At 72.5% G+C, this 57671-nt stretch carries 54 protein-coding genes, 1 tRNA gene and 1 pseudogene (1 of these 56 only partly in view); 37 read left to right on the forward strand and 19 right to left on the reverse strand.

Going from position 1 to position 57671, the window contains the following annotated elements; genetic code table 11:
• The first annotated feature begins 97 nt into the window (after positions 1–97).
• From moaC to BIU90_RS02140, 6 genes are all read left to right on the forward strand, one after another.
• Positions 98–526: a cyclic pyranopterin monophosphate synthase MoaC gene (moaC, locus tag BIU90_RS02115; RefSeq protein ID WP_071298587.1), complete on the forward strand. Its 429-nt coding sequence runs from the start codon at positions 98–100 to the stop codon at positions 524–526.
• A complete protein-coding gene (locus tag BIU90_RS18125; RefSeq protein WP_071298588.1) occupies positions 523–1035 on the forward strand; it encodes a molybdenum cofactor biosynthesis protein B in 513 nt (170 codons plus the stop codon). The genes moaC and BIU90_RS18125 overlap by 4 nt, the downstream gene beginning before the upstream one ends.
• Positions 1032–1481: a molybdenum cofactor biosynthesis protein MoaE gene (locus tag BIU90_RS18130; RefSeq protein WP_254786913.1), complete on the forward strand. Its 450-nt coding sequence runs from the start codon at positions 1032–1034 to the stop codon at positions 1479–1481. The genes BIU90_RS18125 and BIU90_RS18130 overlap by 4 nt, the downstream gene beginning before the upstream one ends.
• Positions 1482–1556: 75 nt before the next feature.
• Positions 1557–1952, forward strand: a complete 396-nt coding sequence (locus tag BIU90_RS02130) for a PLDc N-terminal domain-containing protein (RefSeq protein WP_071298589.1) — start codon at positions 1557–1559, stop codon at positions 1950–1952.
• Positions 1953–1962: 10 nt separating this feature from the next.
• Positions 1963–2679: a hypothetical protein gene (locus tag BIU90_RS02135; protein WP_071298590.1), complete on the forward strand. Its 717-nt coding sequence runs from the start codon at positions 1963–1965 to the stop codon at positions 2677–2679.
• 101 nt (positions 2680–2780) lie between these two features.
• A complete protein-coding gene (locus BIU90_RS02140; RefSeq protein ID WP_071298591.1) occupies positions 2781–4643 on the forward strand; it encodes an ABC-F family ATP-binding cassette domain-containing protein in 1863 nt (620 codons plus the stop codon).
• Between the two features lie 20 nt (positions 4644–4663).
• On the opposite strand, the gene BIU90_RS02145 is transcribed toward BIU90_RS02140, so the two are convergent.
• Positions 4664–5113 (reverse strand): VOC family protein, encoded by a 450-nt coding sequence (locus tag BIU90_RS02145; protein ID WP_071298592.1) that lies wholly within the window; start codon positions 5111–5113, stop codon positions 4664–4666.
• A gap of 33 nt (positions 5114–5146) precedes the next feature.
• On the reverse strand, positions 5147–5641 hold the full coding sequence (locus tag BIU90_RS02150) for a MarR family winged helix-turn-helix transcriptional regulator (RefSeq protein ID WP_071298593.1): 495 nt from the start codon (positions 5639–5641) through the stop codon (positions 5147–5149).
• A gap of 78 nt (positions 5642–5719) precedes the next feature.
• Here BIU90_RS02150 and BIU90_RS02155 point away from each other — a divergent pair.
• Positions 5720–5794, forward strand: a tRNA-Gln gene (locus BIU90_RS02155).
• A 217-nt stretch (positions 5795–6011) separates the two neighbouring features.
• Here the strand turns inward: BIU90_RS02155 and BIU90_RS17790 are convergent.
• Positions 6012–6284: pseudogene (locus BIU90_RS17790) on the reverse strand (LLM class flavin-dependent oxidoreductase); the annotation flags it as partial.
• 199 nt (positions 6285–6483) lie between these two features.
• Between BIU90_RS17790 and BIU90_RS02160 the strand changes: the two are divergent.
• From BIU90_RS02160 to BIU90_RS02210, 11 genes are all read left to right on the forward strand, one after another.
• Positions 6484–7263, forward strand: a complete 780-nt coding sequence (locus BIU90_RS02160; protein ID WP_071298594.1) for a BtpA/SgcQ family protein — start codon at positions 6484–6486, stop codon at positions 7261–7263.
• Between the two features lie 67 nt (positions 7264–7330).
• On the forward strand, positions 7331–8551 hold the full coding sequence (locus BIU90_RS02165; RefSeq protein WP_071298595.1) for an SIS domain-containing protein: 1221 nt from the start codon (positions 7331–7333) through the stop codon (positions 8549–8551).
• On the forward strand, positions 8548–9489 hold the full coding sequence (locus BIU90_RS02170; protein WP_071298596.1) for a carbohydrate kinase family protein: 942 nt from the start codon (positions 8548–8550) through the stop codon (positions 9487–9489). The genes BIU90_RS02165 and BIU90_RS02170 overlap by 4 nt, the downstream gene beginning before the upstream one ends.
• Complete coding sequence (locus BIU90_RS02175) at positions 9486–10208, forward strand: aspartate/glutamate racemase family protein (protein WP_217640889.1); 723 nt, start codon at positions 9486–9488, stop codon at positions 10206–10208. The genes BIU90_RS02170 and BIU90_RS02175 overlap by 4 nt, the downstream gene beginning before the upstream one ends.
• Positions 10205–11725, forward strand: a complete 1521-nt coding sequence (locus BIU90_RS02180; RefSeq protein WP_071298671.1) for an amidohydrolase family protein — start codon at positions 10205–10207, stop codon at positions 11723–11725. Before BIU90_RS02175 ends, BIU90_RS02180 begins: the two co-directional genes overlap by 4 nt.
• Complete coding sequence (locus BIU90_RS02185) at positions 11722–12663, forward strand: polysaccharide deacetylase (protein WP_071298672.1); 942 nt, start codon at positions 11722–11724, stop codon at positions 12661–12663. Before BIU90_RS02180 ends, BIU90_RS02185 begins: the two co-directional genes overlap by 4 nt.
• Positions 12664–12668: 5 nt before the next feature.
• Positions 12669–14423, forward strand: coding sequence for an ABC transporter ATP-binding protein (locus BIU90_RS02190; RefSeq protein WP_217640890.1), 1755 nt, complete (start codon positions 12669–12671; stop codon positions 14421–14423).
• The gene (locus BIU90_RS02195; RefSeq protein ID WP_071298598.1) at positions 14420–15277 is read left to right on the forward strand and encodes an ABC transporter permease; all 858 of its coding nucleotides are present in this window, start codon (positions 14420–14422) and stop codon (positions 15275–15277) included. Before BIU90_RS02190 ends, BIU90_RS02195 begins: the two co-directional genes overlap by 4 nt.
• 5 nt (positions 15278–15282) lie before the next feature.
• Entirely contained in the window at positions 15283–16209 is a 927-nt protein-coding gene (locus BIU90_RS02200; protein WP_071298673.1) for an ABC transporter permease, read from the forward strand.
• Positions 16210–16291: 82 nt separating this feature from the next.
• Positions 16292–17884: an ABC transporter substrate-binding protein gene (locus tag BIU90_RS02205; protein WP_071298599.1), complete on the forward strand. Its 1593-nt coding sequence runs from the start codon at positions 16292–16294 to the stop codon at positions 17882–17884.
• A gap of 72 nt (positions 17885–17956) precedes the next feature.
• Positions 17957–18676: a GntR family transcriptional regulator gene (locus tag BIU90_RS02210; protein ID WP_071298600.1), complete on the forward strand. Its 720-nt coding sequence runs from the start codon at positions 17957–17959 to the stop codon at positions 18674–18676.
• A gap of 2 nt (positions 18677–18678) precedes the next feature.
• On the opposite strand, the gene BIU90_RS02215 is transcribed toward BIU90_RS02210, so the two are convergent.
• The 5 genes from BIU90_RS02215 to BIU90_RS02230 all read right to left on the reverse strand — a co-directional run bounded on the left by BIU90_RS02215 (position 18679) and on the right by BIU90_RS02230 (position 24191).
• Positions 18679–19716 (reverse strand): LLM class flavin-dependent oxidoreductase, encoded by a 1038-nt coding sequence (locus BIU90_RS02215; protein ID WP_071298601.1) that lies wholly within the window; start codon positions 19714–19716, stop codon positions 18679–18681.
• A 118-nt stretch (positions 19717–19834) separates the two neighbouring features.
• Positions 19835–20950, reverse strand: a complete 1116-nt coding sequence (locus tag BIU90_RS02220; RefSeq protein ID WP_071298602.1) for an AI-2E family transporter — start codon at positions 20948–20950, stop codon at positions 19835–19837.
• A 16-nt stretch (positions 20951–20966) separates the two neighbouring features.
• Positions 20967–22025 carry a Brp/Blh family beta-carotene 15,15'-dioxygenase gene (locus BIU90_RS02225; protein ID WP_083403614.1) on the reverse strand — a complete coding sequence of 353 codons (1059 nt, stop codon included), beginning with the start codon at positions 22023–22025 and terminating at the stop codon, positions 20967–20969.
• On the reverse strand, positions 22022–23266 hold the full coding sequence (locus BIU90_RS17795) for a lycopene cyclase family protein (protein WP_175470111.1): 1245 nt from the start codon (positions 23264–23266) through the stop codon (positions 22022–22024). Before BIU90_RS17795 ends, BIU90_RS02225 begins: the two co-directional genes overlap by 4 nt.
• Positions 23267–23270: 4 nt before the next feature.
• Positions 23271–24191: a bacteriorhodopsin gene (locus BIU90_RS02230; protein WP_175470112.1), complete on the reverse strand. Its 921-nt coding sequence runs from the start codon at positions 24189–24191 to the stop codon at positions 23271–23273.
• 105 nt (positions 24192–24296) lie between these two features.
• Between BIU90_RS02230 and BIU90_RS02235 the strand changes: the two genes are divergently transcribed.
• Positions 24297–24938, forward strand: coding sequence for a response regulator transcription factor (locus BIU90_RS02235; RefSeq protein ID WP_071298604.1), 642 nt, complete (start codon positions 24297–24299; stop codon positions 24936–24938).
• 19 nt (positions 24939–24957) lie between these two features.
• Here the strand turns inward: BIU90_RS02235 and BIU90_RS02240 are convergent, their stop codons facing one another.
• From BIU90_RS02240 to BIU90_RS02270, 7 genes are all read right to left on the reverse strand, one after another.
• Entirely contained in the window at positions 24958–25590 is a 633-nt protein-coding gene (locus BIU90_RS02240; protein WP_175470113.1) for a pyridoxal 5'-phosphate synthase, read from the reverse strand.
• A 7-nt stretch (positions 25591–25597) separates the two neighbouring features.
• The gene (locus BIU90_RS02245) at positions 25598–26383 is read right to left on the reverse strand and encodes a creatininase family protein (RefSeq protein WP_071298605.1); all 786 of its coding nucleotides are present in this window, start codon (positions 26381–26383) and stop codon (positions 25598–25600) included.
• Positions 26380–27741, reverse strand: a complete 1362-nt coding sequence (locus BIU90_RS02250) for an FAD-binding oxidoreductase (protein ID WP_071298606.1) — start codon at positions 27739–27741, stop codon at positions 26380–26382. The genes BIU90_RS02245 and BIU90_RS02250 overlap by 4 nt, the downstream gene beginning before the upstream one ends.
• Before the next feature lie 137 nt (positions 27742–27878).
• A complete protein-coding gene (locus BIU90_RS02255; protein WP_071298607.1) occupies positions 27879–29066 on the reverse strand; it encodes a nitrate ABC transporter substrate-binding protein in 1188 nt (395 codons plus the stop codon).
• 81 nt (positions 29067–29147) lie between these two features.
• Positions 29148–30011 carry an ABC transporter permease gene (locus BIU90_RS02260; RefSeq protein WP_071298608.1) on the reverse strand — a complete coding sequence of 288 codons (864 nt, stop codon included), beginning with the start codon at positions 30009–30011 and terminating at the stop codon, positions 29148–29150.
• The gene (locus tag BIU90_RS02265) at positions 30011–30778 is read right to left on the reverse strand and encodes an ABC transporter ATP-binding protein (protein ID WP_071298609.1); all 768 of its coding nucleotides are present in this window, start codon (positions 30776–30778) and stop codon (positions 30011–30013) included. Before BIU90_RS02265 ends, BIU90_RS02260 begins: the two co-directional genes overlap by 1 nt.
• A gap of 63 nt (positions 30779–30841) precedes the next feature.
• Positions 30842–32158, reverse strand: a complete 1317-nt coding sequence (locus tag BIU90_RS02270; protein WP_139195067.1) for an amidohydrolase family protein — start codon at positions 32156–32158, stop codon at positions 30842–30844.
• A gap of 149 nt (positions 32159–32307) precedes the next feature.
• Between BIU90_RS02270 and BIU90_RS02275 the strand changes: the two genes are divergently transcribed.
• Both BIU90_RS02275 and BIU90_RS02280 read left to right on the forward strand, forming a co-directional pair.
• Positions 32308–32937, forward strand: a complete 630-nt coding sequence (locus BIU90_RS02275) for a helix-turn-helix domain-containing protein (protein ID WP_071298611.1) — start codon at positions 32308–32310, stop codon at positions 32935–32937.
• On the forward strand, positions 32934–33902 hold the full coding sequence (locus BIU90_RS02280) for a PDR/VanB family oxidoreductase (RefSeq protein WP_254786914.1): 969 nt from the start codon (positions 32934–32936) through the stop codon (positions 33900–33902). The genes BIU90_RS02275 and BIU90_RS02280 overlap by 4 nt, the downstream gene beginning before the upstream one ends.
• Positions 33903–33966: 64 nt before the next feature.
• Here the strand turns inward: BIU90_RS02280 and BIU90_RS02285 are convergent, their stop codons facing one another.
• Complete coding sequence (locus BIU90_RS02285) at positions 33967–35364, reverse strand: amidohydrolase family protein (protein WP_071298612.1); 1398 nt, start codon at positions 35362–35364, stop codon at positions 33967–33969.
• Positions 35365–35590: 226 nt separating this feature from the next.
• Between BIU90_RS02285 and BIU90_RS02290 the strand changes: the two genes are divergently transcribed.
• From BIU90_RS02290 to BIU90_RS02320, 7 genes are all read left to right on the forward strand, one after another.
• The gene (locus BIU90_RS02290) at positions 35591–36625 is read left to right on the forward strand and encodes a LacI family DNA-binding transcriptional regulator (RefSeq protein WP_254786923.1); all 1035 of its coding nucleotides are present in this window, start codon (positions 35591–35593) and stop codon (positions 36623–36625) included.
• A gap of 111 nt (positions 36626–36736) precedes the next feature.
• The gene (locus BIU90_RS02295; RefSeq protein WP_071298614.1) at positions 36737–38056 is read left to right on the forward strand and encodes an ABC transporter substrate-binding protein; all 1320 of its coding nucleotides are present in this window, start codon (positions 36737–36739) and stop codon (positions 38054–38056) included.
• A gap of 70 nt (positions 38057–38126) precedes the next feature.
• The gene (locus BIU90_RS02300) at positions 38127–39089 is read left to right on the forward strand and encodes a carbohydrate ABC transporter permease (RefSeq protein WP_254786915.1); all 963 of its coding nucleotides are present in this window, start codon (positions 38127–38129) and stop codon (positions 39087–39089) included.
• Positions 39089–39994, forward strand: coding sequence for a carbohydrate ABC transporter permease (locus BIU90_RS02305; protein ID WP_071298616.1), 906 nt, complete (start codon positions 39089–39091; stop codon positions 39992–39994). The genes BIU90_RS02300 and BIU90_RS02305 overlap by 1 nt, the downstream gene beginning before the upstream one ends.
• Positions 39991–41151 (forward strand): glycoside hydrolase family 172 protein, encoded by a 1161-nt coding sequence (locus tag BIU90_RS02310; RefSeq protein ID WP_254786916.1) that lies wholly within the window; start codon positions 39991–39993, stop codon positions 41149–41151. Before BIU90_RS02305 ends, BIU90_RS02310 begins: the two co-directional genes overlap by 4 nt.
• Before the next feature lie 96 nt (positions 41152–41247).
• Positions 41248–42129: a carbohydrate kinase gene (locus BIU90_RS02315; protein WP_071298678.1), complete on the forward strand. Its 882-nt coding sequence runs from the start codon at positions 41248–41250 to the stop codon at positions 42127–42129.
• A gap of 193 nt (positions 42130–42322) precedes the next feature.
• Complete coding sequence (locus tag BIU90_RS02320) at positions 42323–43618, forward strand: amidohydrolase family protein (protein ID WP_071298617.1); 1296 nt, start codon at positions 42323–42325, stop codon at positions 43616–43618.
• A gap of 63 nt (positions 43619–43681) precedes the next feature.
• Here BIU90_RS02320 and BIU90_RS02325 read toward each other — a convergent pair whose 3' ends face one another.
• The 3 genes from BIU90_RS02325 to BIU90_RS02335 are packed head-to-tail and all read right to left on the reverse strand — an operon-like array spanning position 43682 to position 48365.
• Positions 43682–44737 carry an XdhC family protein gene (locus BIU90_RS02325; RefSeq protein WP_071298618.1) on the reverse strand — a complete coding sequence of 352 codons (1056 nt, stop codon included), beginning with the start codon at positions 44735–44737 and terminating at the stop codon, positions 43682–43684.
• The gene (locus BIU90_RS02330; protein ID WP_071298619.1) at positions 44737–47538 is read right to left on the reverse strand and encodes a molybdopterin cofactor-binding domain-containing protein; all 2802 of its coding nucleotides are present in this window, start codon (positions 47536–47538) and stop codon (positions 44737–44739) included. Before BIU90_RS02330 ends, BIU90_RS02325 begins: the two co-directional genes overlap by 1 nt.
• On the reverse strand, positions 47535–48365 hold the full coding sequence (locus BIU90_RS02335) for a xanthine dehydrogenase family protein subunit M (protein ID WP_071298620.1): 831 nt from the start codon (positions 48363–48365) through the stop codon (positions 47535–47537). Before BIU90_RS02335 ends, BIU90_RS02330 begins: the two co-directional genes overlap by 4 nt.
• A 248-nt stretch (positions 48366–48613) precedes the next feature.
• On the opposite strand from BIU90_RS02335, the gene allB reads away from it, so the two are divergent.
• The 9 genes from allB to pucL form a co-directional block, all read left to right on the forward strand.
• On the forward strand, positions 48614–49987 hold the full coding sequence (allB, locus tag BIU90_RS02340; RefSeq protein ID WP_071298621.1) for an allantoinase AllB: 1374 nt from the start codon (positions 48614–48616) through the stop codon (positions 49985–49987).
• A gap of 70 nt (positions 49988–50057) precedes the next feature.
• A complete protein-coding gene (locus BIU90_RS02345) occupies positions 50058–51131 on the forward strand; it encodes an acetamidase/formamidase family protein (protein ID WP_254786924.1) in 1074 nt (357 codons plus the stop codon).
• Positions 51124–52749: an AtzH-like domain-containing protein gene (locus tag BIU90_RS02350; protein WP_083403616.1), complete on the forward strand. Its 1626-nt coding sequence runs from the start codon at positions 51124–51126 to the stop codon at positions 52747–52749. Before BIU90_RS02345 ends, BIU90_RS02350 begins: the two co-directional genes overlap by 8 nt.
• A 97-nt stretch (positions 52750–52846) precedes the next feature.
• Entirely contained in the window at positions 52847–54142 is a 1296-nt protein-coding gene (locus tag BIU90_RS02355) for an alanine--glyoxylate aminotransferase family protein (RefSeq protein WP_071298622.1), read from the forward strand.
• Positions 54139–55449 (forward strand): allantoate amidohydrolase, encoded by a 1311-nt coding sequence (locus BIU90_RS02360; protein WP_083403617.1) that lies wholly within the window; start codon positions 54139–54141, stop codon positions 55447–55449. Before BIU90_RS02355 ends, BIU90_RS02360 begins: the two co-directional genes overlap by 4 nt.
• Positions 55446–56270 (forward strand): MurR/RpiR family transcriptional regulator, encoded by an 825-nt coding sequence (locus BIU90_RS02365; protein WP_071298623.1) that lies wholly within the window; start codon positions 55446–55448, stop codon positions 56268–56270. Before BIU90_RS02360 ends, BIU90_RS02365 begins: the two co-directional genes overlap by 4 nt.
• Before the next feature lie 11 nt (positions 56271–56281).
• Complete coding sequence (gene uraD / locus BIU90_RS02370; RefSeq protein ID WP_071298624.1) at positions 56282–56776, forward strand: 2-oxo-4-hydroxy-4-carboxy-5-ureidoimidazoline decarboxylase; 495 nt, start codon at positions 56282–56284, stop codon at positions 56774–56776.
• Positions 56773–57102, forward strand: a complete 330-nt coding sequence (gene uraH, locus BIU90_RS02375) for a hydroxyisourate hydrolase (RefSeq protein ID WP_071298625.1) — start codon at positions 56773–56775, stop codon at positions 57100–57102. Before uraD ends, uraH begins: the two co-directional genes overlap by 4 nt.
• A gap of 5 nt (positions 57103–57107) precedes the next feature.
• A protein-coding gene (pucL, locus tag BIU90_RS02380; RefSeq protein ID WP_071298626.1) for a factor-independent urate hydroxylase crosses the window boundary here: on the forward strand, positions 57108–57671 show its 5' portion. 381 nt of this gene lie beyond the right edge of the window; the window shows 564 of its 945 coding nt (coding positions 1–564); it begins with the start codon at positions 57108–57110; its stop codon lies off the right edge, out of view.

Genomic DNA, 57671 nt, shown 5'->3' on the forward strand with positions numbered 1-57671 from the left:
CCCCGCCGACCCCGCCGACCGCTCCGACCCTGCCGACCGCTCCGACCCTGCCGCTCGCGGTGCGCTCTCACACGTCCGAGCGGACGGCAGCGCCCACATGGTCGACGTCTCCGACAAGGACGTCACCGCCCGTTCCGCGACCGCGACCGCGACGCTCGTCACCCGGCCCGACGTGGTCGCTCGCATCCTCGACGGGTCCCTGCCCAAGGGCGAGGTGATCGGCACCGCCCGCATCGCCGCGATCATGGCGGTGAAGAAGACCTCGGACCTGGTCCCGCTCTGCCACCCGCTGCCGATCGCCGGCGTGCAGGTCGACATCACCGGGACCGGGGACCGCGTCGTCGTGCGGGTCAGCGTGAAGACCACCTCGCGCACGGGTGTCGAGATGGAAGCGCTCACCGGTGCCAGCGTCGGCGCGCTGACCGTGTACGACATGGTGAAGGCCGTCGACCGCACGGCCACGATCACGGACGTCCGGGTGCTCGAGAAGCACGGTGGGCGATCCGGGGACTGGAGCGCCCGATGACCTCAGAACCGACCCGGGGACGCGGCGTGGTCGTGGTGGTGTCCACCTCGGCCGCGACCGACCCCGCACTCGACACGACCGGGCCGACGATCGCCGGGTGGCTCCGCGGCCACCAGTTCTCGGTCGACGAGCCCGTCATCGTGCCCGATGGTGGCCCCATCGCCGAGACCGTCACTGCCGCGCTGCTCGCCGATGCCCGCGTGGTCATCACCACGGGCGGCACCGGTGTCACCCCGACCGACCGCACACCCGAGGCAGTGGCGCCCCTGCTCGACCTCGAACTGCCGGGCGTCCTCGAGGAAGTCCGACGCCGGGGCCTCGCCGGAGCCGGTCCGACCGCGCTGCTCAGCCGCGGGGTGGCAGGCATCGCGAGCACCGGGGCGCTCGTCGTCACGCTGCCCGGCTCGCGCGGCGGGGTCGCCGACGGATTGGCGGTCCTCGACGGGTTGCTCGACCACGTCCTCGCGCAGGTCCACGGCGCCGGACACGCCCCGCGGAGCGCCTCGTGACCGGGCTGCCGGACGTCGACCCCGCGGACCGGGTCGTCCTGGCCGACGTCGTCGACACCCCCGTGTCCGTCGAACAGGTCGCCGACGTCGTCGCCACCGACCAGGACGGCGCAGTGGTGACGTTCGCCGGGGTGGTGCGCGACCACGACGGCGGCAAGGGGGTCACCGCCCTCGGCTACGAACGGCACCCGAGCGCCGGAGCGGTCATCGCCGAGGTCGCGCGGTCCATCGCCGAGGCACACCCTGGTGTCCGCATCGCGGTGCTGCACCGTGTGGGTGACCTGGTCGTCGGGGACGTGGCGCTCGCCGCGGCAGTGTCGTCCCCGCACCGGGCCGAGGCCTTCGCCGCCTGCGCCGCGCTCGTCGACCTGGTGAAGGAGTCGGTCCCGATCTGGAAGCACCAGGAGTTCACCGACGGGTCGGACGAGTGGGTCGCCTCGCTGTGAGGGGTCGGCGCGGCATGCCGCACCCCGCGAACAGGAGCGTGGCGACGGGCTCGGCGCTTCCCTAGGATCCAGACCATGGTGCTCCTGCCCTTCGTCTCCGTGGTGCTGCTGGTGTTCGCCCTGATCGACATCCTGACCAAGACGGACGACCAGATCCGTGGTCTGCCGAAGATCGCGTGGGTGATCCTCGTCGTGCTCCTGCCCGTCGTCGGCAGCGTCGTGTGGTTCGCGATCGGGCACGACTGGGCTCCCGGCCCACGCAACCACGGCCGGTACATCGAGCCGAACCGCCACGAGGACCAGCACCCCACCCTGGGACACGCCCGCGCCGCCCACGGTGACCGCCGGGTGAGCACGACGGAGCAGGAGCTCGCCGACCTCGACCGCGAGATCGAGTTCTGGGAAGCCAAGGCGCGCCTGCAGCGTGCCAAGGACGCCGCGGGCGAGTCCGACACCGCTCCCGCGGGTTGACCCGCCGACCGTGACCGCCGACGACCCGGACGACGACCTCCGCGCCCTGCTGGACGACGCGCAGCGTCGCGCCGACCTCGATCAGCAATGGGCCGAGGTCGACCGCCGGCTCGACGGCATGCTCGCCGAGGACCGCCCCCGCGTGCGTCCGCGGCAGGACCAGCGCACGGTCCGACGGTGGGCCCTGCTCGCGGCGGGCGTCGTGGTCGTTGCCCTCGCGGCGGGGTGGCTCGTGGGAGTGTCGAGCGCCGGTGACCACCTCGCTCGGACACCTCGAGCGTCCTCGTTCCTGGTCTCGGTCCTGGTGGTCGGCGGCATCGTCGTCGCGCTCGGCGCGTGGACCACGGGGACCGTGCAGAAGGTTCGGCGTCAGGGCATCTGGGTCCCGGTGGACGAGCCGCTGCGCGGTCTCCCTCGTGCCGAGCGAGTCGTCGTCGGCCGGGTGATCCGCGGTCACGGCGCGGTCGACCCCGCACGACTCCGCACGCTGCGACGGCTCGCGACCCTGCGCCTGGACCAGTCCGCGTGGACGATCTGGTTCGGCATCGGCTGGCTGGGGCTGGCCACGAGTCAGGTCGCCTCGCACCAGGGGTCCGGGTGGACGTGGGTGCCCTTCGTCCTCGGCGGGGTCTGGGCTGTGGGGCTGGCGATCGCGACGATCCAGCGGCGGCAGTGGCGGGCGTTCCTGGCGGTGCACCCGCTGCCCGAGCCGACCCACCGGGGCTGAGCCGGGCCTCCCGTCCGCCGCACGGAGCGTCGGCGGACGCGCACCGACGACCGGACCGCATCCCGCACCCCGCACCCCGCCGCGCCGCCTACCCTTGACGGGTGGCACATCTCCTCGGCGCCGAGAACCTGCATCTCGAGTTCCCCACCCGCACCGTCTTCGACGCCGTCACCATCGGCATCGACGAGGGCGACCGCATCGGCGTCGTCGGCCGGAACGGCGACGGCAAGTCGACGCTCCTCAGCCTGCTCGCGAAGCGCCTCGAACCCGACACCGGCCGCGTGACGCACCGCGGCGGCGTGACCGTGGGCGTCCTCGACCAGCGCGACGCCCTGCCGGCGGGTCAGACCGTCGGTGCCGTCGTGGTCGGCGACCGCGAGGAGCACGAGTGGGCCGGCGACCCGAAGATCCGCGACGTCATCGGTGGCCTCGTGTCCGACATCCCGTGGGACGTGCTCGTCGACGACCTGTCGGGCGGGCAGCGTCGCCGTGTCGCCCTGGCGCGCCTGCTGGTCGGGGACTGGGACGTGCTGTTCCTGGACGAGCCCACGAACCACCTCGACGTCGAGGGCATCCAGTGGCTCGCCGAGCACATCAACCGGCGGTGGCCGGCCACGCAGGGCGGACTCGTCGTCGTGACGCACGACCGGTGGTTCCTCGACGCCGTGTCGACCGACACGTGGGAGGTCCACGACGGCATCGTCGAGCCCTTCGAGGGCGGGTACGCGGCGTACATCCTGCAGCGCGTCGAACGTGACCGGCAGGCAGCGGCGTCCGAGCAGCGCCGCCAGAACCTCGCGCGCAAGGAACTCGCCTGGCTCCGCCGTGGTGCCCCGGCCCGCACCAGCAAGCCGAAGTTCCGCATCGACGCGGCCAACGCGCTGATCGACGACGTGCCGCCGCTCCGCGACACCGTCGCCCTGTCCCGCACCGCGACCGCGCGCCTGGGCAAGGACGTGGTGGACCTGCTCGACGTCGGCGTGACCTACCCCGAGGCCACCGAGCCGACCATCCGCAGCATCGAGTGGCGGATCGCGCCGGGGGAGCGCACCGGCATCCTCGGGCCGAACGGTGCCGGCAAGTCGACGCTGCTCGCGCTGATCGCCGGGCGGCTGCAGCCGACGAGCGGCCGGGTGAAGACGGGCAAGACCGTGCAGGTCGCGGTCCTCGACCAGCAACTCGCCGACCTGGCGCAGTACGCGAACGACCGCGTACGCGAGGTCGTCGCCCGCAAGAAGACGAGCTACGTGGCGGACGGCAAGGAGATGACGCCGTCACAGCTGCTCGAACGCCTCGGCTTCACCTCGGAGCAGCTCTCCACGCCCGTGCGCGATCTGTCCGGTGGGCAGAAGCGCCGCCTGCAGCTCATGCTCATCCTGCTCGACGAGCCGAACCTGCTCATCCTCGACGAGCCGACGAACGACCTCGACACCGACATGCTCGCCGCGATGGAGGACCTCCTCGACACCTGGCCCGGCACCCTGCTCGTGGTCTCGCACGACCGGTACCTGCTCGAGCGTGTCACCGACCAGCAGTACGCCGTGCTCGGCGGGCACCTGCGGCACCTGCCCGGCGGGGTCGACGAGTACATGCGCCTGCGTGCGGCCGGCGCCGGTGGGTCCACCGCTTCGGCGGCTGCCGCCGCGACGGCCGGGAGGCCCGACACCGCTGGCGGGACCGGCTCGGCCGGTGCCGTGGCCGGGTCCGGTTCCGCGGGTGCGTCGGGCTCCTCGGGTCTGTCGGGTTCGGAGCGTCGCGCTGCCGAGAAGGAGATGTCGGCGCTCGACCGCCGCATCGCCCGCGTCGGGGACGACCGGAAGAAGATGCTCGACGCCTTCGCGACGCACGACCAGTCCGACTACGCCGGGCTGGGGGAGCTGCAGACGAAGCTCGGGGCGCTCGAGGCCGAGATCGAGCAGCTCGAGGAGCGCTGGCTCGAGGTCGCGGAGACGCTCGGGGTCTGAGGTTCCGGGTCCGGTGCCCGTCACGCCGGCTCGGCGTCCGCGGCAGCGCTTGCGGGGTCGTTCCCGCCGGGGTTCGCGACGACCTCCCAGAGGTGGCCGTCCGGGTCCTCGAAGAAGCCGGAGTACATGCCCCACGGGCGCGTGTACGGCGGCTCGAGCATCCTCGCGCCCGCCGCCCGAGCCCGTTCGAGGAACTGCTCGGCTTCGTGCTGCGACGCGACGAAGTGCCCGATCGTGCTGCTCGGCCGTGTCGCCAGGTCGACGCCGGAGTCCTTTGCCATGTCGTCGCGGCCGTACACGGACACGATCAGCCCGTCGTCGAGCGTGAACATCGCCGTCGTGCCACCTGCGGACGTCTCGGTCGGCGGGTACTCGGTGCCGACGACGCCGCTGCCCTCGATGCCGAGCAGGGTGCGGTAGAAGGCTGCCGAGCGTGCGACGTCGGCCACGGCGAGGGTGATGGCGTGCATGCGGCGGAGGCTACGCCGGGCCCGTCGTGTCGGTCAGTCGCCGAGGCCCAGGATGAGCCGTCGCAGCAGCCCGGCCAGTTGGTCCTGTTCGCCCGCCGAGACCCCCGCCAGGATGTCCCGCTCCGCCCGCAGCAGGTCCGCGATCGCCGAGTCCACCGCGGTCCGTCCGGCCTCCGTCAGCGAGACGAGGATGCCCCGGCCGTCCTTCGGGTCGGTCCGACGTGCGACGAGCCCACGTGCCGTCAGCCGGTCGACGCGGTTCGTCATCGTGCCGCTCGACACCAGGGTCTGTTGCAGCAGGGTCTTCGGGCTGAGCTCGAACGGCTCGCCCGCCCGACGCAGGGCCGACAGCACGTCGAACTCCCACGGCTCGGTGCCGCTCGCGTCGAAGGCCGCACGCCGCGCGCGGTCCAGGTGCCGCGCCAGCCGGTCCACCCGCGACAGGACCTGCAGCGGCGCGAAGTCGAGGTCGTCGCGCTGCCGTCCCCACGCCGCGACGATCCGGTCGACTTCGTCCTCGTGCGGCATCCCTCCATCATGGCCGGTCCCACGGCGCACGACCACCACCGGGCGCATGGGAGGATGGACGGGCGCCTCCGTGCGCGTTCCGCCTTGGTGTAATGGCAGCACGACGGCCTTTGGTGCCGTTAGGTCCGGGTTCGAATCCTGGAGGCGGAGCCAGGGACCGATCGGCTTGTCCGCAGAATCGGTTCGGTGTGTCCGGTCCGGCCCCGCTTCGGGCGCGCAGACCTCCTGTGAGGGGCTGTTCGCCGAGGACGAAAGGCGAAGATCTCCGGGTGCCACCTGAATGTGCATGAGCGCTTCGCCGCCGCCATTGCCGATGCTCGCGTCTGGCGTGGCACCGCGCGACTGCGTTCCTCGCAGTGCCGGGATGAGTGAGTCGGAACGGGTTCTCGGCGCCGATCGGCGTGACGGCGGTCCCGAGCGCGATCCGCGAGGTCCGCTGCGACGCCGCGGCCAACAGGGCGACCGGTGAGGAGATCCCGTGCTGCGAGTGGCGGTGCCGGAGTCAGGCGCTGTCGAAGCCGAGCTGCTCGGCGCGCTCGACGATGCGCAGGGTCTCCTCGTGTCCGTCGGCCGGTCGCGCGGGGTCGAACGACCCGATGGTCAGGAAGCGGAGCCGTTCCAGGGGACGTCCATCGAGGGTCACGAGTCGATCGTGACCGACCTCGAGAGATCTCAGGTGTATACAGCGAGTTCCGTGGGTGAGCTTCGCCACGGAGCGGCATCTGGCCCAACCTGCCCATGAGCAGGGGTTTCTGTGACCAGTATGACTCGCGCAGTGCTTTGTAACACCGACGTAACGCGCGTTGACTCGCCGGAAACACCAAACTGTATACCGTTCACGCATGCCCCAACTGTTCCGTCTCGTCGGTGTCCTGCACCTCCCGCCCCTGCCCGGTGCGGTCAACTACGCGGGCGCCTCCGTCCAGGAGATCGCGCGGCGTGCGGCGGAGGACGCCGTCGCCCTGCAGGACGCCGGCTTCACGCACGTGATGGTGCAGGACGCCAGTGACATGCCCCAGGCGGTGCGCGTCGGGGCCCCCACCGTCGCGGCGCTCGCGGTCGTCGGCGCAGCGGTGACCGCGGCCGTGACCATCCCGGTCGGTGTGGTCGTCGGCCACAACGACGGACCGAGTGCGGTGGCGATCGCCCACGCGATCGGCGCCTCGTTCGTCCGGGTCAAGGTGCTGACCGGCGTCTCGATCGGGCCCACCGGGTGGATCGAGGGATGCGCGCACGAGGTCGCCGCCATGCGTCGGTTGATCGGCAGCGACGTCGAGGTCTGGGCCGACGTGCACGAGGCGACGAGCCTGGCGCTCGCGTCGACGCCCGAGTGGGCCGCGGCCGTCGCGCACGACTTCGGTCGCGCCGACGTGCTCGTCGTCACCCGGGACAGTGGCGTCGGTGACGCGCTCGACGTGATCGCCCGCTTGCGCGATGCCGTTCCGGACGTCCCGTTCGTGGTCGGCGGACGCGTCTCGCTCGCCACGATCGCGGACACGGTGCGGGACGCCGACGGGGCGATCCTCGGCAGCGCGATCAAGCAGTCGAGCGCCGCGGACGCCCGGGTCGATCCCGAGGTCGCCGCACGGTTCGGCACAGCGCTCGTCCCGGTGTCGTCCTGACCGGAGCCGTCCAGACCGCACACCCAGCCAACCCGAGCCCGCACACCCGAACCACCGGAGCCACACGATGACCACCACCCCGCCCAGCCCCTTCATCGGAGCAGGCAGCCCGCTCGACGCCCGCCAGCAGGCCGTCGTCGAGCGTGTCTCCGCGGCCGAGCACGCCTCGATCGTCGCGCTCCCGACGGACCACCCGCTGGACCCCAAACGCCGTGCGCGTGACGAGGCCACGTACCCGGAGCTCGTGGCGCAGCCCGAACGGATCCGCGAGACGCTGGCGGCGAACGACCAGGCACTGACCGAGCTGGCTGCGGTCATCGCCGAGGCGGACGTCGACCGGGTCTTCGTCACCGGTGCGGGCGACTCGCTCGCCGTGGCGATCGCGGCACGGCAGCTGCTCGAGACCATGCTCGGGGTGCCGTGCGAGCCGGTGCAGAGCCTCGACCTGGCGTACTACCTCGCCCCGCTGGTGACCCCGCGCAGCGTCGTCATCGCGCTGTCGAGCTCGGGGGAGACCACGCGCACGGTGGAGGCCGCGCTGATCGCCCAGCACGCCGGTGCCCTGACGGTCGCCATCACGAACACCGCGGGTTCGACCCTCGACCAGGAGAGCGAGCGCACTCTGCTGCTCCGTGCGACGCGGGTGGGGTGGCCGACACAGTCCTCGACGACCGCGCTCGCGCTGCTGCTCGACCTGGGCACCCGCGTCGGCGTCCTGCGGGGCCACCCCGACGCCGCGGCGTCGGGCACCGAGCTCGCCGGGATACCCGACCGCATGGCCGAGGTGATCGCGGGAGTCGAACCGCAGCTCGCCACCATCGCCGAACGCGAGCACGACAGCGGCACGTTCCTGTTCTCGGCCGCCGGCCCGAGCTGGGGCTCCGCGATCATCGGTGCCGCGAAGGTGAAGGAGTGCACGCCCGACCGGGCCGAGGCGATCCAGGTCGAGGAGTTCCACCACTACAACTCGCTCAAGACCGGTGAGCCGATCTGGGTCATCGCTCCAGCAGGACCGTCCGTCCCGCGAGCGGTGCACACCGCGAGCGAGGCGAAGCGGTTCGGCGGTCGCGTGGTCGTCGTGACCACCGAGGGCGTGGACGACTTCGACGGGGTGGCCGACGAGGTCGTGGTCCTGCCGACGGTGTCCGAACCGCTGAGCCCGCTGCTCACGGTGCTCCCCGCGCAGCTGACCGGCTACCTGCTCGCGATGGCGCAGTTCCGCGCCGCCGAAGCAGCCGCAGCCGCAGCCGCAGCCGCAGCCGGCGCAGCCGAGGGGCGGACCCCGTGACCGACGCGTCGCTGCTCTGCATCGGGAACCTGACCATCGACGACCTGGTCGTCGACGGCACCACGACGACCGCACTCGGCGGCGACGCCCTGTTCGCCGCGCTCGCGGCGCGCCGCGTCCTGGCGGACGTCCGCATGCTGGCACCGGTGGGGACGGACCTGCCGGCACCGCTCCTCCAGGCCGTCGCCGGGACCGGCATCCGGATCGAGGCGGCCCGTCCCCGCGACGGTGCCACCGTCCGGAACCGCGTCACCTACGCCGCCGACGGATCGCGCACGTGGGACCTGCTGTCCGGTGAGGACGCCTTCGACGCGATGTCGGTGTTCCCGGAGGACGTCGTACCCGAGGCGCTCGACGTCGACGGCGTGCTCGTGTCGGCGATGAGCCTGCGGTCACAGCTCGCCCTGGGCCCGTGGCTGCGCGAGCAGACCGCGCGCACCGCGCGACCCACACACACCGAGCGCCCCCGCGACGCCGACCACACGCTCGTGTACCTCGACCTGCAGGAGGACTACGTGCTCGGCAACGAGCGCGGCCTGCTCGACCTGCTGCGCACGTGCGACGTGTTCCTGCCGAGCGAGGTCGAGGCGGTGGCGCTCGCCGGGACGACCGACCTGGAGCTCGCCGCCGCGCGCTTCCGCGACGCGGGGCCCGACGTGGTCGTCGTCAAGACCGCCGAGCGCGGCTGCGTCGTCGCGACCTCGCGCGGGACGGTCACCGTCCCGACCGTCGCCGTCGATCCGGTCGACTCGACCGGCGCGGGGGACGCGTTCTGCGGTGCCTTCGCGGCAGCGCACGTCGCCGGGGCCGACCCGGAGGACGCCGCCCGGCACGGTGCGGAGGCGGCTCGCGTGGCGATCGGCGGCCACGGCGTGGCCGCGTTGCTCGCCGAACACGGCATCGCGGCGTCGCTCGCCGAGGCAGGGGGGCACCGGTGAGCCACGTGCGGGTCCTCAACCCGAACACCAGCGAGCCGATGACCGCCGCCGTGCTCGCGGCGGCCCGTGCGGTCGCCCGTCCGGGCACCGTGGTGACGGCGAGCCACTCGACCGGAGCACCCGCGACGGTCGAGACGCACGTCGACGAGGTCTTCGGTGCCGCAGGGGTCCTCACCCAGGTCGAGCAGGGCGAGCGCGACGGCGTCGACGGGTACGTCATCGCCTGCTTCGGCGACACCGGGCTGCCCGCGGCACGGGAACGCGCCACCGGCCCCGTGGTCGGCATGACCGAGGCGGCGCTGCAGGCCGCGGCGCTGCTGGCGCACCGGTTCACGGTGATCACGATGCCCCCGCGCACCCGCGCGATGACCGACCGCGTGGTCGCGACGCTGGGGCTGACGCACCGCTGCACGGTGCGCGCCGTCGACGTGTCGGTGGCGGCGATCGAGACCGGCGCCGGTCCGGCGTTCGACGCGTTCGTCCTGGAGGCCCGGGCTGCGCTGGCAGCGGACGCTGCGGAGGCCGTGGTGCTCGGGTGCGCGGGCCTCACCGAACTCGTCGGGTCACTGACCGACGCCCTCGGCGTGCCCGTCGTCGACGGGGTCGCCGCGGCGACGACCGCGGTCGAGGGGCTGCTCGCGCAGGGCTTGACGACGTCACGGGCATCCACCTGGGCCGCCCCCGACGCTTCCCCGACGACGAGCGAGGTGTGGCGATGAGCGTGCTGCTGACCGACGTGCTCGTGTGGGCACCCGCCGAACGTTCCGGCATGACCGGACCCACCGACGTGCTCGTCGACGGTGACGTCGTCGCGGCGATCGGTCCGGGCGCTCGTGTCGCGGCTCCGGTGGACGTCCGGGTCGTCGACGGTGCCGGACACCACGTCGTCGTGCCCGGGCTGGTGAACGCGCACTTCCACTCGCCCGCGAACCACCTGAAGGGCGCGTTCCGCAGCCGACCGCTCGAGACGTTCATGCTCTACGAGTCGCCGGCGGACCCTGCGCTCGCTCCGACGCCGCGCGAGGCCTACCTCCGCACGATGCTCGGCGCCCTCGAGATGCTGCGGACCGGGACGACGAGCGTGCAGGACGACGCCTTCCTGATGCCGACGCCCGATCCGGCGGTCATCGACGCGGTGATGCAGGCGTACGCCGACAGCGGCATCCGCGCGACCGTCGCCCTGGACCAGCCGGAGCTGCCCGACGGGGACAAGCTCCCGTTCCTGGACGGTGCCGACGGCAACTTCGCCGCGGCGCTGCGCGCACCGGCCCCCGCCGCCGCGCCGGAGCTGCTCGCCGCGTACGACCACCTGGTCCGCACCTGGCACGGGGCCGCCGGAGGACGACTCTCGGCAGCGGTGTCGATCTCGGCTCCGCAGCGGGTGAGCCCGGAGTACTGGGGAGCGCTGGACGACCTGAGCCGCGCGCACGACCTGCCCGTGTTCGCGCACATGCTCGAGACCAGGACACAGCGGGCACTGTCCGTCCCCGGCACCGGGCAGGACCGGTTCGCCGGCCGGAGCCTGGTGCGGTACACGGCGGACCTCGGCCTGCTCAACGACCGCGTCAACGTCATCCACGCGGTGTGGGTCGACGACGACGACCTCGACCTGATCGCCGAGGCCGGTGCGGTCGTCGCGCACAACCCGGTGAGCAACCTGCGACTGGGCAGCGGGGTGATGCCGTTCCGGGCGATGCGCGACCGCGGGATCACGATCGCCCTCGGCGTGGACGAGGCGATCTGCGACGACACCGTGAACACGTGGGGCGTCGTCAAGCAGACCGGCCTCGTGCACAACGTCTCCGGACGGGACGCGGACGACTGGCCGGCCCCGGCCGAGGTCCTCGACGCGCTCTGGGAGGGCGGTGCCGCGGCGATGCGGCGGACCGGCCGGATCGGTCGCGTCGCGGTCGGAACCCAGGCCGACCTGGTGCTCCTCGACCTGCACGCCCCCGCCTTCACGCCCTTCAACGACCTGCGCGGTCAGCTCGTCTACTGCGAGAACGGCGGCAGCGTCCGGATGACGATCGTCGCCGGCCGCGTGGTCGCCGAGGGCGGCCGGGTCGTCTCGGTCGACGAGACCGCACTCCTCGCCGAGGCCCGCGAGCTGCACGCCGCTCGCCGCCCGGCACTCGAACGGACGTGGGCCTCGGTCGACGCGGTGCTGCCGGCGTACGACGCCGTCGTCCGCCGTGCCGCCCGGACCGACGTCGGCATGAACAGGTGGACCGCATGACGCACGACAGCACGCTCCCCGAGACGGTCGCGGCCGTCGAGGCGGTCGCCCCCGGGCACGGGTTCTGGCCCTACAGCCCGATCACGGCCACGGCCGGACCGGCCACGGCCGGACCAGCCTGGCCGGACGGGCGTCGCCTGGCGGTCTACGTCGCCGTCGGGCTGGAGGAGTACCGGTTCGGCGTCGGCCGCACCGAGGACGTCGTCCCCGACGTCCCGGTGCCGGACCTGGTGAACACCTCGTGGCGCGACTACGGCAACCGCGTGGGTGCCTTCCGCCTGCTCGAGCGGCTCGACCGTGCCGGGATCCCGCCGACCGTGCTGCTGAACACGGCGGTGTACGACACCGCGCCGGAGCTCGTCGCCACCGCGCGGCGCCTCGGTGCCGAGTTCGTCGGGCACGGCGTCTCGAACTCCGACTCGCTCGCCGGCCGCTCCGCCCACGACGAGGCCGGGTACCTGGCCGCGGTCGCCGCGCGGATCACCGCCGAGGAGGGCACCGCCCCCGGTGGCTGGTCGAGCCCCTGGCTGACACAGACGCCGTCCACGCTCGACAACCTGGTGGACGCCGGGTACCGCTACGTCCTGGACCTGCGCCTCGACGACCGGCCGGTGACCCTCACCACGCGGTCCGGAGCGATCACCGCGCTGCCCTACGCCCTCGAGGTCAACGACAGCACGACGATCATCGGTCGCGGGGCGTCCGCGCGGGAGTTCGCCGACATGATCGTCGACGAGTTCGACGAGCTGCTCGAACGCTCCGAGGAGCAGCCGCTCGTGATGAGCGTCGTCGTGCACTCCTTCATCTCCGGCGCACCCTTCCGCCTGCGGGCGCTGGACCGCGCGCTGCGGCACATGACCGAGCAGCGCGACCGCGTGTGGTTCACCCAGCCGCGGGCGATCGCCGCGCACCTCGCCACCGAGGGCGGCGCAGCGTGACCGCCGTGGCGAGCGTGCGGGACCTGCGGCTCTCGCTCGAGCGTGACGGGGCACGGTCCGAGGTGCTGCGCGGGATCGACCTCGACATCGAGGCCGGCGAGATCGTCGGCCTCGTGGGGGAGTCCGGCTCGGGCAAGAGCATGCTGGCGATGAGCCTGCTCGGGCTCCTTCCCGAGACCGCCCGCCCACAGGTCTCCGGCACCGTCGAGGTCACCGGCACCGACATGGCGCACGGTCCCGAGGCGGCGCGGCGACAGACCCGGCGCACCGCACTGGGCGCCGTGTTCCAGGACCCGATGACCTCGCTCAACCCGACCATGCGGGTCGGCCGACAGATCACGGAGACCGGACAGGACCGCGCCGGCGCGATCGCCCTGCTCGACGCGATGGGCGTGCCGGACCCGGCGATGCGCTTCAGCGTCTACCCGCACGAGCTCTCCGGCGGACTGCGGCAGCGGGTGATGGCGGCGATCGCCGTCGCCGGTCGTCCCGCCCTGGTGGTGGCGGACGAGCCCACCACGGCGCTCGACGTCACCGTGCAGGCGCAGCTGCTCGACCTGCTCCGCGAACTCCGCGACGTGCACGGCTGCAGCGTGCTGCTCATCACCCACGACCTGGGTGTCGCGTCGCAGATCGCCGACCGGATCGCCGTGATGTACGCCGGACGACTGGCCGAGGTCGGGCCGGCGCACGCGGTACTCACCGCTCCGGCGCACCCGTACACGGTGGGACTGATGCGGTCCCGTCTGTCGCTGTCCCTCGACCGCGACGCTCAGCTGCCGACCCTGCCCGCGGACACGCTCGACGCTGCAGAGCGGACGGTCGGGTGCCCGTACCGCGCCCGGTGCCCGCTCGCGTTCGACCGCTGCGCGACCGAGATGCCGACGCTGGCCGACTCGCAGCCCGCGCCAGACCACGGCGCCGCGTGCCTGGTGCCGTCCGACACCGTCCGCGCCCACGCCACCGCGACCACCGGACCCGTCGAGCGCGTCGCCGACGTCGTGCTCGAGCACCGCGCCGCCGCGGCCGCGGTCGTGGTCAGCGGGCTCGTCTGCTCGTACACCACCGGGCACGGACGTCGTCGCCGGACCCTGCACGCCGTGCAGGGGATCGACCTGACGGTCGGCGCGGGCGAGGCGCTCGCGATCGTCGGTGAGAGCGGCTCCGGCAAGTCCACGCTGCTCCGCGCCGTCGCCGGACTCGTCCCCGCAGCGGCGGGGTCGATCACGCTCGCGGACGGCGGCGCCCAGATGGTGTTCCAGGACGCCGGGTCCTCGCTCACCCCGTGGATGCGCGTCGGCGAGGTCCTCGGCGAACGACTCGCGCACCAGCGGCTCGGCCGCAGCGAGACCGAGCGGCGCGTGGCCGCGGCGCTCGACGGCATCGGCCTGCCGTCGTCGGTCGCCCGACTGCGCCCCGCCGACCTGTCCGGCGGCCAGCGACAGCGGGTCGCGCTGGCCCGCGCGACCATCGTGCGCCCGGCCGTCCTGCTCTGCGACGAACCGACGAGCGCACTCGACGCGTCCCTCGCCGCGATGACCCTGAACCTGATCCGAGACATGCGGCGGGAGCTCGACATGACCGTGCTGTTCGTCACGCACGACCTGGCGGTCGCGCGGCTGATGGGCGACCGGATCGCCGTGGTCCACGACGGTCGGATCGTCGAGATCGGCGACGCCGATGCCGTCGTCCGCGACCCGCAGGAGCCGTACACGCGCACGCTGGTCGCGTCGGTGCCCGAGATCGTGGTGGCACGGTGAGCGCCGTCGCCGTCACGCGGCGGTTCTCCCCGGCGGCGCTGACCGGTGGCGTGCACGCTGGCCGTCGGACCGCGTGGGTGCTCGTCGGCCTGCTCGGGGTCCTCACCCTCGTCGCACTGCTCGCGCACGTGCTGGCCCCGGCCGACCCGATCCAGCCCGTCGGCGGGATCCAGCTGCCGATCGGCACCCCGGGACACCTGCTCGGGACCGACTCCATCGGCCGCGACGTGCTGTCCCGCACGCTCTACGGTCTGCGGACGTCGTGGTTCTCGGCGCTCGCCGTCGTCGCCGTCGGACTGCTGGTCGGCGGTGTCGTCGGCGTCACGGCCGGCGTCGCCGGCGGATGGGTCGACACCGTGCTCATGCGGGTCACCGACCTGTTCCTCGCACTGCCGTCGACCCTGGTGGCGATCGCGATCGTCGCCGCGCTCGGACCGGGACTGACGAACACCCTCGTCGGCATCTCGATCGTGTGGTGGCCGTACTACGCGCGGATCATCCGCTCCGAGATCCGCTCGATCGTGGCGCGTCCGCACGTCGAGGCCGCACGGGTCGCCGGCGCCGGCCGCGCTCGACTCGTCCTGCGGCACGTCGTGCCCGGGGCCGTCCCCACCGCGATCGTCACCGCGAGCCTGGACATCGGCAACGTCGTCCTGCTGCTCGCCGGGCTGTCGTTCCTGGGGCTCGGGCAGCCGTCGCCGGCGCCGGAGCTGGGTGCGGACACCGCCGCGAACACGCAGCTGCTCCTCAGCGCCTGGTGGGTGCCCGTCGTCCCCGGTGTCGCCGTCCTCGTCCTCAGCCTCGTCGCGAACCTCGCCGGCGACGGCATCCGAACCCTCGTCACCAGGAGGTGACCGGCATGACCAGGTTCCTGCTCCGACGTCTCGGCTCGCTCGTCGCGGTGCTGCTCGTCCTGAGCGCCGTGGTGTTCGTGCTGCAGCAGGTCTCCCCGGGCGACCCCGCCCGTGCGTCCCTCGGTGCGAACGCCTCGCGGCAGGCCGTCGCCGCCGAACGCCAGCGCCTGGGACTCGACGACCCGCTGCCCGTGCAGTTCCTCCGCTTCGTCGGCAACGCGCTGCACGGGGACTTCGGCACGTCCTTCCGGACCCACCGCGCGGTGGCGACGGACCTGGCGTCGGCGCTGCCGGCCACGGTCGAGCTCGTGCTGGCCGCGTTCGTCATCGCCCTGGTCCTGGCGACCCTGTTCGCCGCCTCCGCCGCGCTGTCGTGGCCCTTCGCCGGCGTGTACCGGGGCGTGCTGCTGCTCGGTGCGACGGCCCCACCGTTCCTGCTCGCCCTGGGCGGGATCATCCTGTTCTACGCCCAGCTCGGGTGGCTGCCCGCGTCCGGTCGCGGGGACGGCGGCCCGGGCGCGGAGATCGCGCACCTGGTGCTGCCGGCGACGGTCCTGGCGATCGCCCCGGCCCTGGCGATCGGACGCATCCTGCGCGCCGGACTCGAGACGACACTGGCCGCCGACCACATCCGGACCGCCCGGTCGAAGGGGATCGGCGAGGCCGGCATCCTGGCGCACCACGTCGTCCGGAACGCGATCGGACCGGCCCTGTCGATGGCCGGACTACAGCTCGGTTTCATGTTCGCCGGCGACGTCGTCGTCGAACAGGTCTTCAGCTGGCCGGGGATGGGCAACTACCTGGCGAACAGCATCCCCACGTCGGACTTCCCGGCGATCGCGGCCGTCACGCTCGTGCTCGGCGCCGTGTACGTCGTCGTTAACACCGTGGCCGACGTGCTGCAGACCGCCGCCGACCCGCGTCTCGCCTGAGACGCGCACCGCCCCACCACCTCCCCGCTCCACCCCTCCCCGCTCCACCCCACCTCGGCACCACCCAACCGAAGGAGACCCCGTGAGCCTCAGCACACTCCGCCGGCGGACACGCATCGCGCTCGCCGCCGCCGCGGTCCTGCCCCTCTTCGCCCTCGCCGCGTGCTCCGGCACCGGCAGCGCGACCACCGCGAACGCCGCACCGACGAACGGCACGCTGACCGTCGGACTGCTCGGCGACATCGGCCAGCCGCCGGACCCGGACATCTACTACGCCAACAACGGCCTCGCGATCGTGCTCAACACGTACGAGGGCCTGGTGCAGTACGCCAACGACACGGACGCGGTGAAGATCGCCCCGCGACTGGCGACGTCGTGGGACGTCAGCGGCGACAACACGACGTACACGTTCCACCTGCGCAAGGGCGTCACCTTCCACGACGGCACCCCGTTCACCTCGGCCGCCGTCAAGGTCGCGTTCGACCGGCGCATCGCGGTCAAGGGCGGTGCGGCCTACATGGTGCAGGGCGTCAAGAGCGTCCAGACGCCGGACGACCTGACCGCCGTGGTCACGCTCGACGCGCCGAACTCAGCGTTCCTCGACTACCTGGCGTCGCCGTTCGGCCCGAAGATGGAGTCGCCGACCGCCCTGCGCGAGCACGCCGGCTCCGACGACGCGCAGACCTGGCTGCAGACGCACGACGCCGGCACCGGCGCCTACGCGATCAACGCAGCCGACCCCGGCACCTCGTGGACCCTGAAGCGGTACGACCAGTACTGGGGCACGAAGTCGCCGTTCACCACGGTGAAGCTGCCCATCTACTCCGACGTGTCCGCGCTGCAGCTCGCCTTCGACCGCGGCGACGTGTCGGCCGTCGTCGCCGCGCTGCCGTCGTCGAGCCTGTCGAAGTACGAGGACTCCACGAAGTACGCCAGCTACATGCTGCCCACGCTGCAGTCCGCGCTGGTCACGCTGAACCCGTCGCGGGAGTTCTTCGCGTCGAAGGAGGCCCGGCTCGCGTTCCTGCAGAGCATCGACCAGGAATCGCTCGTCAAGCAGGTCCTCGGCAGTCGTTCGGAGCCCGCGACAACGCTCTACGCGAAGGGCATGATCCCCGGCGGCAAGGACGAGCAGGAGCTGCGGTACAAGCCGTCGGTGCTCAAGGCGTACGCCGCGGGACTGGCCAAGGGCACGACGATGACCATCGGCTACGCCAGCGGGAACACGAACGCGCAGCAGATGGCGGCCATCCAGGCGGCGAAGCTGCAGGCGCTCGGCATCACCGCGACGGCCAAGTCCTACCCGACCTCGCAGGTGTTCGGCTGGATCAACGACCCGAGTTCCGGCCCGGACGCGTTCTTCGACGGCAACAACGGCCCCGACGGCGGTTCGCCCTACATGTGGGGGCACGTCTTCTGGGACAAGTCGGGCGGGATCAACTACTTCGGGTGTGACGTCCCGAGCGTGGACGAGAAGCTGAACCAGGCCGTGGCGACCGGCGACGACGACCTGTACGTCGCCGCCGCGAAGGAGTACGCGGCGACCGGCTGCTACTACAACCTGTCGTACAACAAGGACTGGGTCCTGGCGCAGAAGTGGCTCGCCGGGGTCCCCGGAGCACACAACATCGGCGCGAATGAGCTTGACTTCAGCAAGCTCAGCATCAAGAAGTGACCCCGCGGGGTCGGGTGGTCCGGGCGCAGGTCCGGACCACCCCACCCGCTGGTCCCCAGGAGGACGGCCACGATGACGACGACCAGACGTGACGACGCGACGGCGCAGCCCTCGCTCCCGCGCCAGATCCACGCCCGACTGCGTGAGGCGATCATCCGCGGTGCGTACCCGCAGGGCCACCGTCTCGCCGAGGTCCGCATCGCCGACGAACTGGCGGTGTCGCGGGTCCCGCTGCGCGAGGCGGTGCCGATGCTCGAGATGGAGGGCTTCGTCGTCACCTCGCCGCGCCGCGGGGCGGTCGTCACGACGTGGACGTCCGAGCTCATCCACGACCTGTTCGACCTGCGCGAGGTGCTCGAGGTGGGCGCCGCGGGTCTGGCCGCACGGGCAGTCGCACGGGGCGCCCCCGTCGAGCCCATCGAACGGGCACTGCAGCACTCCCACGCCGTGGTCGAGGCCGGGGACCCCTACGAGATCGCCGAGGCGAGCACGCTGTTCCACCAGGCGATCGTCGACACCACCGGCAACGCGCTCATGCAGGCGTCGATGCGGTCGGTGTCCGGCCGCGTGCAGTGGCTGTTCACCCTGACCAGTGAGCTCGACGTCCACGACGCCTTCCACGACCACGTCGAACTCGCCCAGGCGATCGCCGTCGGGAACGAACGCATGGCCGAGGCACTCGCCTTCGCCCACATCGAGCGCGATCGGGAGCCGTCGTTCGCGGTGCTCCACCAGCCGATCACGCCGGAGCGAGCAGCTGCAGCGGCCGACGCGTCGACCACCCTCCGGTGACGTCAGTGCTGCTGTCGGCCGTCGGCGGCCGGTGCCCAACCGAGCTCGGGGCCCAGCCGCTCCGCGATGTCCGTGGTGATCTGTGCGTAGTCGTCCGCGCGGAAGGCGAACGGCAGCGCGAACGCGACCTCGGTGGCGACCTGGTAGCCGGCGTCGGCGCGCAACCGGTCGGCGATCTCCGCAGACGTCCCGACGAGGTCGGCCGCGAACAGCAGCCCCGCGGGCCCCATCGGGACACCGATGCGCCCCGATCGATCCGCGGCGTACGCGCGGTAGCGCTGGGTCTGCTCGCGAGTCGCGGTGTCCGTGGGGATCACCACCAGCCCCTGTGACACCCGGGCGCTGCTCGGGTCCGGGTGCGCGTCGAGGTAGGCGTCGACCTGCGCACGCTGGTTCGTGGCGAAGTCGGTCCCGACCTCGCTCCGGGTGACGCTGGAGGTCAGCAGGTGGAAGCCGTTCTCGGCAGCCCAGACCGCGGAGCGGGTGCTGCCGGTCCCGTACCAGAGCCGGTCGGCCAGACCTGCGCTGTGCGGCTGGACCGTCGTCGCGAACTCCTCGGTCCCGCGACGCTCGGCGACGTCGGCCACGGCGTCGCCGCGCACCAGGTCGCGGAGGCGCAGGAGCCGGTCGTTGCCGAGGTCCTCGTGCTCGAGGGTGTCGGGGTAGATCGCCTGTCGGTAGAGGTCGAAGTTCATCGGGACGCCGACGGAGAAGCCTGGGTTGAGTCGACCGCCGAGCAGCAGGTCAACGGTGGCCAGGTCCTCGGCGAGGCGGAACGGGTTCTCGGCGCCGATCGGCGTGACGGCCGTCCCGAGCGCGATACGCGAGGTCCGCTGCGAGGCAGCGGCCATGAGCGCGACCGGGGAGGATATCCCGTGCTGCAGGTGGCGGTGCCGCAGCCAGGCACTGTCGAAGCCGATCGCCTCGGCACGCTCGATCACGCGGAGTGTCCCTTCGTGTCCGTCCGCCGGACGGGCGGGATCGAAGGACCCGATGGTCAGGAAGCCGAGCCGTTCCAGCGGTCGTCCATCGCGAGGCATGGTCCGATCGTCGCAGACCGGGAGCGGGACCGCGAGGAGGCGGGTGGCAACGGACGGACGGACAGAGGAGGCGCGGTGCCGGCTGGCACCGCGCCTCCTGTCCGTCAGCCCCCGGCCCTCACGCGGGCTCGGCGCTCACCGGGATCGGCAGCGCGATCTCGACGTCGGGGTCGTCCTGCCGAGCAGCCCGGATCATCGAGTTCGCGGTGGCCGCGAGCGGAACGGCGAAGAACCCGCCCGCGATGCCGCCGATCGTGGTGCCCGCGATGACGGCCACCAGGACGGCGAGCGGGTGCACGGCCACCACGGATCCCGTGAGGAACGGATGCAGGACCTGCCCCTCGAGCTGCTGCACGAGGACGACCACACCGAGCATGACCAGCGCGACCACCCAGCCCTTGAAGAGCAGTGCCAACAGGACGGCGACGGCACCCGCGGCGAACGCGCCTACGACCGGGATGAACGCGCCGATGAAGACGACCACGCCGACGGGTCCGGCGAGCGGGACGCCGAGCAGGAACGCGCCGAGGGCGATGCCGATCGCGTCGGTCGCGGCGATGACGACCTGCACCCGGATGAAGTGCGTCAACGTCGTCCAGCCGGCCTCGCTGGCGACGTGGATGCGGTGCTGGGCGCTGCGCGGGAAGAGCGACACCACCCAGTCCCACATCCGCCGGCCGCCGGTGAGGGCGAAGATCGTCGTGAAGGTGACGATGAACAGGCCTTCGCCGAGGTGGACGAGTGTCGCACCCGCCACCGCGACACCCTGTCGGAGCTCCGCGGCATGCCGCGTGATGAACGAGCGGACGTCGGCCGACACGGTGTCGAGGTCCACCGCCGGCAGCCCGAGCGGTGGGTGCCGGAGCAGGTCCTGCGCGGAACTGACGAGCGCGACCGACCGGGCCTCGAGCGCCGGGAGCTGTTCGCTGACCCGCCAGACGACCAGGAACACGAGCAGCGCGATGCCGGCCACGAGGGTCAGCAGCGCCGTGGTGATCGACAGCCACTTCGGCACGCCGTGCCGCTGGAGCAGCGCGCTGAACGGGACGAGCAGCGCCGCGACCACCAGCCCGATCGCCAGCGGGACGACCACGTTCGCCAGGGTGAACGTCACCCATCCCGCCAGCCCGACAGCTGCCGCGATGACCAGGAGTCGGCCGGCGAAGACCGCACCGGTGCGCAGCCCGGAGGACCGGGACGGGGAGGGGTCGCCGGAGGCAGCGGCAGCAGACATGGGGGTCGTCCTTCGTTCAGGGGGAATGAGGGAGTGCAGCGGGATCGCGCCAGGTGCGTTGGACGTGGTCCATCCAACTGACGACGACCGTGTGTGGTGTGGTCAGCGCCGCGATCAGGACGAGGTAGACGCCGAGGTCCGCGCGACCCACGACGAGCGCGAGGACGACGAGCATCGCGACGGCGATCGCGGTGACCGGCCATGCCTGGCGCAGGAACTGGAGGAACGGTGCCCACAGCCGTCCGTCGAACAGCGCGTCAGCGGCGACGGGGTCGGTCAGTTCCAGCCGGAGCACGTGCCGCACCGCGTGCCACAGCGTGAAGTAGAGCCCGACGGCGAGCACCGGCGGCACCACGGCGAAGAACGCCAGGAGGACGAGGTCCTCGGTGGCCGGTCGTCGCGCCCGGCCGGTGCGGTGCGCGGCGACGACGTGCAGTGCGACCAGCACGAGGACGAGGGCGGCGAGCGCCAGTCGGACCGGGCCCGGCACCGTGTCGATCCCGGCGCTGTGTGGTCCGGGGCGGAGCACGTCGACGGTGCCGGTGACGACGGTCGTCGCCGCCACCGGGTGCGCGACGAACGGGACGAGCATGGGCAGCGCACCGCGCGTCGCGACGGTCAGCGCCGCCTCGCCGCGTCCGACACCGCCCTCGTCGAGGAGACGGTCGACGAACAGGTCGCCCTGGCCCCAGTGGAACCAGGTGACGCCGATGAAGACCCAGAAGCCGACGAGCGGAGCGGCGCCCCAGAGCACCGCCGTCCCCGTCCCGACGACCAGGTACAGCAGGACGACGACGGCGATCGACCGGGCGACGCTCGTGCCCGGGAGGAGCCGGGCCGGCACGAGGTGGTCGAGTGCTCCGTGCGGGAGCCCGAACACCAGGATGCTCACGGCGAAGGGCACCACCTGCACCATGAGCGGGACTGTCCCTCCGACCGTCGCGACGACGGCGCAGGCCACGGTCACCGCGGTCAGGGTCGCGGTGACCGGGGCGAGGACGCGCCGGGTGATCCGTGTGCGCAGTGCCGGGGGCGTCGTGGTCCGAGGTACCTCTGCCCGGACCGCCGTGCTCACGATCGGCCCCGCTGGCCGCGCACGGCCCGTACCGCCGCGTCCGCCAGCGTGCGCACGAGCGCGGCGAGGAACGGTGTCTTCTGCAGCGCGAGGACGATGCGGAGGTCGTCGACGACGCTCGAGCGCTCGGTGAGGAAGCGGACGACGAGCGGGCCGGGCAGCGCGAAGAGCCGACGGAACGCCTCTGCCGCCTCGTCGGGTCGGTGTCGGAGGAACCGCAGGAACACAGCGTCGAGGAACCGGGTCCGGCCGCGGTCGACGAACGCCGGGACCGGAGTGCCGGCGGCCAGGTGCTCGGCGATCGTCTCGCTGTGCCGGTTGCTCCGGGCGAAGCCGTAGCCGCTGCTCGGCCTGGTCGTCCCGAGGACTGCGCTGACCCGAGCGGGGCGTGCGGCCGCAGGTACGACGTCCGTCATCGGGATGCACCCCTGTTCCTCGTCGTCCACCTTCCACTCATCGCGGTCGAGCGCCCAGCGGCGCTGCACGTAGGCCGCGATCGCGCTGCGGTGGTCGAGCGGGTCGTCGGCCACCGGCGTGAAGAGCGTGCTCTCGACCAGGGCATGGGTCGTGGAGACCGGGAGCACGTACACGAAGTGGACGACACCCGGCTGCCGTGCGTCGGCGAAGTCCATCAACGTGACCGTGGTCGGGTCGAAGACCGGTCGCTCGGCGGTGACCCACTGACCGACGAACCGCTGGTGCAGCACCACCCGGCCGAGTGGCGTCGACGTGGGACACCGTGGCCCGCGTGCATCGAGGACGGCGCTGGCGCGCACACTGCCCGTGCGGGTCCGGACGAGGACGCCGTCGTCGGAGCGGTCGACGGCTCGGACCGGTACGCCGTCCACCAGGCGGACCGACCGTGAGGTGGCGAGCCGACGGTCCGCGGCCGCCCGACGGTCGGCTGCGCGCACGAGCACGTACGGGTGCGCCGGGTCCGACCCGACGCTCACACCGCGCTCGGTGCGGACCTCCCACCGTGACCACGACGCTGATCGCGCCTCTGGTACGGGGTCGCTGCCGTCGTCCCATGAGCACCACGATCGACTGTCGTCCCCGGAGCGTCCTTCGAGGACCAGCACCGTCCGGGAGCCGGGCATCGCGGCGAGTCGGACGGCGGTCGCGAGGCCGACGCAGCCTCCCCCGACGATCGCGATGTCCACCGTCGACGGCAGACGCCGGGCGCACGGCCCGGAGGCCGGAGCGTGGACCACCCCGGCCTCCGGGAGTGTCGACGTCACGGTCTCAGCGCCGGGCCGTGCGCTCAGCGCGGCGAGCAGCGGTCACCGGTGCGCCCGTCGTCGGGAGCGAGGTCGGGAGGGTGCCGTCGGAGCGCTTCTCGGACGAGATCCACAGCGCCTCGGGGAGCGTGTCGACGCCGGCACGGACGTCCTCGGCGGAGCGGATCTTCGCGATCTTGTGGATCATCGAGCCGAACCCGACCTTGGCGACGATGTCCGCGGCGGACAGGACGACCTGCATCCAGGTGATGACGGCGCCCCCGTGGCCCCAGCCCTGCAGGCCGAAGACGATCGGGTAGGCCAGCCACGTGACGATCAGCAGGATGCCGGCGTTGCGGAGCGTCGCCGCGGCTTCGGAGCCGGCGAGGTCGCGGCGGCCCTTGACCACCACGTAGATGACCAGCAGGTACAGCACGACCATGAAGACACCCGAGATGACGCCCCAGAGCCAGAGCGCTCTCGTGTCCGTCCCGGAGTCGATGACCACGCCGCCGATGAACCCGGTGCTGATCATGAGGAACGCAGCGGCGATGCCGACCGCTCGGAAGCGACGGGCGGCGGCACCGACGAGGGTCGAGACGGCGAGCAGCTCGATCACGAGCAGCGGGACGGTGACCGTCCAGTCGAAGTACCGCGGTGCCCACGACAGGATCGCGTTGGCGTTCGGCACCCACGCGTCGCCTCGTCGGACGTAGCCGAGTGCGAACTCGACCACGAGCAGCACGTACGACAGGAACGCGATGCCGGTGATGCACATGCCGGCGTAGACACCGGATCGGAAGCGGCCGGTGATCTCGTTCGTCGAGACCCAGCTCTTGACGAAGAAGGCGAAGAGCGCAAGTCCGGCGACGGAGAGCGCGTAGACGATGATCGAGTGCTCCGCGAGCGTGAGTGTGGCGTTCCACGGGGCGAGTGTGTCGTGCATGAGGTGGTCCTTCCGGAGGTCGGCCGCCGTACGGTGGCAGGACTGACCGAACCAGTCGCGCAGATGCGCGGTCTCACCCCCAGGGGTGATCATTCGAGGAGCTTCATGATCGAGAAGACCCGTGTGGCGCTCGTCAACGACTACGAGCTCGTGCTCCGCGGTCTCGCCCAGATGCTCGCGCCGTTCCGGGACCGGATCGAGGTGGTCCAGCTCGATGCCGGCCGACGCGTCACGAGACCGGTCGACGTGGCGCTGTACGACACCTTCGCTCAGCCCCGGCCGGACGACGAGGACGTCTCGCGGCTGGCGTCGAACCCGCTCATCCGCACCGTCGCGGTCTTCACCTGGAAGATGGACCAGGACCTCATCGATGCAGCGGTCCGGCGCGGCGCGACCGGGTACTTCCCGAAGAGCCTGGCGGGTGCGGAGCTCGCCGACGGGCTGCTCCGGGTCGCCGCGGGGGAGCACGTGATCGGCGACCCGCGTCGTCGCGTCACGTCGGGCCCGGGTGTCGACTGGCCGGGCCGCGACCACGGCATCTCCGACCGGCAGTCCGAGATCCTGGCGCTCATCACGCAGGGCAAGCGGAACGAGGAGATCGCGGTCCTGACGCACCTCAGCCCGAACACCGTCAAGACGCACATCCGCACGCTCTACAGCAAGATCGGTGCGCTGAACCGGGTGGACGCAGTGCTCTGGGGGACCGAGAACGGGTTCCGACCGGACCACCGGAGCATCGACGACTGACGCGGTGTGATGCGTTCCGTCAGCCCGCCCGCCGGCGGACCGTCCACCGCCCGTCGGTGACCCGCTCGTAGAGCAGCCGGGTGCTCGGAGCGTCGGTGGCGCCACTCCAGAACGCGAGCCGCACGGGCTCGATCGCGTACCCGACCCACCCGGGCGGGGGCTCGAGTTCGTCGTCGCCGCGCTCGTCCGAGAACGCAGCCCAGCGCGCACGACGCTCTGCGGGACCGCGTGCCGCGAGGTTGTGGTCGTTGAGCCAGGCGAGTACCTGCAGGTAGCGGGTCCTCGCGGCGTAGGCGACCCGGGCCTCCTGGTCGGTGACGGTCGTGACGTCACCCGTCAGGACGAGCTGCCGGGCCAGCTCCGGCCACACGATCGTGACCGCTGCCCGCGGCGTGGCAGCGAGTTCGGCGGCCTTGGTGCTCGCGCGGTCCGTGTGGAAGTGCACTCGGCGCCCGTCGAACCGGGACAGCAGGACGGTCCGCGCTGCCGGGTACCCGTCGAGCCCGATGGTCGACAGGGTCAACAGCGGTGTCACGCCGGAGTCCGGCTCGGGCAGCCACCGTGCGGCGAGTGCGAACGGGTCGGGGAACGTCGACCCGGTGTCCGCCGGATCGACGGCACCCGCGGTCAGGACGGGCACGTCGTCGGACACGGTCACGTCACCTCGGACCCGCTGGGTCGAAGCGGGCGATCTCGTGCAGCGACGCGACGGCTTCGTCCAGGGACAGGTCCCACAGTGCCTGCCCGTACGCAGCGGAGGCGCGACTGGCGTCGCCGACGACACCGGGCGTCCCGAAGTCGTCCGACAACCACCCGAAGCTCACCGGGCCGCCGTTGAAGCGGATGCGGTCGAACTCCGCCAGGTGGTCCGGCACCCAGCGCTCAGCCTTCGTCATGTCGACCAGGTCGGGCCGCAGGTGCAGGATCATCGACGTCTCGGCCGCCCCGCCGTGGATGCCGAACCCGCGTTCGTCGGCGTCCTCGCCGGACGGTCCCGGTGTGCGCGCCAGCGTCGGCATGAGGAAGGTCTTCAACCCGTACTGCTTCCGGATCTCGCGGAGCGCGACCTGCAGCAGCGCCACGTTCCCGCCGTGTCCGTTCGCGAAGACCAGCGTGCCGGCCCCCGTCAGCGCGACGGCGCGGCCGATCTGCACGACGGTCTCGAACATGGTCGACGCGTCGAGCCACACGGTGCCGGGCGCCCAGCTGTGTTCGTCGGACTTCGTGAAGGCGAGTGTGGGGAGCTGCCAGACGTCGAGGCCCTCGTCCGCGGCTCGGGACACCGCGGCGCTGCCGATGTGGTCGGCGAGCAGGAAGTCGGTGATGAGCGGCAGGTGCGGTCCGTGGTGCTCGACCGCACCCGTGGGCTGGACGATGATCGTGTCCGCGGTGACGCGCGCGGCGACCTCGGGGCCCGACAGTTCGGTGAGCAGACGCGGGCTCACTTGCCGAACCCCGGGACGACGGGCTGCGCGGACGCGGTGGACCCGCCGGACAGGACGAGCGAGGGGTCGATGACGTGGCCCGGGTTGAGCAACCCGTCCGGGTCGGTGCGGTGCTTGAGCGCGACGAGCTCCTCGACGCCGTGGTCGACGTAGTACTGGTGCGGGCTGTGCACGCGCACGCCGAGCTCGCGCAGCACGGGGTAGCCGGCGTAGACGTCCTCGGCACCGGTGTACGGCGCGGTCAGCATGCCGATGGGGCCGACGTGCGCCGCCTCGATGTGCAGCATGCCGCCGGGGTAGACGGCCTCGACCTCGGCGATCCGGTCGATCAGGGCCTCGCCGCCGACCTCGACGTGGAAGTACTCGGTGTCGGGCGTGTTCCGCTTGAGCCACCAGATCGGGTGGTTGTACGACAGCATCGAGACCTTCGTGGTCTGCTGCAGTCCCTCGCGGACGTCCTCGACCACGCCGCCGGCGGACGCGATCAGGGCGCGGGCCTCGTCGAGCGTCACGTCGTCGATGATCCCGCGCAGACTGGCGCGACCGGCCGGCAGGGCGTCGTCCTTCGGCAGGGTCGCGGCGACCTCGGCGCGGTCCGCGCTGACGAGTCGGGGTGCGGGGACCAGACCGCGCAGGGTCCGCACCGCGGTGAGCGCGTGCTCGAACGTGGGGAACGACGCGTAGACCGCGCGCCAGTCCTGCAGCGGCTCGAGCCGGACGGTCGCGCGGGCGATGACACCGGCGGTGCCGTACGTGTGCACGAACGGCTGCGCTGCGTCGCCCTCGACGTGCACCAGGTCCGGCTCGCCGGGCAGGGCGATGTCGAGCGCGGTGACGAAGCCCTCCCAGTTCGAGCCGTGCGAGATCGAGCCGGTGCCGCCGGACCCGCCGGACAGGAACCCGCCGATGGTGGACTGCGCGGTGGACGGGTACATCCAGAGCTGCTGGCCCTGCGCCGCCGCAGCCTGTTCGAGGGCGACCATGGTCGCCCCCGCCTCGGCGGTGACCCAGCCGTCGCCGACCTCGACGACGGCCCGGGCCCGGCTGGTGTCCAGGACCAGGCCGGCCTCGAGCGGGATGCCCTGCCCGTAGTTGCCGGTGCCCTTGCCGCGGGTGGTCACGGGGACCCCGTGCCGCACGGCCGCCTGCAGGGTCGCAGCGATCTCGTCCGCGTTCGCCGGCGAGGCGACCAGGTCGGCGAGCCCGAGGGGCAGCTGCTCGCTGAGGATCGGGCTCATGGTCGCCTCGTCGACGGAGGCCCGCTCGCGGGTCCTCTGGTCGGCGCTGACGCCGCGCTCACCGAGCAGGTCGACGAGGTCGGTGTGCAGCGCCGCGATGGCGGCGGGGGTTGCAGGCATGGCAGCTCCGGGGAGAGAGGGGTTCGGTCTGTGGGGGAGACGGACGGGAGGCTCGGTGCGCGACCGGCACCGCGCCTCCCGTCCGGTGGTCGACCAGCAGGGCCGACCGGTGGTCGGCCAGGCCGACCACCCTGCGGTCACTTGCCGAGACCGATGGACTTGTCGAGGAACTCGTTCGTGTAGAGCTCGGACGGCGTCAGGCCGCTCTTGACGTCACCGGCACCGGCGAAGATCGGCTCGGCCTTCTTCAGGAAGTCCTGCATGCGCTGGTCGTCCATCGAGCCGATGTAGCCGTCGGTGTCCTTCGCGATGCCGAGCTTCACCATCTGCGACGCGGCGAACGCGCCGACCTTCGAGTCGTAGGTCCAGCCGTTGTTGTACTGCTGCACGAGCTTGGTGATGAGGTCGTTCGTCGCGCCGGGGGACTTCAGGTAGTCGACGTCGGCCTGCTGCATCACGGGGACGAGCTGCTTCAGGCAGGGCGACAGCTTCGACAGGTCGCCGGAGCGCACGGACATGGTCTCCGGGTACGGGTTCCAGCCGGTGCTCGAGACCAGCTTGTAGTCGACCTTCTTGCCCCAGGCGGCGACCTGGTTCTGGTAGATGTACGGCTCGGCGGTCGCGAAGCCCTGCTGCGCGTCCTTGCCGCCGGCGGCGACGAACTTCGCCGGGGTGCCGTCGTAGCTGCCGTCGAGGATGCTCTTCGGCAGGATGCCGGACTGTTCGAGGTAGGTCATGTACGAGGCGCCGTTGAAGTAGCGGACGACCCCGCCGTTCTTCTCGAGGTCCTTGCCGAGGTCCTTGATGCTGTCCACGTTCTTGTACGTCGCCGGGTCGTACATGATGACGAAGGGGGACTGGTCGTTCTCGGCGAACACCGCGGTGGTGGGCAGGTTGCCGGAGAACTGGACCGCTTCGTCGGTGGAGACGTAGCCGAGGGTGATCGACTTGTCCTGGTACATCTGCGACGACACCTTCGAGTAGCCGATGGCCGGACCGCCGGCGCGGATCTCGAGTTTGACGCCGGTGCTCTTGCCGTTGGCCATCAGGTCGCCGGTCACGGACTTGTCCGAGGCGTCGATGGTTGGGTTCGCGCCGAGCATCTCGTACAGGTGCCCGTGCTCGCCCTCCGGGTTCCAGTCGGTCTGCACGACGACCGTGGCCGGGCAGACGCCGGACAGGTCGACGGCGGGACCGGTGGCGGCCTTGGCGGAGGCGGTGGACGTGGTGGTGCCGGAGGACGAGCCGGCGGCGCATCCGGTGAGGGCGATCGCGGTCGCTGCGAGGGCTGCGGTCGCGACGCCGAGGCGGGTGGTGGTGCGCATGGAGGCTCCGTTCGTGGTGCGGGTCTCGTGGTGCTGTCGAGTCGGTCGGGGAGGGTGGTGGCGGTGGGGTCCGAGGTGCGGTCAGCCGAAGTCGTGCCAGCGGCCGACGGCCAGGCGGCCGAGCAGCCCGAACACCAGGAAGACGGCGACTCCGTAGAGCGAGGCGATGATGATGGTCGCGTACAGCTCCGGACCCATCAGCCGCGACGCCGTGACCTGGATCAGGACGCCGAGGCCGGGGTTGCCGCGCTGGAAGAACTGGTCGCCGACGATCGCGCCGATCACGCTCAGCCCGGCCGAGGTCCGCAAGCCGACGAAGATCGACGGCAGCGCGGCGGGGATCCGGAGCTTGACGAGCTCGGCACCGAGGCCGGCCCGCTGCAGTCGGAAGAGCTCGCGTTGGGCCCGGTCGGCGGACTGCAGGCCGAACAGCGTGTTCGAGACCATCGGGAAGAGCGCGATCATCACGGTGACGATGACGCGGCTGGTGAACTCGTAGCCGAAGAGGGCGCCGATGAGCGGCACGAGGGCCAGGATCGGCACGCACTGCAGCACCACCGCGTACGGGTAGAGCGAGTTCTCGAGCCACTTGGCCTGTGCCATGAGCATCGCCCAGACGACGCCGATGACGATCGCGAACGCCAGCCCCGTGAGCGAGACCACCGTGGTGCGACCGAGGGCGGCCCACAGGTCGCTGCCGAACGTGGACGGCGAACCGTCGGGCATGGTCGGCGCGACGATCGCCTTGAGCACGAGGTGCGGGTAGGGCACCAGGAACGCCAGGTTGCGGACGTGGTCGTAGTACGCGGCGGCGGCGTACCAGATGCCGACGAGGATGGCCGCGACGACGACCGGCTGCCACCACATGACGCGGCGGCGGGGGCGGGACCGGCGGACGGCGACCCGAGCGGTCCGGGCGTCGGTGACCTCCTGCAGCGTGGCCATCAGCGGTGTCCTTCCCGGAGCGCATGCGAGACCTCGCCGACGAGCTCGGCGAACTCGGGGGTGAAGCGGATGTCCGGGTCGCGGGGCATCGGGAACGGGACGTCGAACCGGCCGACGACGTTGCCGGGACGCCCGGACATGACGATCACCTTCGTGGACAGGTACACCGCCTCGGACACCGAGTGGGTGATGAACAGCCCGGCGAACCGCTGCTCGACGAACAGCCGCAGCAGTTCGTCGTTCAGGCGCTCGCGGGTGATCTCGTCGAGCGCACCGAACGGCTCGTCGAACAGGAACAGCTCGGGGTCGAGCGTCAGCGACCGGGCGAGGGACACACGCATCCGCATGCCGCCGGAGAGCTGCTTCGGCAGGTTCGACTCGAACCCGTCCAGCCCGACCAGGTCGATGGCGCGCTTCGCCTTGGCGGCCCGCTCGGCCTTCGGCACCTTGCCGAGCTCGGCGAGCAGCTCGACGTTGCCCTGCACCGTCCGCCAGGGCAGGAGCGTCGCGTCCTGGAACACGTAGCCGATCCGGTCCGCGGCGACGCCGGCGGTGCCGTGCGACGCCGTCTCGAGTCCGGACGCGATCCGGAGCAGCGTGGACTTGCCGCACCCGGAGGGGCCGACGACGGAGACGAACTCCCCGCGGTCGACCGTGAGGTCGACGCCCTGCAGCGCGACCGTGCCGTTCGGGAACGTCATCTCGACGTCCGCGAAGTCGAGCAGCGTGTCCGTCTTCGTGACGGGGGCTGGAGCTGTGGTGGTCACGGCTACCTCTTCTTCCGGTGCTTGCGGGGACTTCGGTGGGGGTGGGACGTGTGGGGACCGGGGTCAGACAGCCGCGGGGTGCGCGGGCCGGACCGCGGGGTGCGCAGACCGGGCCGCCGGGTCTGCGGGCTGGACCGCGGCGATGCTCCGCCGGACCTCGGTCACGGCGACCAGGCGTCCGTGGGCGAGCACGAACCGCTCGGCGGGGGCGTTCGCGACGGCGTCGACCAGGCTTGTCGCCGCGACCGCGACCAGGTCCGCCCGGGCACCGACCGCGACGCCGGCGACGGGCAGGCCCATCACGCTGCGGGCCCCGTCGGTGACCAGCGACCAGGCCTCGTCCGGCGTGAGGTGGCCGGCGCTGACGAGCAGCGACGCGGTCTCGAACGCGTCCGACCGGCCGACGGGGTTGAACGGGTCGCGCACGTTGTCCGCACCAGCGGCGACCCGGACCCCGGCGTCGAGCAGGGCACGGAGCGGGGCGAGCCCTCGCGGGGTCGCGACCGGGTGCTGCCACCCCTGCAGGTACAGGTTCGTGATGGGCAGGGCGATGACGCCGAGGTCCCCGGCGACCAGGTCGGCGATCACCTCGGCGAGCCGGTCGGGGTCGATTGTGCCGAGTCGCACGCAGTGCCCCGCGGAGTACTGCCGGTCCCGCGGCCAGTCCCGCACGGCGCGGGCGTAGTGGTCGAGGGTGAGCGGTCCGTCGAGGTTCTCGTCGGCGTGCAGGTCGACACCGATCCCGCGGCGTGCGGCGATCGCGAGCAGGCGGTCGACGTCGGCGTCGGGGTCGTCGGCCAGGTGCGGCGCGCCGCCGACCAGGTCGACGCCGAGGTCGAGCACGGCCTCGACGTGGGCGTCCGGGGCGTGGGGACCGGCGAGGGCGACGAGTTCGACGTCCATCAGCCCGGCGAGCTCGTGGCGGACCTGCACCAGGGCACGGGCACCGCGGGTCGCGTCGTCGACCGAGGCGTCGCCGTGGCCGCTGAGCACGTCGACGTGCGTGCGGACGGCGGTGGTGCCGGCGGCGAGCATCGTCAGGGCCTGGGTCCGGGCGCGGTCGGCGATGTCGTCGACGGTCATGGTCTCCGCGTGGTCCCGCCAGGCACCGATGGCCGAGCCGAGGTCGCCGAGCGGCGGCTGGATCCGGTCGAAGCTCAGGGCCTTGTCGAGGTGCGCGTGGGGTTCCGCGGGCGCGGTCAGCAGGAGGCGTCCCTCGAGGTCGAGGACGCCACCAGCCGCTGTGGCGGGAGCGTCGAGCGTGCCGCTCGGGGCGATCCTGACGACCGTGTCGCCCTCGATCGCGACGTCGACTCGACGGCCGTCGGGCAGGAGCGCATCGCGGACGAGGGCGATCGGGCGGGGCAGCTGCTGGTCCACGTGACCCCTTCCGATCGTGTGTGAGAATGTTGATCGCATCAACATCGCCGATGCTACGAGGGTCGTGTTTCCCCCCTGTTTCACGGCGGTTGCCGTTCGTGACACCGCCTCGCGACCCCTGCGCAGGCGGCCCACCCTCAGGAGTCGACATGCCCTCCGACCTCGTCGAGACCGTCCCGCCGAACCCGCGGGTCGTCGACGCCCAGGCCCGTCGCATCGGCGAGCACATCCGCACGCTGCGTCGTTCGCGGGCGCTGACGCTCGTGCAGCTCGCCGACCGGACCGGCCTGTCGCACCCGTTCCTGAGCCAGCTCGAGCGGGGTCACTCCCGCGCCAGCATGGTGTCGCTCGAGAAGATCGCGATCGCGCTCGAGACCAGCCAGGTCGAACTGCTGGCGGCCGGCGACCCGCAGCCGCGCGACCCCGAGGACACCCGCCCCGACGTCCTGCGCGCCGACGAGGGCGCTCGCGGACCGTTCTCGCAGGGCGAGGCGCGCCTGCTCGTCCACGCCGGCCGACACGCGTTCGAACCGCTCGAGTGGACCGGTGCGAACACCGACCCCGGTGACTTCTACGAGCACCGCGAGGACGAGTTCCTCTACGTGCTCAGCGGATCGGTCCGGCTGGACCTGGGCACCGATGCGCCCCTGCTGCTCGGGCCGGGCGACTCGGCGTACTACCGCGGTGGGACGCCGCACCGGTGGTGCAGCCCGGACGGCGAACGGTTCCACCTGGTCGTCGTCAAGGAGAGCCCGTCGCGGGGCGGGGGCGCAGCGTGAACGCCGGCATCACCAACGCCGCTGCCGCTCGGTTCGCGCTGCGCGTCGTCGCACGCGAGCTCGTCGCGCACGACGTCGTCGCCCTGGAACTCGCGCCGGTCGACGGCGGACCGTTGCCGGAGTGGGAGCCGGGCGCCCACATCGACGTCGAGGTCGCACCGGGGGTCGAGCGTCAGTACTCCCTCGTCGGCACCACCCCGCAGGGGCACTGGCGGATCGCGGTCCTGCGCGAGCACCCGGGTCGTGGCGGCTCGGTCGCGGTCCACGACCGGCTCGTCGTCGACGACCACGTGTGGGTCGGTGGGCCGCGGAACCACTTCGGGTTCGACCCGACGCGGCCCGCCGTGTTCGTGGCGGGCGGGATCGGCATCACGCCGCTGATCGCGATGATCGCCGCGGCCGAGCAGGTCGGCACCCCGTGGGAGCTGCACTACGCGGGACGGAGCCGGGCCGGGATGGCGTTCGCCGACGAGCTGGCGTCGCGGTACGCGGACCACGTCACGGTCGCCGCAGCCGACGAGGAGGCCCGGCTCGACCTGGCGACGCTCCTCGCCGCACCGCGCGACGCCGTCGTGTACTGCTGCGGGCCGGCGCGGCTGATGGAGGCCGTCCAGGACGCCGCGGCGCACTGGGCGCCCGGCAGCGTCCGGGTCGAGCACTTCGAGGCCGCCGCCGAGGCGACTGCTCCGGGTGCGGCGTTCCAGGCCGAGCTCGAACTCTCCGGGCTCACGCTCGACGTACCGGCGGACCGGTCCCTGCTCGACGTCGCCGAGGACGCGGGCGTGTTCGTCCTGTCGTCCTGTCGCGAGGGCACCTGTGGCACGTGCGAGACGCTCGTGCTGGAGGGCTCGGTCGACCACCGGGACACCGTCCTGAGCCCGGCGGAGCAGGCCGACGACCGGACGATGATGATCTGCGTCTCGCGGGCCGCGGCCGGGTGCCCGAAGCTGGTCCTCGAGCTGTAGCACCGGGCGCCCCGGCCGGAGCACCGGGCGCCCCGGCCGGGTCGCCGGGCCGCCTGCCGGGTCGCTACGGCCGTTCGGTGTCGTCCAACGGCGCCCCCGTGAGCGCCGACAGCCGCTCGAGCCCGGCTTCGCGGACCAGCTGCCGTGCGAGCGGCCGCGACCGTGCGACCACCTCGGCGACGTCGACCTTCGTGACCTCGAACTGCTCCACGCTCAGGTCGCCGTCCACCCAGACGTCGCGGACCTCGCGGCTGCCCGCGACGAAGACGACGGCCTGGTAGGGGTCGTGCACGTTCGCGAGCGTCGGCCCGTCGCCGTCGAACACGACGACGTCGGCCCGCTTGCCCGGCTCGAGCGACCCGATCTCGTCCTCCATCCGCAGGGCTCGCGCGCCGCCGATCGTCCCCATCTCGAAGGCCTCGCGGGCGCTCATCGCCGTGGCCTGCAGGTCGCGGACCCTGGCCAGCAGCGCGGCGGTCTTCATGGCCTGCAGGAAGTCCTGCGAGTCGTTCGACGCGGGACCGTCGACGCCGATGCCGACCGGGATCCCGAGTGCCCGCATCTCGGCGACGGGCGCGATGCCGCTGGCCAGGATGCCGTTCGCGACGGGGTTGTGCGCGACGCCGACGCCGTTCGCCGCGTAGCGCTCGCGGTCGTCACGGTCGACCCACACGCTGTGCGCGGCGATGACCGGCACCGCGAACATGCCCGTCGCCTCGGCGTGTCCCACCACGGTCTTCCCGGTGCGCTGGCGAGCGGCGGTGACCTCTTCGCGGACCTCCTGGATGTGGACGTGGATCCCGTGGCCACCGTCCACCGCGTAGCCGATGTGCTCCTCCCACGCGGCGTCCGTGTACCGACCGATCGAGGACATCCCGACACGGAAGGTGCTGTACCGGCTGGCGTCGGCCGCCTCGCGCAGGGCGTGGAACTCCTCGAGGATCGGCGCCGGACCGAAGCCGCGGTCCACGTCCCCCGACCCGAACGACACGATGCCGCGCAGACCCAGCTCGTCGAGCGCCTGGACCACACCCGGGGTGGCGGGCTCGCCGGGGATCGGGTCCGAGCAGAACATGTCGTTCGCCGTGGTGACACCGCTGCGGAGCATCTGGATGCCCTGCAGCAGGGTCCCCGCGTACGCCTTGTCGCGCGTCATCACCGGGTTGACGTGCGAGATGAGCTCCTGCAGCCACTCCCAGAGCGTGTACTGCGAGCCGATGCCCGTGATGAGCCCCTCGCTGAAGTGGCCGTGCGTGTTCACGAACCCCGGCGTCACGATGTCCTCGGCGCCGCCCCGGACGACCGCGTCGGGGTGCTCGGCGGCCAGGTCGGCGAAGGTGCCCACCGCGACGATGCGGGCTCCGTCGAGCAGGACGGCCCCGTCGCGGATCGCGGCCGGGGTCGGCGAGGTGGCGGGAGCGGCGGTCAGGACCCAACCGCCGCGGATCAGGGTCTGGGTCATGCGGCGACCCTAGGAGGGCCGTGTCACGCGGGTGTTACCGGCAGATGTCACCGCGACACGTGCCCGAAACGGGACCCTGCGTCGTGGCGTCGAGCTCGTCGTCTCCGGGAACTGTCCTCTTTCAGCAAGAGACTTTTGCGTCAACACGTTTGACGCTCCTAGCGTCACATCAATCGATTGACGGACCACGTCGATCGTTCGACGTGGAGGAGCGACCGTGCTGACGATGAAGGACATCGCCGCCCAGCTGGGCGTGTCCGTGTCCTCCGTGTCGCTCGTCCTCAACGACCGCGATGCGGGTCGTGTGAACCGCGACACCGCCGGTCGTATCCGCGAACTCGCGAGCACGTTCGGGTACGTGCCGAACCAGCTCGCCCGCTCCTTGAAGTCGCAGCAGACGCGGACCATCGGCCTCGTCTCGGACCGTGTCGCGACCGTGCCCTTCTCGAGCGCGATGCTCGCGGGTGCACAGGAGGCAGCGTGGCGACACGGGTACGTGCTCATGCTCGTCGACACCGGGGGGAACGACGACCTGCAGACGCCCGCCGTGCAGACCCTGCTGCAGCGCAACGTCGATGGACTGATCGTCGCCACGACGTACCACCGCACGGTGGAACGTCCGCAGGTGCCGATGACGACGCCGGTGGTCCTGCTCGACGGCCGACCGGACGGGGACGACCAGAGCGCGGACTTCGTCGTACCGGACGAGGAGCGTGGCGCGTTCGACGCCGTGACGCACCTCATCGAGGCCGGACACCGCCGGATCGGTTTCTGCACCGTGAGTGCGTACCCGATCGCCGACGCGCTCCGCACGAAGGGGTACCTGCGGGCTCTGGAAGCGGCCAGGATCACGCCCGATCCCGACCTGCTCGTGACGGCGACCGACGCGGCGACCGCCGACGGGGTCGCCCCGGCTCGGGCGTTGCTCGACCGGCCGATGGGATCACGCCCGACCGCGGTCTTCTGCTTCGGCGACCAGATCGCGATGGGCTTCTACCAGGTCGCCCGTTCCCTCGGGCTCGCGATCCCCGCCGACCTGTCCATCGTCGGCTTCGACAACCAGGAGTTCGTCGCCGAGGCACTCCATCCGGGGCTCACCACCATGCAGCTCCCGCACCGTGCGATGGGCGAGTGGGCGGTCGAGCGCATCCTCGCGCAGATCGCCCCGTCCGCCGGGAGCCGACCAGACCTGGTCGGCTTCCGTATGCACTGCCCGATCGTCATCAGGAGCTCGGTCGCACCACCGCGCGATCCGCCCTGATCCGCTCAGTCCCGCCACACCCCACCCGAACGCGACGCGCCCCGGCACGTCGCGGTGGTCGAGTGCGCTCTGACGCGCGCCCGCCACCGAACCAGCAAAGGAGCTGTTCCAATGATCTGTCCCACCCGCCGGCAGTCCCTCCGGGCCGTCGCCATCACCACGATCGTGCTCGCCGCCGCAGCGCTCACCGGCTGCAGTGCCGCCGGATCGGCCGACGGCAAGACCTTCACGATCCTGCAGTACGAGGACAAGACGACCGCGCAGGGCCAGGGCTGGCAGCTCGCGCTCGACATCTTCAAGAAGAAGCACCCCGACGTCACCGTGAAGTTCCAGACCACGAGCTTCGACGGGTTCCGGAAGAACGCCAAGCTCGTGCTCGGCGGCAACAAGGTGCCGGACGTCGTGGAGTTCAACAAGGGCAACGCCGACGGCGGGCAGCTCGCCAGTCAGGGCCTGCTGGAGAACCTCGACGATGCCGTCGCGAAGAACGGCTGGGACGACAAGATCACCGGTTCGATGCAGTCGTTCGCGAAGTACGACTCGCAGGGGAAGGCGGGCAGCGGCGACTGGTACGGCATCCCGAACGTCGGCGAGTACGTCACCTTCTACTACAACAAAGACGAGTTCCAGCGAGCCGGGATCACGTCAGAGCCGAAGACGATGACGGAGTTCACCGACGCCCTGGCCAAGCTCAAGGCCGCCGGGATCACGCCCATCTCGTCCTCGTCCGCCGTGAACCAGGGCTTCAACCAGATGTGGATCTGGTACTCGCTCGTCTCGGCCGCGGCCGACCGCGAGCAGATCGACGACTTCATGTTCCTCAAGGGCAAGGTCGACTTCTCGAAGGACCCGTGGAAGACCGGGACCGAGAGGTTCCAGGACTGGATCGACAAGGGGTACGTCGGCACGGACCTCGGCGGACTGAACTACGAGCAGGCCAACGTCAACTTCCTGAGCGGCAAGACCGGCATGCTCATCTGGAACAACGGCGTGTTCGCTCGGGTGAAGGACCAGTCCTCGTTCCCGTGGGGCTCGTTCACGCTCCCCGGCGCGAGCACGACGATGGGCTCGTCCGGTCACCTCTGGGGTGTCCCGGCGAAGGCGGGGAACAAGGAGCTCGCCTACGACTGGATCAACACGACGCTCAGCGCGAAGGTCCAGGACAAGATCGGTTCGCTCGGCGGCCTGCCGCTCGCGGGTGACTCGTCGACCATCACCGACCCGGTGACTCGGGCGTACACGGAGCGCTTCGACGAGGTCGTGAAGGACGACACCCTCTCGTTCTACCCGGACTACCCAGTGCCCGGCTTCCTCGACTTCATCCAGAACAACATGTCCGCGATGTCGAACGGCAACGAGACCGCCGACCAGTACCTCGGCAAACTCCAGTCCTTCTACGACGACGGCAAGAAGACCGTCGACCAGGGCTGAGCCCTCCGGCGGGACGGGTGCACGACGCCCGTCCCGCCCACCCGATTCCGCTCGTCCTCCAGGAGACGCGATGACCACCACCCCGCAAGCCGCTCGACGCGCGCCGGCAGCCGCTCGAACCAGACGCCCCGGACCCCGTACCCACCGCCAGCACTCGTACTGGTGGTACCTCGTCCCGATGATCGTCGGGACCCTCGCCATCGTGCTCGTCCCGTTCGGGATGAACATCTGGTACAGCCTGTTCCAGTGGAAGGGCGGCCTTGCCCCGATGCGCTGGTACGGCTTCGGCAACTACGTCGATCTCCTCGCCGACGCGCAGTTCTGGCTGGCGTTCAAGAACTCGGTCTTCATGATCGTCGGCATCGTCGTGGTACCGACGCTCATCGGGCTGGTCCTCGCCGCGATGCTCTTCGACCACCTCGGTCGCGAGTTCGGTCCGAAGGTGGCAGCCACCCTCCGCGCCCTGTACTACCTGCCGCAGATCCTGCCGATCGCCGTCGCCGGCTTCGTCTGGAGCTGGGTCCTCGCGACGCAGGACGGGCTGCTCAACAGCGTCCTCGCTGCGGTCGGCGACACCAGCCCACCGGACTGGCTCGGCAACCCGGACATCGCGATCTACGCCGTGATGCTCGTGCTCATCTGGTTGCAGATCGGGTACCCGGTCGTCGTGTTCATGGCCGCGCTGCAACGGGTCGACCCGGAGCTGTACGAGGCCGCATCGCTGGACGGCGCCGGATGGTGGCGACGGTTCTCGGCGATCACCCTGCCGCAGATCAGACCGGAGGTGTTCGTCGTCGTGATCACCGCAACCGTCGGGGCGCTCAAGGTGTTCGCGCCGATCCTCATCCTCACGGGTGGCGGCCCCGAGGGGTCCACCGTCGTGCCGTCGTACTACTCGTACCGGAACTTCTTCGAGCTGTCGAAGGTCGGGTACGGATCCGCCATCGCCACGGTGATGTCGGTCGTCATCTTCGTGATCGCCGGGGTCCTCATGTGGCTGCAGCGTCGCGACGCCGAAGGGAAGGACGCCTGATGAGCGCCGTCGTCTCCGAGACCACCGACCGATCGGCGGCACCGCACAGTGCGGCACCGCACCGCGTGGGACCCCAACGGAAGCGGCGCGGCGCCACCCGGTGGATCGTGCTGGCGATCGCCGTCGCCTTCGCGCTGCTCATGCTCGCGCCGCTGCTGCTGCTCGTGCTCAACGCGTTCAAGACCGGAGCGGACTACTCGGCGCACGGACCCCTCGCGTTGCCGCAGCACGTCAGCATCGAGGCGTTCCAGCAGTACCTGGCGCTCGTGGACTACCCGCGGGCCCTCGTGAACTCGATCGTCATCTCGGGCCTCGTCGCCCTCCTCGGGACCGCGCTCGCCCTCGTGACCTCGTACGCGATCGGCATCGGCCGGATCCGCGGACGCTCCTGGCTGCTGGCGGTGTTCCTGCTCGCCACGATGCTCCCGCAGGAGTCGCTCATCTACCCGCTCTTCTACGGGGCGCAGGCCACGGGCCTGTTCAACACGATCTGGAGCGTCGTCATCGTGTTCACGGTGCTGCAGGCGGCCTTCGGCACCTACCTGCTGTCGAGCGTGATGAGCACCATCCCGCAGTCGCTGCTCGAGGCGGCGGCGCTCGACGGCGCCGGACGGTTCCGGATCCTCTGGTCCGTCGTCTTCCCGGTGCTCCGGCCGACCCTGTCCGTCCTCGTCGTGTTCTTCTTCGTCTGGACCTGGAACGAGTTCTACATCCCGCTCGTCCTGCTCAGCGACCAGTCCGCGCAGACGATCCCGATCGCTCTGGCGACGTTGCAGGGCCAGAACAGCATCAACCTCACGGCGCTGAACGCCGGTTCCTTGCTGTCCCTGCTCCCGACGCTGGTCTTCTTCCTCGTCTTCCAACGCACCCTCAGCCGCGGCGTGACCGTCGGCTCGGTCAAGTGACCGACGCCGACTCGCGTACGTCCACACCACCGACCACCGCACCGAACTCCGGAGGCACCATGCTCCCCGCCCTGACCGAACTCGCCCCGCCCGCCGGCGTGCGATCCAGGACCGTGAACGCCGAGAACCCCTCCGGGGCGTTCGGCGTGGCGGCGTCCGCGTCCTCCGCCCTCGGGCCGGGGCGGAAGGGCAGCGCCTGGGGGCAGCTCCCCGCCGGCGGCACCCTGGACCTGCTCGACATCGACGGACCCGGGGTCATCCGGCACGTCTGGATCACCGTGACGGACCGGACCGAGGCCGGCCCGTTCGTCCTCCGTGACCTCGTGCTCCGCGCCTTCTGGGACGACGAGGACGAGCCCTCGATCGAGGTGCCGCTCGGGGACTTCTTCTGCAACGGCTTCGCGACCCGGGCGCTCGTCACGTCCGAACCGATCACGGTCGCGCCGACCGGCGGCATGAACAGCTACTTCCCGATGCCGTTCCGGAAGCACGCCCGGCTCACCCTGACGAGCGAGCACGGCGCCGACCTCGAGCACGTCTTCTTCCAGGTCGACCTGACGACCGGTGACGACGTCGCCGAGGACACGCCTTACTTCCACGCGCAGTGGCGACGCTCGAACGCCGCCACCGCGCTCGGCGAGGACCACGTGATCCTCGATGGCGTGCGCGGCCGTGGGCGGTACGTGGGGACCTACGTCGCGCTCGCCTCCCTGAGCCGGTTCTGGTGGGGCGAGGGAGAGGTCAAGTTCTTCATCGACGGGGACGACGACCTGCCGTCCCTGTGCACCACCGGGCTCGAGGACTACGCGGGCGGCGCGTGGGCCTTCCAGGACGAGCTCCGGGCATCGCCGGAGCCGATCCCGTTGACCTTCAGCGCACCGTACTTCGGGTACCCGTTCTGCAGCAGCCGCGACACCACGGGCGCGTCCGAGTTCATCCATGCGGTCGCACCGATGCACGCCCTCTACCGGTGGCACCTGCCCGACCCGATCTGGTTCGAGCAGGACCTCCGCGTGACCGTGCAGCAGATCGGCACGTGGGACCACGGCCTGTTCGAACGGTCGGACGACGTCAGCACCGTGGCGTACTGGTACCAGACGGAGCCGCACGTGTCCTTCCCGACCCTGCCCGACGCAGCTGCGCGTGTCCCGAGGTGACCGACCGGCGGCCTGGAGGCGCGGGATCAGACCGCACCGCGCCTCCAGGCCGTCGTGTCGTCACTGCTGTCGAGGAATCCCGGAGCGGTGAGCAGCATGGACAGGGTCGTCGTGATCGGTGAAGCACTCATCGACGTCATCGAACGGCCAGACGGCCGGGTCGAGCACCCGGGTGGGAGTCCCATGAACGTCGCGGTCGGGCTCGCCCGCCTCGGCGTGCCCGCGGCGCTCGTGTGCGCGCTCGGCGACGACGAGCGCGGTACCGCCGTCCGCCGCCACGTCGAGGGAAGCGGTGTGCGGGTGGATGCGACGGTGATCGACCGGACCTCCACGGCGGTCGCCACGATCGACGACCGCGGCTCCGCGCGGTACGCGTTCGACTTGGACTGGCGGCTCGACCCCGTCGACCTGCCCGACGGGACGAGGCTGGTGCACGTCGGGTCGGTCGGCGCGGTGCTCGACCCGGGCGCCGCTGTCGTCGGCGAGGCCGCGCGGACGCGGCCCGCGTCCGCGCTCCTGTCGCTTGACCCGAACATCCGGCCGAGCATCACGCCCGACCGGTCCGCAGTGTTCGCCGCGCTCGAGCCGCTCCTCGCCACCGTCGACGTCGTCAAGCTCAGCGACGAGGACGCCGCGTGGCTGTGGCCCGACCGGGACCTCCATGCAGTGCTCGACGGGCTGCTGTCCCGCGGCGCCGGACTCGCTGCAGTGACGCTCGGCGCGGACGGCTGCGCACTCGCGTCCACTGCCGGGCCGCGGCGGCGGGTACCGGCGCCCGCGGCGGACGTCGTCGACACGGTCGGCGCGGGCGACTCCTTCATGTCCGGGCTGCTCGCCGGCGTCCTCGCGTCGAGGAAGCACCCGCGGGAGCTGGAGGGCGTCGACCTCGAGCAGCTCGCAGAACTCGCGCTCGCCTGCGCGGCCGTCACGGTGAGCCGCCCCGGTGCGGATCCTCCGACACGGGCCGAGTTGCGGTGACGGGCAGACCGGTCCACGCGACCGGGAGCGTGCCCCGAGATGCCGGTGTGAGAGCTGCAGCAGAGCACCTCGGGTACTCGTGCCACGACCCCGTGCAGGAGACGTGACCTGACATCGGCGTTGTGCCGATGGTGGAGTTCATCCGGTGCGCCCCGACACGAGCCCGAAACGGGACACTGCTAGAACGAACGGCATGCTCACCGTCTCCGGCGCCGTCCGTGTCCTCGTCGACCCCCGGACCGAGCGCGACGGCGACGTGGTCCTCGACGACGGCAGCACCGACGCGACCGTCCTCGACGCCTCGGGCTGCGTCGTCACCGCGGGCCTGGTGAACGCGCACCACCACCTGCTGCAGACGGCGTTCCGCACGCTGCCGGGGACCCGCGGCGTCCCGATGGCGGACTGGCTGCCCACGATGGCCGGCGCGTACGCACGCGTCGGCCACGACCCCGAGCTCTACGGACTGGCGGCGTCCGTCGGAGCCGCCGAGGGCCTCCTGTCCGGCGTCACGACCGTCGCCGACCACCACCTGAACTGGCCTGTCGACGGTTCGGCCGCGGACACGGTCGCCCTGGCGAGCGCGACCGCCGACGCGGTCCGCGCCCTCGGTGGGCGCCTGGTGTTCGTGCGCGGTTCGGCGCGGGACGACCCGGACCGGGCGGCCGCCTCCGCGGACGCGATCGTCGGCGCACTGCTCGCGCCGGGCGCGGTCGGGGGGACCGACCCGGACGGCCGGCTGCAGGTCGCCGTCGGACCGGCTGGGGTGCACTCGGACGGCGAGGCGACGTTCCGAGCGCTCGGCGAGGTCGCCGCCCGGCACGGGCTCCGACGACGGACCCAGGCCAACGAGCAGGTGGACACGGCCATCGCGCTCGAGCGCCACGGCCGCCGCCCCATCGACCTGCTCGAGGAGTGGGGCTGGCTCGCGCCGGACGTCACCCTGGCGCACCTCTGCGACGTGACCGACGACGAGATCGCCCGACTCGCCACGGCCGGCGTCAGCGCCACGCACGCCCCGGGGTGCGACGTGCCGATGGGGTGGGGGATCGCGCCGGTGGCGCGGTTGCTCGACGCCGGTGTCCCGGTCGGGTTGGGCACGAGCGGCGGGGGCAGCAACGACGCCGGGCACCTGCTCGCCGACGCGCGGCTGGCGATGCAGGTGTCCGCGCTGGTCGGACCGCAGCTGCCCGCCCGACGGCTGCTCGGTGCCGCGACCGAGGGCTCCGCGATCGGCCTGGGCCGCCCCGAACTCGGGCACCTGGGCGTCGGGACGGCAGGCGACCTGTGCGTCTGGGACGTCTCCGGAGTGGCCGACGCCGGGGTCGACGACCCGGTGGCCGGGCTGCTGTGGGCATCGCCAGGACGCCGTCCGCGGCACGTGGTGGTGGGCGGCCGGGTGGTCGTCCGCGACGGGCAGCTGGTCGGGGTGGACGAGCGCGAGCTGGCGGCGCGGCTGCGCGAGCGGCTGGCCAGGACGCCGGCCGTCTGACGGGCGGCGCCCTGGCAGCAGCCGGGTGCGCTGGTCGCGGGTGCGGGCCGGCCTGGAGGCGCGTCAGCTGACCGCGAGCGGGCGGCGGTGCACGGGGCCCTCGCGGTGCGCCAGGGGGCGTGCGTCGGTCCCGGACCGGACGGCGATCACCTCCGCCATCACCGCGACCGCGACCTCGGCAGGCGTCTCCGCGCCGATGTCGAGCCCGATGGGGGAGCGCAGACGGTGGAGGTCCGGGGTCCCCATCTCCCGAAGCTCGGCCAGGCGGCGCTCGTGGGTCGCGCGGGACCCCATCGCGCCGACGTAGGCGGCTCCGCGGCGCAGGGCGAGGTCGACCACGGCGGCGTCGAACCGGTCGTCGTGGGAGAGCACGATGACGACGGTGCTCGCGTCGATGGCGGTGTCGGCGAGCGTGCGTGCGGGCCACCCGAGGACGAGCTCCTGGGCCGCGGGGAACCGATCGGGCGTCAGGAACACCGGGCTCGGGTCGTACACCGACACGGCGAACCCGAGCATCGCGGCGGCGTTCGTCACGGCGACCGCGAACTCGACGGCGCCGATGACCAGGCAGCGGGCGCGACCGCCCGCGTGCTCGGTGAACACCCGGTCGCCGCCGCAGCCGTCGGGGTTCGTCACGGGCGTGCCGAGGGTCCCGGGCGCGAGCGAGAGGCCCAGCGAGGTCGGCATGCCGGCGGCGGCGCGGCGGAGGGCCTCGACGACGACGGTGTCCGCGGGCGTCACGCGGTGCACGAGCACCTCGACGCGGCCACCGCAGCGCAGGGCCGGGGCAGCCCAGGCGGCTGCGTCCGTCGCTGTGGCTGCGTCCGTGCCGGCGTCGGCGTCGGCGTCGGCGTCGGGGTCGGCGTCGGGATCTGCGTCGGCGAAGCCGAACCGTTCCAGCACCGCGACGCCGGTCTCCAGGACCTCCTCGGCGACGGTGTGGAGCGCGCCCTCGACGCAGCCGCCGGAGATCGTCCCGACGACCTGGCCGCCGGGCAGGACCGCCATCGAGGTGCCGGTGCCGTTCGGCGCACTCCCGACGACGTCGACGGCGGTGGCGACGACGAGCGTCCCGCCGGTGTCGAGCACGGCCAGCAGCCGGTCTGCGAGTTCGAACATCAGCAGGTCCCCTCCTCGGCCAGGGCCCAGACCCGGTCGCGGGTCATCGGGAGGCGGTACGGGCGGACCCCGACCGCGTCGCGCACGGCGTTCGCCACGGCGGGTGCGACCGGGTTGTAGGGCGCCTCGCTCATGGACTTCGCGCCGAGGGGCCCGAGCGGGTCGTGGGTCTCGGCGAAGAGCACCTGGGTGGCCGGCACGTCGGAGATCTTCGGCACCCGGTAGTTCCGGAAGCTGTCCGTCGTGACGCGGCCGGCGCCGTCGAGCACGACCTCCTCGTACAGCGTCGACCCCATCGCCTGCGCCGCGCCGCCCTCGACCTGGCCCCGCAGCTGTTCGGGGTTGAGCACGGTACCGGCGTCGACCGCCTGCACGCTCTGCAGCACCCGGACCTCGCCCGTCGGCCGGTGCACCGCGACGCGGACACCGTGGACCGTGAACGCCAGCGAGCGGGGTGTCCCGTCGTGCTGTCCGTGGGCGACCAGCGGCCCGTCGGCGAGCAGGTCCTCGAAGGCGACGTGGACGTCCCCGACGCGGACGCCGTCGACGCCGAGGACGGCTGCGGGACCGAGGACCCCGGAGGCGGTGCGGGGCGTCGCGTCTGCCACCAGGGTCAGCGCCCGCGCGATGACCTGCTCGCGCAGTGCGGTCGCGGCGGCGTACAGGGCCTTGCCGGCGACGACGACCCCGGCGGAGCCGAACGCCCCGGTGTCGTACCGGGTGGCGTCCGTGTCCGACTGGTGCACGTCGACGCGGTCCGGAGTGGTGCCGAGGGCCGTGGCGACGAGCTGCGTGTGCACGGTGGTGGTGCCGTTGCCGAACTCCGCCGTGCCGACGCCGATGCGGTACCGCCCGCCGGCGGTGAGCTCGACGGTGACGTGCGCGTGGTGGCCACGGGGCGGCAGGGTGGCGATCGCCGCGAGGGCCATGCCGGTGCCGTACGCCCAGTCGGCGGAGTCGTCGAGCGCCGGGCCGTCCATCCGTGGCAGCAGGGCGTCGCGCGCCGCGGTGTCGGCGTCCGGCGTGAGCGCGCGTTGGACCAGGTCCAGGCACTGGTCGAGTCCGTAGCTGCCGTCGAAGTGCAGGTCGGTCTCCTCGTCCGGGTCCGTCACGACCAGCGGGTCGCCCGGCACGACGACGTTGCGACGCCGCAGCGCGAACGGGTCCAGGTCGAGGCGTCGGGCCAGCTCGTCCATCGCGGACTCGACCGCGAAGACCACCTGCCCCAGGCCGTACCCGCGGAACGCCCCCGACGGCAGGTTGTTCGTGTACACGGACTCCGCGTCGACGCGCTTGTTCGCGCATCGGTACACGGCGACGGACTCGCTGACGGAGTGGAACATCACGCCGATGCCGTGGTTGCCGTACGCCCCGGTGTCCATCGACTGGTCGACGTGCAGCGCCGTGAGCGTGCCGTCGGCCGTCGCCCCCAGGCGCACCCGGACCCGCATCGGGTGGCGGGTCGGTGCCACCGTGAACTCGTCACGGCGGCTGAACTCGTACTGCACGGTGCGACCGGTCCGCAGCACCGCCAGGGTGACCAGGTCCTCGGTCAACAGCTCCTGCTTGCCGCCGAAGCCGCCGCCGACCCGCTTCGCGACGACCCGCACCCGGTCGGGTTCCAGGCCGAACACGCGGGCGATCTCGTCCCGCACCAGGAACGGGACCTGTGTCGCGGTGCGCAGGACCAGGCGGCCCTCGTCGTCGAACCGGCCGCGGGTGGCGTGGGTCTCGAGCGCGGCGTGGGAGACCCGGCCGGTGCTCCAGGTGCCCTCGACCGTCGCGGCCGCCGTGGCGAGGGCAGCGTCCACGTCGCCGGTCTCGCCGTGCAGCGCGGCGACCACGTTGCGTCCGGGTTCGGCGATGCGGTGCTCGGCGGTCGTCTTCTCACCGTGCACCAGCGGCGCGCCCGGCGCCCGGGCAGCGTCGGCGTCGTGCACGCTCGGCAGGACCTCGTAGGTGACCTCCACCAGGGCACAGGCCTGCTCGGCGATCCGCACGCTGTCGGCGACGACCGCGGCGACCCGCTGCCCGCGGAACCGCAGCACCCGGTCGAGCACCAGGGTGTCGTCGGGGTCGTCCAGGCGCGACTCGTGGCGGCCGGTCGAGAACAGCACGCCCGGGTCGTCGCGCCACGTCAGCACGGCGTGCACACCCGGCAGCGCCTCGGCGGCGGTCGTGTCGATCGCGGTGATGCGGGCATGGGCGTGCGGGCTGCCGAGCACCGCCAGGTGCAGGAGCGCCTCGGTGCTCATCACGTCACCGGTCGGCGGGACGTCGAGCGTGTACTCCTCGCGTCCGGACACGATGCGTGCGGCCGCCGGGGCCCGGACCGAGGTGCCGACGGCGTCACCGGGTGCGGCGCAGGTGGTGTTGACGACCCCGGCCAGGGCGTCCTCGATCGCCCGGTACCCGGTGCACCGGCACAGGTTGCCCTTGAGTCGGCGGTGGTGGTCGGCGAGGTCGTCGGGACCGAAGGTGGAGGCGGTGACGACCATGCCCGCGGTGCAGAACCCGCACTGGAACGCGGCGGCGTCGGCGAACGCCCGCTGGACCGGATGCGGGGCATCGGGCGTGCCGAGACCCGCGGCCGTGGTGACCCTGCGTCCGTCGATCCGGTGCGCCGGGTAGATGCAGGAGTGGACGGGATCACCGTCGACGAGCACGGAACACGCACCGCAGTCGCCGGAGTCGCACCCCTTCTTCACCGCGGTCACGCCCTGGTCGCGCAGGAGCGTGCGGAGGACCTGACCGGGCTGCGGGTCGGCGTCGTGCCGGTGTCCGTCGACGTCGAACCTCATGCCGCACCCCCGGCCTGGCACTGCGGAGCGGCCTCTGCCTCGGCGCGCAGCTGCTGCGCGAACCGGGTGCTCACGGCGCGTCGCCACGCGGGGGAGCCGTGCGGGTCGTCGTACCAGTCCCGGTGGGCGTCGAGGGCGACCACGACGGCGGCGTCGTCCGGCACGGCGTCCCAGCGGAGGACGAGCGGCCGCGGCGTCGCAGCGGTGACGACGAGCACGAAGCCCGCGTCGTCCCGTCGCGCGGTGACCAGCGCCCCGGAGCGGCCGTGTGGGCTCAGGGCGGTCCGGCGGTACCCGGTGTCCCCGCGGAGTGCCGCGGTCGGGACCTCGAACGCGCGGATGACCTCACCGTGCGCCAGGTCGAGCGACCGCACACCGAGCACGAGCCGCTCGACGGGCACGCGGCGCTCGCCGCCGTCCGGCGTCCAGACGACCGCCACGGCGTCGAACGTGACGAGCAGGGCGATGAGTGCGCCCGCGGGCAGGGCCGTCCCGACGTTGCCGCCGACGGTCGCCACGTTCCACACCTTGAACGACGCGAGCAGGGCGTTCGCGCACCGGTCCACCAGCGGCCAGGCCGTCCAGTCGGGCTCCGGCACGGCCCGGACGAGCGTCGCGATCGTGCACGTCGCCGCGATCGTGAGCACCTGGTCGGTGCGTTCGAGGTCGGGCCAGCCGAGCGCGGTCAGGTCGACGAGGCCGACCAGGTCCGGCTGTTCCTCGGAGAACAACCAGGTGCCGCCGCCGAGCAGGCGTTCACCGGGGGCGAGGGCGAGTTCGTCGCGGTGCGACGGCGTCCGGACGGAGCGGACGGTGACGAGGTCCATGGGCGGGGGGTTCCGATCGGGGGTGGGGTGACGGGGCGTGGACGGACGCCGGTCGTCGACCGTGCGCGATCATGCCCCGGTTCCACGCCGTGGCGGGGCGGTCCTGACACGTGCTGTGCATGACGACCTCCTGCCTGGGTGCCCGAGTCTCGGTGGAGCACGAGCGTACGATCCCGGTGTTTCGCGGGGATTACGGCGCGGGAACAGCCGACGCATCCCGGAAACACGGCTGTGCGATCCTCGGCCTCATGAACGGATCTCGAACCGACGTGCCGGAGGCGAGCCGGGCCTCCACGGCGTTCCGCGGTGACCGCGTCTGGACGGACGGCGCCTTCCGGGCCGCCACCGTGGTGGTGCGCGGCGGCCGCGTCGACGCGGTGCTGCCGGTCGACGCCGACGTCTCGGTCGACGTGGTCGTGCAGGTCCCGAGCGGCGCGGTGCTGTTGCCGGGGCTGGTCGACACGCACGTGCACGTGAACGAGCCCGGCCGCACGGAGTGGGAGGGCTTCGCCTCGGCCACGCGCGCTGCGGCACTGGGCGGCGTCACGACGATCGTCGACATGCCGTTGAACTCGATCCCGCCCACCACGACGGTCGACGCCCTCGCAGTGAAGCAGGCCTCGGCCGAGGGGCGCGTCGCCGTCGACGTCGGGTTCTGGGGCGGCGCCGTCCCCGAGAACGCCGGCAGCCTGGCGCCGCTGTGGCAGGCCGGGGTCTTCGGGTTCAAGAGCTTCCTCGCGCCGTCGGGGGTCGACGAGTTCGGCCACCTCGACGCCGCCGGACTGCGCGCCGCACTGGCGGAGGTCGCCGCGCTCGACGGCCTGCTCATCGTGCACGCGGAGGACCCGGACCGACTGGCGGCGAACGGTGCGCTCGGCACCGGGTACCGCGCGTTCCTCGACTCGCGGCCGCCCGTCGCCGAGGAGGACGCGATCGCCCGGGTCATCGACGGGGTCCGGGCGACCGGGGCCCGCGCGCACGTCCTGCACCTGTCCGACGCCGGTGCGCTGCCGATGCTGCGCGCGGCGAAGGCCGAGGGGCTGCCGGTCACGGTCGAGACCTGCCCGCACTACCTGACGCTCGACGCGGACCACGTGCCGGACGGCGCGACCGAGTTCAAGTGCTGCCCGCCGATCCGCGACGCCGGCAACCAGGACGCGCTCTGGGACGGACTGCTCGACGGGACGATCGACCTGGTCGTGACCGACCACTCGCCCTCGACGGTCGACCTGAAGCGCGGCACCGGCGGCGACTTCGGGCTGGCGTGGGGCGGGATCGCCGGGCTGCAGGTCGGCTTCCGGGCGACGTGGACCGAGGCCGCGCGCCGTGGACTCCCGCTCGACCGGGTCCTGCCCGCGTTCACGACCGGTCCGGCGGCGCTCGTCGGCCTCGGCGACCGCGGCGTGATCGCACCGGGCGCCCTCGCGCACCTGGTGGTGTTCGACCCGGACGCCACCGAGACCGTGCACGCCGAGGCGCTCGAGCACCGCAACCCGATCTCCGCCTACGACGGCGCGACCCTGCGCGGTCGTGTCCTCGAGACGTGGCTGCACGGCAACCGTGTCGCCACGGCCACCGGCGGGGTCACCGCCACCGACGGGAGGCTCCTGCGCCGTGTCTGACACCGCCCACCACGCCAGCACTCGTGACCATGACGCGCACGACCCGGCCGCGGTCCTGCCGCACGGGGTCCTGCAGCCCGGCGCCGGACCGGTGCTCGGCGACCACCTGGTGTCGTCCGCACCCACCGAGGTGCTCTGGGGCCGGCTCCCGTCCCGCGACGACGCGCCGGTCCTGACCGTCGCGCCGGGCTCGACCGTGACCTTCGACACGGTCAGCCACGAGGGCGTCCTCGACGACCAGGGGCGCGACCCGGCGGCGTTCTTCGGGCGGCACGGGGTCCCGCGCGAGCTGGTCCTCGACGACGCCGTGGCGATCGCGGCGTCGGCGGAACGCGGGCCCACGGACGGCCCGCACGTGGTGTCCCGCCCGGTCGCCGTCGAGGGCGCCGAGCCCGGGGACGTCGTGTCGATGACCCTGCTCGAGGCGTTGCCCCGCGTGCCCTACGGCGTCATCTCGAACCGGCACGGCCGCGGTGCACTGCACGGCGAGCTGCCCCGGCGCAAGCTGTCGGTGAGCGTGTTCGCGGACGTCGTCGAGCAGGACGGCGAGCTGCACGGCCGTCTGCCCGTGGTCGAGGGGGGCCCGGGCCTGGTCACGTTCCCGCTGCGGCCCTTCGCGGGCATCGTCGGCGTGACCGTCGACGACACCGTCCGGCCGCACTCCGTCCCGCCCGGCGCCCACGGTGGGAACATCGACGTCGCGCTGCTGACGGTGGGCTCGACGCTGCACCTGCCGGTCCAGGTGCCCGGCGCCGGCGTCTACGTCGGGGACCCGCACTTCGCCCAGGGCGACGGCGAGGTCGCGCTCACCGCGATGGAGGCCTCGCTCCGGGCGACCTACCGGATCGACGTCGTGCCACGGGCCCTGGCGCTGCAGGAGTTCGGCGAACTCGCCGGGCCGCTCGGCGAGACGACCGAGTACCTGGTGCCGACGGGACTCGACGCTGACCTCGACGAGGCGGTCCGCAAGTGCGTCCGCCAGGCCCTCGTGCTGCTGCGTGCCCGGTGGGGCGTCGACGAGCACCTCGCGTACGCGTACCTCAGCGCGACGACCGACTTCCGGATCTCGCAGGTCGTCGACCTGGTGTGCGGCGTGCACGCGACCGTCCGCAAGGCCGACTTCGCGGCGGTGCCCCGTGGCTGAACCGGGGGCGTCCCAGCACGAGCCGACCCAGCCAGAGCCAGGCGCGACCCACCCCGGCGCGGCCCAGCCCGAGCCGACCTGGCCGCCCGGGCTCCGCGCCGCCTTCGACCGGTACGAAGCCGCGCTGGCGGCCGACGACGTCGCCGTCCTCGACGCCTTGTTCGAGCCGGGACCGGACACGATCCGCGGTGACGCCGGCGGCCTGCTCGTCGGCCACGACCGGATCAGCGCCTTCCGGTCCGCCCGTGGCGGCATCGCCGCACGGCGGATCGGCCGGACCGAGCTGCGTGTCCTGAGCGACGACACCGTCCTGGTCGTCGCCACGTCGCACTTCACGGGCGGTGGCCAGGGACTCCAGACGCAGCTGTGGCGCCGCAGAGACGGACAGGACGGACCTGACGGAACTGACGCACCCGACGGGGTGGGCACCTGGCGCATCGCCGCGGCGCACGTCACCGGTCGCGCGCCCGCGATCGACCGGTCCGTGTGGCGCGTCGTCGGCGACCCGCTCGTCGCCGGAGCGGTACAGCCCGACGCTCCGCTCGCCGGCGTCCGCGTCGCGGTGAAGGACCTGTTCGCCGTCCGCGGTCAGGTCGTCGGCGCGGGCAACCCCGCGTACGAGCGCGGCGCGTCCGTCGCCGAGGCCAACGCCCCCGCCGTGCAGATGCTGCTCGACGCCGGCGCGTCGGTCACCGGCATCGCCCGGACCGACGAGTTCGCTTACAGCATCGCCGGCCGGAACGCGCACACGGGGACCCCGCCGAACGGGGCGGCACCGGAACGGATGCCGGGTGGATCGACCTCCGGTGCGGCCGCCGCCGTGGCACTCGGCCAGGCGGACCTGGCCCTCGGCACGGACACCGCCGGCAGCGTGCGGGTCCCGGCCTCGTACCAGGGACTGTGGGGGCTCCGCACGACCCACGGAGCGGTCCCGCGCGAGGGGCTCCTCCCGCTGGCGCAGACCTTCGACACGGTGGGGTGGCTCGCCCGCGACGCGGCGACCCTGCGCGCCGCCGCGGTCGTCGCACTGGGCGACGGCACGCCCGCTCCGTCCGACCTGCTCGTCGCCGAGGAACTGCTGCGCATGGTCGAGCCCGACACCCGCACGGCCTTCGAGGCGTTCCTCGCCCGCACCTGCCGCACGGTCACCGCCGTCGAGCTGCCGCCGCTGGACGAGCTCGCCGAGGTCGTTCGCACCGTGCAGGCAGCCGAGGCGTGGCGCAACGACGGCGCGTGGGTGTCTGCGCACCCCGGCGCGCTCGGACCCGACGTGGCCGCTCGCTTCGGCGCAGCCCAGGCGGTGACCGCATCCGCCGAGCAGGACGCACGCGGACGGCTCGCGACGTTCCGGTCCGCGGTCCGCGACGTGCTCGCCGGAGGGGTGCTGTGCCTCCCGACCGTCCCCGGCCCCGCACCCCTCCGGACGGCCGACGCTGCGGTGGTCGACCGCACGCGGACCGCGACCCTGCGCATGACGGCCGTGGCCGGCATCGCGGGTGCGCCCGCGGTCTCCGCGCCGGCGCTCACCGTGGGCGGCGCGCCGGTCGGCGTGTGCCTGGTCGCCACACCGGGATCCGACGTGGCGCTGGTCGACTCGGCAGTCGCGCTGGTCTGCTGAGGTCGGTCTGGAGGCCTGGGTCGGCTCCGCAACACCGCCGTCACCTGGCTGAAACACGCGTTCCGTACAGTCGCTCCTGGAACGGAAGGAACACCCCATGCAGCCAGTCGACCCACCCGCACGACTCCTGATGGGGCCCGGCCCGGTCAACGCCGACCCGCGGGTGCTCCGCGCGGCGTCCGCACCGCTCGTCGGGCAGTACGACCCGTGGATGACGGCGACGATGACCGAGACCCAGGAGCTCTACCGCCAGGTGTTCCGCACCCGCAACGAGGCCACGGTCCTGGTCGACGGCACCTCGCGCGCCGGCATCGAGGCCGCGCTCGTGTCGCTCCTCGCCCCGGGCGACCGGGTCCTGGTCCCCGTGTTCGGCCGGTTCGGGCACCTGCTCGCCGAGATCGCCGGGCGTGCGCAGGCCGAGGTCCACACGATCGAGACCGACTGGGGACAGGTGTTCCCGGTGTCCGTCATCGAGCAGGCGATCATCGCCACGAAGCCGAAGGTCCTGGCCGTCGTGCAGGGCGACACCTCGACCACGATGAACCAGCCCCTCGAAGACCTCGGCGCGGTCTGCGCCCGCCACGGGGTGCTGCTCTACACGGACACCACGGCGAGCCTGGTGGGCAACCCGTTCGAGATGGACGCGTGGGGTGTCGACGCCGTGACCGCCGGGCTGCAGAAGTGCCTGGCCGGCCCGTCCGGCAGCTCGCCGACCAGCCTGTCCGAGCGTGCGACCGAGGTGGTCCGGTCGCGGAGCGCGATCGAGGCCGGCATCCGCGAGCCGGGCGACGACGTGCAGGACGACCCGATCAGGTCGAACTACTTCGACCTGGGCATGGTGCTCGACTACTGGGGTCCGCGGCGGCTCAACCACCACACCGAGGCGACGACGATGCTGTACATCGCCCGCGAGTGCGCCCGGGTGGTGCTCGAGGAGGGCCTGGCGGCGGTCGGCGCGCGGCACGAGACGGCCGGGCGCGCGATGCTCGAGGGCGTGCAGGCGCTCGGGCTGCGCGTCTTCGGCGACGTCGGCCACAAGATGCACAACGTCGTCGCCGTCGAGATCCCGGACACCGTCGTCGGGGACGCCGTCCGCAGCGCGATGCTCGAGGACCACGGCATCGAGATCGGGACCTCGTTCGGACCCCTGCACGGGCGCGTGTGGCGGATCGGCACGATGGGCGTGAACGCCCGTAAGGACGCGGTCGTCACGACGCTGTCGGCGCTCGAGCAGTGCCTGCGGCGCGGGGGAGCGTCGGTGCCGCAGGGCGCCGGCGTCGACGCGGCACTCGACGTGTACGCGAGTGCGACGCCGACGGCGCGCACCGGCGCGAGCGGCATGACGGAGACCGACGCGACCAGCGCGGCGACGGTGGCGGCGGGGTCACGGTGAGCGGCGCCTCCCGTCCGGCCACCGATCTCGCGCGGATCGTGGCGGACCGATGCGACGAGCTCGCCCGCATCAGCTCGTCCGCGGAGGGCATCCGCCGCGTGTACCTCACGCCGGAGCACGCCCGTGCCAACGCGCTCGCCGCAGTCTGGATGGCGGAGGCCGGGCTGCGCACCTGGGAGGACGCAGCCGGCAACCTGCACGGGCGGGTGGCGGGTGACGACGCCCGACCGGTCCTGCTGATCGGATCGCACCTGGACACGGTGGTCGACGCCGGCCGCTACGACGGGATCGTCGGGGTGCTGACCGGCATCGCCGTGGTGGAGCTGCTCGGTGACCGCGTGACGGACCTGCCGGTCGCGATCGAGGTCGTCGCGTTCTCCGACGAGGAGGGCACCCGCTTCGGCAAGGCGCTCCTGGGATCGTCGGCGATGGCCGGGGTGTGGGACGACGCGTGGTGGGACCTGGCCGACGACGACGGCGTCACGCTGCGCGAGGCCTTCACCGCCCACGGCCTGGACCCCGCACGGGTGCACGAGGCAGCGGTCGACCCGGCCACGCTCGCCGGGTACCTCGAGGCGCACATCGAGCAGGGCCCCTACCTGGAACGGGCAGGCCAGGCGCTCGGCGTCGTGACGAGCATCGCGGCGGCCAGGCGGTTCAGCGTCGACGTGGTCGGTGAGGCACGGCACGCCGGAGGGACCCCCTACGAGATGCGGCACGACGCCCTGCTCGGCGCGGCGGAGGCGGCGCTCGCCGTCGAGCGCATCTGCATCGACGAGCAGCACATCGGCACGGTCGGTTCGATGCACGTCGAACCCGGCGCGGTGAACGTCGTCCCCGGGCACGCCCGGTTCTCGGTCGACCTGCGCGGCGAGTTCGACGATGGCCGCGACCGGGTGTGGGACGCGATCGAGCAGGCGTTCGCCGCGATCGCCGTCCGCCGCGGCCTCGAGGTCACCGTGAGCGAGGTCCACCGGGCCCCGGCCGTCCTGTGCGCTCCGCACCTGATGGACGCCGTGCGGGCCGGCATCACCGCCACCGGGCAGCATGAGCCGCTCGAGCTGTTCTCACGGGCCGGACACGACGCCATGTCGCTCGGTCAGGTGACCGACGTCGCCATGCTGTTCCTGCGGAACCCGGGCGGCATCAGCCACCACCCGGACGAGTTCGTGTCGACCGAGGACGTCGCCGTGGGCATCGACGCGATGACCACCGCGGTGCTGGCGGTCGCCGCGGGCGTCGCGACGCCTGCCGGAGTCATGCCGCAGGCGACGGACGCGGACGCGGACGCCGAGGTCGCGCCGTGAGCGTCGACCTGCGGTCGCGGATCGACGCGCTCTGGGACGACCTGACCCCGGCCGAGCGCCGCGTCGCAGCCCTCGTCCGCACCGACCCCGACCTGCTGCTGCTGCGCACCTCGGCGGAGACGGCCGCCGAGTCGGGCACGTCGAAGGCGACCGTCAGTCGCCTGGTGCGCGCACTCGGGTTCCGCGACGCCGGCGAGGTCCGCCGGTCCTTGCTCGTCGCGCGCGGCTCCGGCCTGCCCTGGGCGGCGACGCGGTCGCCGGACGTCGACGAGCGGACGGTCGAGGGCCGGAACCTCGACGCAGCGCTCACCTCGTTGGCACGCGCCGACCGGTCGGACCTCGCGCGCCGCATCGTCGCCGCGCGCCGTGTCACCGTGGTCGGCCTGCGCAACGCCCACCCGCTCGCCCTGCAGTTCCGCGCACAGCTCGCCCAGGTCCGGGCCGACGTGCGACTCGCCCCGGCCGCCGGACAGAGCCTGGGGGAGGAGCTGGCCGACCTCGACGCCGAGGACGTCGTGGTCGTCGTCTCGATCCGACGCCATGCGTCCGTCGTCGGGCGGGTCGTGGCACGCTGCGCGGACGCCGGAGCCGACGTCGTCGTGCTTACCGACCCCACCGGTGCGGTCCTCGCGGCCCCGGCACGGACGGTCGTCATCTGCCCCGTCGACTCACCGTCCGCCTTCGACAGCCTGGCGGCTCCCGCAGCCGTCATCGCCGCCGTCGCGAACGACGTCTACGTCGCGAGCGGCACGGACGGCCGGGCGCGCGTCGCGGCGATCGCCGACGCCTACGACGCCCTCGACGAGGTGGCGACACCGTGAACGGAGGACCGATGGACATCCGGGACCTGGACGACCTGGACGACCTGGAGGCGCGGGAGCTGGTCAGCACGTGGGCGGCGGTCCCACGGTGGGTCACCGCCGTCCTGGACGGCCGGCCCTACGGCTCGGTCGCCGACCTGCGGGCACGCGCGGCAGCGCTCGCCGCGACGTGGACGGACGACGAGGTCGCCACCGCGCTCGCACACCACCCGCGCATCGGCGACCGACCCCAGGGGACGAGCGCGGCAGCAGCGGCGTCCCGGCACGAGCAGTCGTCGTCGGCCGAGACGGACGACACCACCGCGCGGGCGATCCGTGAGGGCAACGCCGTCTACGAGCAGCGGTTCGACCGGGTGTTCCTGATCCGGGCCGCCGGCCGGACCGCGACCGAGATCCTCGCCGAGCTGCACCGTCGACTCGGCAACGACGACACCACCGAACGCGCGGAGGTCGCCGACCAGCTGCGCGAGATCGCCCTGCTGCGACTGGACCGGAGCTTCGCATGAGCCACCTGACGACGCACGTGCTCGACACCACCGGGGGCACGCCCGCTGCGGGTGTCGCCGTCACCCTGACCGGCCCGTCCGGCTCGGTGGTCGCGACCGGCACCACCGACGGTGCCGGCCGGATCGCCGAACTCGGGCCCGACCTGCTCGAGCCCGGGGAGTGGACGCTCTCGTTCGCCACGGGACGGTACTGGCAGGACCAGGGCGTGACGGCGTTCCACCCGCGCGTCGACGTCGTGGTCACCGTCCCCACCGAACCCGCAGCGCACTACCACGTGCCCCTGCTGCTCAACCCCTTCGCCTACTCGACCTACCGAGGGAACTGAACACCATGACCGACACCGTCGAACAGCCCGTCGCCACGACCGCCAGCGTCCGTCTGGGTGCCAACCAGTACGGCAAGGCCGAGGTCCGACTGGTCCGCGTGACCCGGGACACACCGCGGCACGAGATCGAGGACCTGACGATCACGACGCAGCTCCGGGGTGCCGCACTCGCAGACTCGTACACGTCGGGCGACAACGCGAAGGTCGTCGCCACCGACACGCAGAAGAACACCGTCTACGCGTTCGCACGGGAGCACGGCGTGCACAGCCCCGAGGAGTTCCTGCTCCGCCTCGGTCGCCACTTCACCACCGCCTACGACTGGTACGACGGCGCCACCCTGTCCGCGGAGCAGCACAGCTGGTCGAGGATCCCCGTCGCCGGCCGCGAGCACGACCACGCGTTCGTCCGTGCCGGCAGCGGCACGCGCACCGCGGTCGTGCAGCTCGACGGCGACGACGTGCACGTGGTGGCCGGCGTGACCGACCTGACCGTGCTCAAGTCGACGGGCAGCGAGTTCCACGGCTTCCCCCGTGACCGGTACACGACCCTGGGGGAGACCGACGACCGC

Origin of the sequence: Curtobacterium sp. MCBA15_001 (genome assembly GCF_001864835.1) — a bacterium.
Classification (GTDB): domain Bacteria; phylum Actinomycetota; class Actinomycetes; order Actinomycetales; family Microbacteriaceae; genus Curtobacterium.

Excerpts from the sequence above, each read along its gene's own strand:
- moaC (WP_071298587.1), top strand. The coding sequence starts at position 98 with ATGGTCGACGTCTCCGACAAGGACGTCACCGCCCGTTCCGCGACCGCG.
- BIU90_RS18125 (WP_071298588.1), top strand. The coding sequence starts at position 523 with ATGACCTCAGAACCGACCCGGGGACGCGGCGTGGTCGTGGTGGTGTCC.
- BIU90_RS02130 (WP_071298589.1), top strand. The coding sequence starts at position 1,557 with ATGGTGCTCCTGCCCTTCGTCTCCGTGGTGCTGCTGGTGTTCGCCCTG.
- BIU90_RS02145 (WP_071298592.1), bottom strand. The coding sequence starts at position 5,113 with ATGCACGCCATCACCCTCGCCGTGGCCGACGTCGCACGCTCGGCAGCC.
- BIU90_RS02150 (WP_071298593.1), bottom strand. The coding sequence starts at position 5,641 with ATGCCGCACGAGGACGAAGTCGACCGGATCGTCGCGGCGTGGGGACGG.
- BIU90_RS02160 (WP_071298594.1), top strand. The coding sequence starts at position 6,484 with ATGCCCCAACTGTTCCGTCTCGTCGGTGTCCTGCACCTCCCGCCCCTG.
- BIU90_RS02165 (WP_071298595.1), top strand. The coding sequence starts at position 7,331 with ATGACCACCACCCCGCCCAGCCCCTTCATCGGAGCAGGCAGCCCGCTC.
- BIU90_RS02180 (WP_071298671.1), top strand. The coding sequence starts at position 10,205 with ATGAGCGTGCTGCTGACCGACGTGCTCGTGTGGGCACCCGCCGAACGT.
- BIU90_RS02185 (WP_071298672.1), top strand. The coding sequence starts at position 11,722 with ATGACGCACGACAGCACGCTCCCCGAGACGGTCGCGGCCGTCGAGGCG.
- BIU90_RS02200 (WP_071298673.1), top strand. The coding sequence starts at position 15,283 with ATGACCAGGTTCCTGCTCCGACGTCTCGGCTCGCTCGTCGCGGTGCTG.
- BIU90_RS02210 (WP_071298600.1), top strand. The coding sequence starts at position 17,957 with ATGACGACGACCAGACGTGACGACGCGACGGCGCAGCCCTCGCTCCCG.
- BIU90_RS02215 (WP_071298601.1), bottom strand. The coding sequence starts at position 19,716 with ATGCCTCGCGATGGACGACCGCTGGAACGGCTCGGCTTCCTGACCATC.
- BIU90_RS02220 (WP_071298602.1), bottom strand. The coding sequence starts at position 20,950 with ATGTCTGCTGCCGCTGCCTCCGGCGACCCCTCCCCGTCCCGGTCCTCC.
- BIU90_RS02230 (WP_175470112.1), bottom strand. The coding sequence starts at position 24,191 with ATGCACGACACACTCGCCCCGTGGAACGCCACACTCACGCTCGCGGAG.
- BIU90_RS02235 (WP_071298604.1), top strand. The coding sequence starts at position 24,297 with ATGATCGAGAAGACCCGTGTGGCGCTCGTCAACGACTACGAGCTCGTG.
- BIU90_RS02250 (WP_071298606.1), bottom strand. The coding sequence starts at position 27,741 with ATGCCTGCAACCCCCGCCGCCATCGCGGCGCTGCACACCGACCTCGTC.
- BIU90_RS02255 (WP_071298607.1), bottom strand. The coding sequence starts at position 29,066 with ATGCGCACCACCACCCGCCTCGGCGTCGCGACCGCAGCCCTCGCAGCG.
- BIU90_RS02260 (WP_071298608.1), bottom strand. The coding sequence starts at position 30,011 with ATGGCCACGCTGCAGGAGGTCACCGACGCCCGGACCGCTCGGGTCGCC.
- BIU90_RS02275 (WP_071298611.1), top strand. The coding sequence starts at position 32,308 with ATGCCCTCCGACCTCGTCGAGACCGTCCCGCCGAACCCGCGGGTCGTC.
- BIU90_RS02285 (WP_071298612.1), bottom strand. The coding sequence starts at position 35,364 with ATGACCCAGACCCTGATCCGCGGCGGTTGGGTCCTGACCGCCGCTCCC.
- BIU90_RS02290 (WP_254786923.1), top strand. The coding sequence starts at position 35,591 with ATGAAGGACATCGCCGCCCAGCTGGGCGTGTCCGTGTCCTCCGTGTCG.
- BIU90_RS02295 (WP_071298614.1), top strand. The coding sequence starts at position 36,737 with ATGATCTGTCCCACCCGCCGGCAGTCCCTCCGGGCCGTCGCCATCACC.
- BIU90_RS02300 (WP_254786915.1), top strand. The coding sequence starts at position 38,127 with ATGACCACCACCCCGCAAGCCGCTCGACGCGCGCCGGCAGCCGCTCGA.
- BIU90_RS02305 (WP_071298616.1), top strand. The coding sequence starts at position 39,089 with ATGAGCGCCGTCGTCTCCGAGACCACCGACCGATCGGCGGCACCGCAC.
- BIU90_RS02315 (WP_071298678.1), top strand. The coding sequence starts at position 41,248 with ATGGACAGGGTCGTCGTGATCGGTGAAGCACTCATCGACGTCATCGAA.
- BIU90_RS02320 (WP_071298617.1), top strand. The coding sequence starts at position 42,323 with ATGCTCACCGTCTCCGGCGCCGTCCGTGTCCTCGTCGACCCCCGGACC.
- BIU90_RS02325 (WP_071298618.1), bottom strand. The coding sequence starts at position 44,737 with ATGTTCGAACTCGCAGACCGGCTGCTGGCCGTGCTCGACACCGGCGGG.
- BIU90_RS02330 (WP_071298619.1), bottom strand. The coding sequence starts at position 47,538 with ATGAGGTTCGACGTCGACGGACACCGGCACGACGCCGACCCGCAGCCC.
- BIU90_RS02335 (WP_071298620.1), bottom strand. The coding sequence starts at position 48,365 with ATGGACCTCGTCACCGTCCGCTCCGTCCGGACGCCGTCGCACCGCGAC.
- allB (WP_071298621.1), top strand. The coding sequence starts at position 48,614 with ATGAACGGATCTCGAACCGACGTGCCGGAGGCGAGCCGGGCCTCCACG.
- BIU90_RS02355 (WP_071298622.1), top strand. The coding sequence starts at position 52,847 with ATGCAGCCAGTCGACCCACCCGCACGACTCCTGATGGGGCCCGGCCCG.
- uraD (WP_071298624.1), top strand. The coding sequence starts at position 56,282 with ATGGACATCCGGGACCTGGACGACCTGGACGACCTGGAGGCGCGGGAG.
- uraH (WP_071298625.1), top strand. The coding sequence starts at position 56,773 with ATGAGCCACCTGACGACGCACGTGCTCGACACCACCGGGGGCACGCCC.